Origin of the sequence: Chlorogloeopsis sp. ULAP02 (assembly GCF_038404745.2) — a bacterium.
Lineage (GTDB): Bacteria > Cyanobacteriota > Cyanobacteriia > Cyanobacteriales > Nostocaceae > Chlorogloeopsis.
In genome coordinates this window covers 115,343-173,013 of sequence record NZ_JAYKTT020000002.1, presented here as the reverse complement: position 1 = coordinate 173,013, position 57,671 = coordinate 115,343, and the positions used below count along the sequence as shown (strand labels likewise).

The 57,671-nt window shown below is 40.9% G+C and carries 34 protein-coding genes, 1 tRNA gene and 1 pseudogene (2 of these 36 running past the window's edge); 17 read left to right on the top strand and 19 right to left on the bottom strand.

Features of this window, described 5'->3' with window-relative positions; genetic code table 11:
- The 5 genes from U2718_RS02855 to U2718_RS02835 all read right to left on the bottom strand — a co-directional run.
- A protein-coding gene (locus U2718_RS02855) for a plasmid replication protein, CyRepA1 family (protein WP_341995123.1) crosses the window boundary here: on the bottom strand, positions 1–2,306 show its 5' portion. The gene continues 844 nt to the left of window position 1, outside the view; 2,306 of the gene's 3,150 nt are visible here — the first part of the coding sequence; the start codon lies at positions 2,304–2,306; its stop codon lies off the left edge, out of view.
- 725 nt (positions 2,307–3,031) lie between these two features.
- The gene (locus U2718_RS02850; protein WP_341994881.1) at positions 3,032–3,559 is read right to left on the bottom strand and encodes a hypothetical protein; all 528 of its coding nucleotides are present in this window, start codon (positions 3,557–3,559) and stop codon (positions 3,032–3,034) included.
- A 488-nt stretch (positions 3,560–4,047) separates the two neighbouring features.
- On the bottom strand, positions 4,048–4,515 hold the full coding sequence (locus U2718_RS02845) for a DUF4870 domain-containing protein (RefSeq protein ID WP_341994879.1): 468 nt from the start codon (positions 4,513–4,515) through the stop codon (positions 4,048–4,050).
- A 206-nt stretch (positions 4,516–4,721) separates the two neighbouring features.
- Positions 4,722–5,897, bottom strand: coding sequence for a DUF1822 family protein (locus U2718_RS02840; RefSeq protein ID WP_341994877.1), 1,176 nt, complete (start codon positions 5,895–5,897; stop codon positions 4,722–4,724).
- Positions 5,898–5,987: 90 nt separating this feature from the next.
- Positions 5,988–7,187: a sigma-70 family RNA polymerase sigma factor gene (locus tag U2718_RS02835; RefSeq protein ID WP_341994875.1), complete on the bottom strand. Its 1,200-nt coding sequence runs from the start codon at positions 7,185–7,187 to the stop codon at positions 5,988–5,990.
- Positions 7,188–7,845: 658 nt separating this feature from the next.
- Here U2718_RS02835 and U2718_RS02830 point away from each other — a divergent pair.
- Positions 7,846–8,433, top strand: a complete 588-nt coding sequence (locus U2718_RS02830; protein WP_341994873.1) for a fasciclin domain-containing protein — start codon at positions 7,846–7,848, stop codon at positions 8,431–8,433.
- Positions 8,434–8,598: 165 nt separating this feature from the next.
- Here the strand turns inward: U2718_RS02830 and U2718_RS02825 are convergent, their stop codons facing one another.
- From U2718_RS02825 to U2718_RS02800, 6 genes are all read right to left on the bottom strand, one after another.
- Entirely contained in the window at positions 8,599–11,394 is a 2,796-nt protein-coding gene (locus U2718_RS02825) for a CHAT domain-containing protein (RefSeq protein WP_341994871.1), read from the bottom strand.
- A gap of 43 nt (positions 11,395–11,437) precedes the next feature.
- A complete protein-coding gene (locus U2718_RS02820; RefSeq protein WP_341994869.1) occupies positions 11,438–14,713 on the bottom strand; it encodes an S-layer family protein in 3,276 nt (1,091 codons plus the stop codon).
- A gap of 42 nt (positions 14,714–14,755) precedes the next feature.
- A complete protein-coding gene (locus U2718_RS02815) occupies positions 14,756–18,265 on the bottom strand; it encodes a filamentous hemagglutinin N-terminal domain-containing protein (protein WP_341994867.1) in 3,510 nt (1,169 codons plus the stop codon).
- A 42-nt stretch (positions 18,266–18,307) separates the two neighbouring features.
- Complete coding sequence (locus tag U2718_RS02810) at positions 18,308–20,872, bottom strand: S-layer family protein (RefSeq protein ID WP_341994865.1); 2,565 nt, start codon at positions 20,870–20,872, stop codon at positions 18,308–18,310.
- 42 nt (positions 20,873–20,914) lie between these two features.
- A complete protein-coding gene (locus U2718_RS02805) occupies positions 20,915–24,433 on the bottom strand; it encodes a filamentous hemagglutinin N-terminal domain-containing protein (RefSeq protein ID WP_341994863.1) in 3,519 nt (1,172 codons plus the stop codon).
- A 367-nt stretch (positions 24,434–24,800) separates the two neighbouring features.
- A complete protein-coding gene (locus U2718_RS02800) occupies positions 24,801–26,756 on the bottom strand; it encodes a ShlB/FhaC/HecB family hemolysin secretion/activation protein (protein WP_341994861.1) in 1,956 nt (651 codons plus the stop codon).
- 190 nt (positions 26,757–26,946) lie between these two features.
- Between U2718_RS02800 and U2718_RS02795 the strand changes: the two genes are divergently transcribed.
- From U2718_RS02795 to U2718_RS02785, 3 genes are all read left to right on the top strand, one after another.
- Positions 26,947–28,977 carry a tetratricopeptide repeat protein gene (locus U2718_RS02795; RefSeq protein ID WP_341994859.1) on the top strand — a complete coding sequence of 677 codons (2,031 nt, stop codon included), beginning with the start codon at positions 26,947–26,949 and terminating at the stop codon, positions 28,975–28,977.
- Between the two features lie 323 nt (positions 28,978–29,300).
- On the top strand, positions 29,301–34,598 hold the full coding sequence (locus U2718_RS02790) for an eIF2A-related protein (protein ID WP_341994857.1): 5,298 nt from the start codon (positions 29,301–29,303) through the stop codon (positions 34,596–34,598).
- Between the two features lie 57 nt (positions 34,599–34,655).
- Entirely contained in the window at positions 34,656–35,777 is a 1,122-nt protein-coding gene (locus U2718_RS02785) for a PAS domain-containing protein (RefSeq protein WP_341994854.1), read from the top strand.
- 418 nt (positions 35,778–36,195) lie between these two features.
- On the opposite strand, the gene U2718_RS02780 is transcribed toward U2718_RS02785, so the two are convergent.
- Complete coding sequence (locus tag U2718_RS02780) at positions 36,196–36,366, bottom strand: hypothetical protein (RefSeq protein ID WP_341994853.1); 171 nt, start codon at positions 36,364–36,366, stop codon at positions 36,196–36,198.
- A 72-nt stretch (positions 36,367–36,438) separates the two neighbouring features.
- On the opposite strand from U2718_RS02780, the gene U2718_RS02775 reads away from it, so the two are divergent.
- Together U2718_RS02775 and U2718_RS02770 are read left to right on the top strand one after the other, a co-directional pair.
- Positions 36,439–37,587, top strand: a complete 1,149-nt coding sequence (locus U2718_RS02775; RefSeq protein ID WP_341994851.1) for an alanine--glyoxylate aminotransferase family protein — start codon at positions 36,439–36,441, stop codon at positions 37,585–37,587.
- Between the two features lie 423 nt (positions 37,588–38,010).
- The gene (locus tag U2718_RS02770; protein WP_341994849.1) at positions 38,011–38,802 is read left to right on the top strand and encodes a DUF3891 family protein; all 792 of its coding nucleotides are present in this window, start codon (positions 38,011–38,013) and stop codon (positions 38,800–38,802) included.
- A 54-nt stretch (positions 38,803–38,856) separates the two neighbouring features.
- On the opposite strand, the gene U2718_RS02765 is transcribed toward U2718_RS02770, so the two are convergent.
- The 3 genes from U2718_RS02765 to U2718_RS02755 all read right to left on the bottom strand — a co-directional run bounded on the left by U2718_RS02765 (position 38,857) and on the right by U2718_RS02755 (position 41,716).
- Positions 38,857–40,902, bottom strand: a complete 2,046-nt coding sequence (locus tag U2718_RS02765; RefSeq protein WP_341994847.1) for a serine/threonine phosphatase — start codon at positions 40,900–40,902, stop codon at positions 38,857–38,859.
- Positions 40,903–40,911: 9 nt separating this feature from the next.
- A complete protein-coding gene (locus tag U2718_RS02760; protein ID WP_341994845.1) occupies positions 40,912–41,295 on the bottom strand; it encodes a hypothetical protein in 384 nt (127 codons plus the stop codon).
- Between the two features lie 334 nt (positions 41,296–41,629).
- A tRNA-Ser gene (locus tag U2718_RS02755) sits at positions 41,630–41,716 on the bottom strand.
- An 82-nt stretch (positions 41,717–41,798) separates the two neighbouring features.
- Between U2718_RS02755 and U2718_RS02750 the strand changes: the two genes are divergently transcribed.
- The 7 genes from U2718_RS02750 to U2718_RS02720 all read left to right on the top strand — a co-directional run bounded on the left by U2718_RS02750 (position 41,799) and on the right by U2718_RS02720 (position 50,249).
- A complete protein-coding gene (locus U2718_RS02750) occupies positions 41,799–42,167 on the top strand; it encodes a 2Fe-2S iron-sulfur cluster-binding protein (protein ID WP_341994842.1) in 369 nt (122 codons plus the stop codon).
- A 336-nt stretch (positions 42,168–42,503) separates the two neighbouring features.
- Positions 42,504–43,025, top strand: coding sequence for a thermonuclease family protein (locus U2718_RS02745; RefSeq protein ID WP_341994840.1), 522 nt, complete (start codon positions 42,504–42,506; stop codon positions 43,023–43,025).
- Between the two features lie 203 nt (positions 43,026–43,228).
- Positions 43,229–44,041, top strand: coding sequence for an inositol monophosphatase family protein (locus tag U2718_RS02740; RefSeq protein ID WP_341994838.1), 813 nt, complete (start codon positions 43,229–43,231; stop codon positions 44,039–44,041).
- Between the two features lie 338 nt (positions 44,042–44,379).
- A complete protein-coding gene (locus tag U2718_RS02735) occupies positions 44,380–45,300 on the top strand; it encodes a helix-turn-helix transcriptional regulator (protein ID WP_411813215.1) in 921 nt (306 codons plus the stop codon).
- Between the two features lie 298 nt (positions 45,301–45,598).
- The gene (locus U2718_RS02730) at positions 45,599–48,235 is read left to right on the top strand and encodes a TonB-dependent siderophore receptor (RefSeq protein WP_341994834.1); all 2,637 of its coding nucleotides are present in this window, start codon (positions 45,599–45,601) and stop codon (positions 48,233–48,235) included.
- A 14-nt stretch (positions 48,236–48,249) separates the two neighbouring features.
- The gene (locus tag U2718_RS02725; RefSeq protein WP_341994832.1) at positions 48,250–49,242 is read left to right on the top strand and encodes an iron-siderophore ABC transporter substrate-binding protein; all 993 of its coding nucleotides are present in this window, start codon (positions 48,250–48,252) and stop codon (positions 49,240–49,242) included.
- Positions 49,243–49,277: 35 nt separating this feature from the next.
- Entirely contained in the window at positions 49,278–50,249 is a 972-nt protein-coding gene (locus U2718_RS02720) for an iron-siderophore ABC transporter substrate-binding protein (protein ID WP_341994830.1), read from the top strand.
- An 11-nt stretch (positions 50,250–50,260) separates the two neighbouring features.
- Here the strand turns inward: U2718_RS02720 and U2718_RS02715 are convergent.
- Positions 50,261–50,533: pseudogene (locus tag U2718_RS02715) on the bottom strand (DUF4351 domain-containing protein); the annotation flags it as partial.
- 265 nt (positions 50,534–50,798) lie between these two features.
- Here U2718_RS02715 and U2718_RS02710 point away from each other — a divergent pair.
- The 4 genes from U2718_RS02710 (at position 50,799) to U2718_RS02695 (ending at position 55,163) form a co-directional block, all read left to right on the top strand.
- On the top strand, positions 50,799–51,509 hold the full coding sequence (locus U2718_RS02710; protein WP_341994828.1) for a hypothetical protein: 711 nt from the start codon (positions 50,799–50,801) through the stop codon (positions 51,507–51,509).
- A 90-nt stretch (positions 51,510–51,599) separates the two neighbouring features.
- The gene (locus tag U2718_RS02705; RefSeq protein WP_341994826.1) at positions 51,600–52,556 is read left to right on the top strand and encodes a J domain-containing protein; all 957 of its coding nucleotides are present in this window, start codon (positions 51,600–51,602) and stop codon (positions 52,554–52,556) included.
- Positions 52,556–53,767: an ATP phosphoribosyltransferase regulatory subunit gene (locus U2718_RS02700; protein ID WP_341994824.1), complete on the top strand. Its 1,212-nt coding sequence runs from the start codon at positions 52,556–52,558 to the stop codon at positions 53,765–53,767. Before U2718_RS02705 ends, U2718_RS02700 begins: the two co-directional genes overlap by 1 nt.
- Before the next feature lie 715 nt (positions 53,768–54,482).
- A complete protein-coding gene (locus U2718_RS02695; RefSeq protein ID WP_341994822.1) occupies positions 54,483–55,163 on the top strand; it encodes an HAD family hydrolase in 681 nt (226 codons plus the stop codon).
- A gap of 119 nt (positions 55,164–55,282) precedes the next feature.
- Here the strand turns inward: U2718_RS02695 and U2718_RS02690 are convergent, their stop codons facing one another.
- From U2718_RS02690 to U2718_RS02680, 3 genes are all read right to left on the bottom strand, one after another.
- The gene (locus U2718_RS02690; RefSeq protein ID WP_341994820.1) at positions 55,283–55,693 is read right to left on the bottom strand and encodes a hypothetical protein; all 411 of its coding nucleotides are present in this window, start codon (positions 55,691–55,693) and stop codon (positions 55,283–55,285) included.
- A gap of 502 nt (positions 55,694–56,195) precedes the next feature.
- Positions 56,196–56,621, bottom strand: a complete 426-nt coding sequence (locus U2718_RS02685) for a CAAD domain-containing protein (protein WP_341994818.1) — start codon at positions 56,619–56,621, stop codon at positions 56,196–56,198.
- A gap of 476 nt (positions 56,622–57,097) precedes the next feature.
- Positions 57,098–57,671: the 3' portion of a cob(I)yrinic acid a,c-diamide adenosyltransferase gene (locus U2718_RS02680; RefSeq protein ID WP_341994815.1), read on the bottom strand. It continues 563 nt past the right edge of the window; the window shows 574 of its 1,137 coding nt (coding positions 564–1,137); its start codon lies beyond the right edge, outside the window; its stop codon occupies positions 57,098–57,100.

Here is a 57,671-nt window from a genome sequence, read left to right as displayed (position 1 = left end):
GTTGGTAAATCATTTGGATCAGTTGCTAAAAAAGCCAAACGTAAATCTCGAATAATATTATTATGAACTGCATTACTGCGTGTCTGAATTTGATGACCATCATTAGTTAAGCCATCTTTCATTGATTCTCGATACAAGCTAATAGAAGCATTGACTCTTGCTGCTAGTTTTGCCCAAGTTCGTAAATGAATTGGATCGTAAACTAATGGTAAATCTACATCTATGTAATGCAATGGGCTAAGTAAAGATAAGTTCTCTTTTTGATTTTCTTGATACCAATAGGACAGCAACCGATAATTTGTGCTACCAGAACCAATTAAACCAATACCACGCTTGGCACACCAAACTATTCGTGGCACATCATCGCGCACTCTTGATAATGCCTGTCGTGCCTCTGAGTCAGGAATTACTCCTTGAAAAATTCCGTAAACACAATCAAAATGTTTAACATCAATACTAATTCCTGTTCCCAGGCTAGGAGTAACAAAAACAGAATTGTATTCGGTAACTTTATGATTAATAGCTGCTATAAAATCGGCAGCCTCATGTCCAGGAGTATTAGTTGTGAGACTACTCACTACTAAAGTTTTAGGAAATTGTTGTTGCAATTTTTGTAATCGCTCTTTTAGATAACTTGCTATAGTTTCACAACTATAGCGTCCAGAGCGACTATCAGTTGTAACATAACATTTTCTTCCTGCAAGTAAATCTAATTCTAGCTGATGAATTAATGGAGTTGGGTTAGGGGAATCGTAAAAAGTTACATCCCAGCCTCGCTGGGGTTTCCATTGATTAACAATTACCCACGGTGTTAGTTTAACTCCTGCTAATGCTTGTAAATATTCTAAAGACACATCTGATAAATCGGCGTCTTGAGCAATAACTAATCCACCTGTAGTTAAAACTGTAGAAATTAGCTGCTGGAATACCTTTAAGATTTTGACACGTTTTTCTTTACAAGTACTACTATTGAGTAGATGCCATAAAGATTGCTCTACCTCGTCTAAAATAACTACTGCCCCTTGCCAATCTTGAGGATGAAGTTTCCAAAGAGAATCAACACACAATCCAAGAGACTTGGTAGGAGTGGTGCTTTGGAAGCGATCCGAAAAAGGAGAAAGTAATTTAGCAATTCCTTCTTCCGTGACTCTGCCGCTCTCTATATCTTCTTTACCCATCCCCCATTGAATACCAATTTTTTCACATAAAAATCGTCCCAGTTGGATTCTATGAGTTATTAATAAAACTGGTTGATTTCTACTTTTTACTCGCTTGACAAGTGCTTGCAAAGCTGTAGTTTTACCTGTTCCTTTTGCTGATTTTATTCCTACTAATCCAGAATCAGGAAAAGTGATTTCTCCTAAATAACGACAGTCGAGAGTAAGTGCTGGAGCAATTGTTAATTCACTATGGGGTTTTGTTTGAGCAAGGTAAACTTCTAAATCCACGCTCTGACGATATACTTTCTCGAAAGCAATCGCACCTTTAGCAACGATAAACTCATCAACCCCTTTTTCCATCCCTGGCAAATCGATCACTTGTACAGGACAATTTTTTGCCTGGAATAAAAAACCTAGTTGAGAGATGGCATTGTTTACTGCTGCAATTTTATTGGGTTGAGTTTCAAAATCGAAACAAATGTAAAACGTGCGGTTTTTGATGGCAAACGCAGCTAAGTCGGGTATGAGCTGACGATTAATAACTTTGCCCAATTCATCTTTAGTAACGCGGTAACCACTGGTAATTCCAGGAATGCCTATAGTTGCATATCCTTGTGTTAATAGTGCAGCGGCTTTCTTCACACCCTCACAGATAATCACTGGTATGTTCTGTTCCATCACCCATTGCCAAAAACCCATCGCTTCGCCATTTTCAGCAATGATAATATTTTCGGGCATGGCTTGATTGTAACGTTGGGCAACTTGTTGCCATACATGCAGAGGAACTCGCAGACAAAAGACTCGCGTTGGTGTGCAGGGAGGATGTTCGTACTTAATAGACTTGCCTTTCTCATTCAATCGGGGCTGGCTGGGCTTAAAGCATCCCCACTCCATCACTCGCCAATTATTCAAGGGATCTAGCCCAGAACACCACCAACCACCAGAGGCAACGTGAGCGTAACGATGGAGCCAGCCACTCTTAACCATGCCAGTGTTTGTACGTGGCAAATGCTCAGAAATTAACAGGTAATCATAGGCGGTTTCATCTTGAAGAGACATAAAGTTAAGTTGAGCAATGTGTATATCTATACTGCTGCTCTTGACAATTTCTTCAAGGTGTTCGGGGTATAAATGGTACAGATGCATTGGTGATGCAGACAGAGGAGACAATGGACTTAACAAGTTAACACGCCTCTACTGTTTCTGTTGGCATTAATTGTGACGTTTTTGTTTTACTCTTTTTAATCAGTTACTAGAGATACAACGGTTATTCTGAAACTTGGTGTTTGTGTCTTCTTTATCGTTCTATCAATAAGTTTGTATTGCTATAATTTATACATATACATTTTACTTATAAGTAGTTTCACGGTTGCTTCCAGTGATATCAACTTTTTTTGAGGATGAGCGATAACTAAATTTAAACTGTTAAGCAAAATCAGTACGCACGTATTAGTTTTGCATATAGAGAATCGTGAGTCTCACCTGAAATATTTTGACTGTTTAGGCTTGAGTCTGGAAGAGTCTATTTTTGCCTAGTTCTACCAGTCATATTTTTGCAATCATAAATTAATGAAATCATCTACCTGTGTGGAGATTTCACAATGCTTGACTTCTATCAAAATAAACTATAGGGACTAGAACCAAAGAAGTTTAAGTCAACAGAAGGATTTTCCGACTCTCATTCGGGCATTTGTGATTGCGCGAAAGCAGATGACAGCGCGGTTAATGATTTTGGGTGGAGGGTATGGGCGATCGCACAGTTTAGCTCGGTGAGCCAGAGTTAGTGTAGATAAGCGATCGCCCTTTGATAACTGCGGAGGATAAATTTGAGGGATGTTTTTAGACGTCGCTCCAGATGGTGAATATTTTAACTAATCTTTCTTCTTACTATTCTCTTCTTCAATGCTCTTACGCAGTTCAATAAATTGCTTTCCTGCTGATGTGATTTTTACATAGTTAGAAAGATTATTTCCCTTATAAGGGATATCGCGAATTTCTTCTATATCATCTATGTAACCTATATCTCGTAGGAAATATAGTTCCCTTTCTAATTTTGCTGATAAATCATAATTACCATAGCTACTAGAGTTAATTTTTTGGAGAGTTTTATACATTGATTCTGGTATTGATAAAATAAATAACTTATCAACTCTATTCTTGGTAGTGGTCATTTTTTTGTTGAGAGAATTGATTTTGTTGTCTATTTTATCCCGATCGAATGTCAGTGCTACTACATCATCTGCTCGTGGTATAAAAAACATTAGTAAAGCAATAAAAATCAATGCTGCTATAATTAATACTGAACCTCGTCCTGAAAATAACATCACCAGCAAAATGCCTTCAATGAAAGCAAGGCATGAAAAAGCAGCCCACCACTTTGTGGAATATTCTTGAGTCATTACTTACTCTCCTAAGAAGTTTCTATAGAAGTATTTTCTTCGGTTAAATTTAATTATAGTTTTAATTTCTAGGGATGATGAAGTTAAATCTTATGATGTCTTGATAATAGAAAAAATCAATGATAAAAAGTATAAATACTTAGAACTTTTAGAAAAATATAAAATGTTAAAAATTAACTGAAACATTAGCAATACAATCAATATAATTCAACTAAAAACATATATAGCAACCCGATTTGATGTTGGGAAAAATAAGTATTTGTAAGGTGCGTTCGGACAGAGTCCGTAACGCATCCTACTCTTCTCAAAAACCCTTGTATCTAGAAGAATAGGAGATATCACAGAGTACATTTTACATTTAATAGATGAGCGAAAATACTGATATTAAATCTGCTGAATTACCCATTATAAAAACTACACCTATTCAACGAGAGAATCTCTAAAAACATGATGGCTTCCCTGCCCTACCCGAAGAATAGAGAACAAATTTACTGTAAAAATCTAATGGTGAAAGGATAACGATAATGTTGTCCTTTATAGGCTTTTATTGCTGCAAAAATTACTAAAATTAATTGTACTAACATTAATAATAAAATTAATATACCTAAAAAAGTTAATAATGTATTAAAAAAGATTTCTAATTGTTGCGACTTTATATCAGTTGTCAAAGCAATTCCACAGGTTGTAAAAACTAAAAATAAGGAAATAATAATGACAACTAAAGTATAAATTGTCAGCGAAAGTTGAAAATTTAAAGCTTCTTTACCTTGGAAATCAATCCAAGGATTTTGTGTCTTTTTCCATCGCCAAATAATGAGCGGCCCTAATAAATTGAGTAAAGGTAGATATAAAGGTATTCCGAGCAATACTAATAAAGCCAATGGTATCCATAACAAAGCTGAGAGATGACACAGCATTGCCCAAATGCGTATTTGCTTATTGTCTTGTTCTCTCATTGATTTTTTGGTGGATTTATAAGCTAGTGCGTGTCTGACTTTGCATATATTTTCGCTATTGCCATCATGAGTCTTGTGTCCTTTATCTTTTAAAAAAGTAATGACAAATGACTAATGACAGCCTTCACGAATAAATATTTAAATTGCATACGTACCAGCTTAGAATAATTGTCCACCATAATAGTATGTAAAAATCTAGACAAAACTTAAAATCTGAGAATTTCTTGATCATAGTTTTCAGGAAGCGGTTCTATTTCCCAAACGATACCTTCACCAGGTTCTAAGGCGACTTCTACAAACAGTTGTTCTATAGTTGTTGTGGCTATATCTTCGTTATTGGGAAAAGGTTGTAAGTTTTCAGTGAGTAATTTTAGTTTAAAACCTCCAGGAATAGCTGCTCCTGGTGCAGTGTTATGCAATTCAAAACGCCAAATAGTTGTATCTGATTCGCTGGTTGGAATAATCCGCAATTCATACGATCGCCCAGCAATGGCTAACTGGCGAGAGAGAATGGTTCTGGATTGCATTTCTCCTACACTTCTTGCCCCAGCAGGGTTGAGTTGCAAATTCAAGCTATTCCAACCAAGTTGATGCGCAAGTTGAGAGACTCTACTTTCTAACCATTGTAAAACTGACCACTGTTCTGGAAGTCCTAAGCGTCGTTGATATAAGCTTTGTCTCCAACCGCCATGTTCAATTAATGCTCCCCATAATTGAAAAGGCATTTCTAATCGAGGTGTAATTATTTCTGGTTTGCCCAAGTGAGCAATCAAATTTCGTGCTTGTTGTGGTGATAGAGTGGGTAGGGGTTGAATAGAACTACGGGTATGTTCTTGCAGATAAAGTTCTCGCACTACAGCTAAAACACTAATATCGCCAATGATGTCATTGCCATCAAGAGAATATGTGCGATCGCTTGCATCGTAGTTGCCGTGAATTTTGAGTTGTTCGTGTTTACAATAGCCCCAAATTCTAATATATCGGTCATCCGGTTCAACTTGAACTGCCAGATAGTAATCGCCCACCCAGCTAGGGATGTCGATCCATTCTTGTGGAACTCGCAATTCACTATTATCTATTGCTTCGCTAGGAACCAATATTAATCGCATATCGTCTACAGAGATTGCGCATCCATTTACCAGCTCCCAAAAGCTAGGTAAAGCAGTGGTACTTGTCCAAGGCTTTGCCTGAGTAGTAAAATTTTGTTGTAACCACGGCAAGATCACACTCAGGCAAAGTTTATTCAAGTAAGCTTGATAGCAAGATGCAGAATGAGAAAAATATTGGCTCGTAAGCCAAGCTTGGTTTTGAACTTCGACAGGTATTTCTAAAATTAGCTCCTGTGGGGAAGCAAAAGTAAATCGGGCAGGGTTTCCAGTCATAAGTATTTACTTCAGAAACAAAGAGGATAAAAAGAGCAGGGGAGCAGAAGGGCAGAGAGCAGAGGGGGAAAAATTCTTGTTCCCTGTTTCCTATCCCCTATCCCCTATCACCTGTTCCCCGTTCCCTTCTTCAATAAAATTGCTTTGCAACCATTCCTCCATCACCGTACTGATACTTTTAAGTAAGTCAGAATCAATGGAAATATGCAGTTTCTGTTGGCTCCATTGAGCCAAAGATTGTAGTAATTTTTCCCTGGTTTTTGTCAGTCGGCGCGAGACGGTATACTGTTGTATCTGCAATTGCTTGGCAATCTGGTGTTGTGTGAGTCCTTGAGTGTAATAAAGGTATAGAATTTCCTGTGCTTGAGGTTCTAATTGAGCAACTGCGGTAGTCAAAACCGTGTTCAGTTCAGATAACTGCGCAGTTCTGATTTGTTGTTCTTCTTGGGTAATAATTTCATTGAGTAAGGATTCTTGCTCATTTGCTGGTATGTTGTCTAACCATTCTGTAGAATCATCTCCAGCAGTAGAAATATTAATAGAAGTTACACTGGGGTACAAAAATCTGCGTACAGCTTTGGTGCAGCTTAACAGCCAAGTCTCTAATGTTTGAGGATTTACCTCAAACTGAGTTTGAGATTTATAGGCTTGAGCGATCGCTTCCCAAGTTTGCAGATCTGGGCGTGCTAGTTGGCGAGTACCCTGAGCTTGAGTTGGTGTATAGAATATTTTAAAACAATTCCAAGCGCACACATAAGCAGTAACAGTATCTGGAGGTAAACCAGCCGCTTGTAGAGACTCGATTAAACGCTTTTGACTGATTTTTCTGAGTAGTCCCCAATCTGAACAGATATCAATTTCGTGGCGTTGCCGCAAGGTGTCACGAATAATACTACTAAAGATAGCACTAGCATAGTTTTTGAGAAAAAAACCTTGGTTAGGGTTAAACCCTTTGAAGACTTTATCAACTTGAGCGATCGCAATTTGAAAACAATCCGCGAGTTTGTATTGGCTACTAGCAAAACTTTGAGCTGCTTTTATGGATGTCCAATAACAAGATTCTTGTAGATAAGCAATCAAGTGTTCCTTTGCTACACTTTGAATCTGAGATTGCCAAACTCTATACCAGTACAATGCCCAAAATCCTTCGGAAGTATCATGTGTAGATTGTTTAATACGACTGTGCATACTCCGTCGCAGTTTAGCATCCGTTGCCCAACCACAGAAGTGATCGGCGTCGAATTGTAAAAAAGTAGAAAAAATTTCAATTAAACTTTTACGAGGCTGCATAAAAATATATTAAATAGCCTAAGTTAATCTAGTGAGATTTGAAGTACACAAGATACTTGCTCAAAACTTAACTACAAAGAGTCAAGAATATGTTTCGGCTAACTATAAAATCATAAGTAATCAGTGGGCATCGTCGCAGTGACTATGACAACTACCTGTAAGGAAATTTATTATTAGAGGCTATTTATAAAGTATTAAGTAGGGTGTGTTACGGCTATGTAGGGATTCGAGCGTTTAAGAGAGTCAGATGAGCCCTAACGCACCGCTTTAACGCAACGCCAGTTGCTACAACGCGGGAAATCCGTCCGCAGTGCTGTCTCACTACCGCACTGGCTCCCCTACAATTCAAGATTTACTTTATAAATCATCTCTTACTACAACGTATAAAGGTATTAAATTGCACTATTGTGTAACTTGAATTTTTGAGGTTAGATTAAAATAGCTCAATTAAACATAGAAATTCTCATTTTGTATTTGCTCTAGACTTAAGTATAGTTACTAAATTTAAATATAATAAATAATACAAAGTATTTGATAATAGCAAGTAATCAATAAATTATGTCCAATACTTAACATATTTTATAAATTTTTTTTCCGAAATCCATTACCAAGCCATTGTAGTATTAGCATTAAAATACCACATTGGTTAGATACACTTATGTTTGATAAGGATTTTCGTGCCTTAACAGGCAAAAAAACATCGGTCAAATTAGCGTGTCTTATAGGAATTATTGGTGTTACAACATTAATAAGTTCTCCGGTTTTAGCGAGAAGATTCTTTCCACGCTTTGCTTTGTTTCAACCGTCAGCTTATAAGAACTATCCCTATCGTACCTCCAACAGTACCATTGCTGATACTCTTACTAAAGATAAAAAATTTGCAAATTTGGTTGATGAATTGAAAGAAGCTGGGCTTTTTGACTCGCTGAAACGACCAGGTTATTTCACAATTTTTGCCCCAACAGATAGTGCCTTTGATTCTTTACCCGATAACGTCTTCAAGCGATATAGCCAGCCAGAAAACCGGATTAAAGTTTTAAAATATCATTTGGTCTCTGGTGAAATCACGCCCAAACAGGTGAACAGTGGCGCAATCAAAACTGTGGAAGGCGCAGATATTAAAATCAGCGATCGCGCTGATGGCACAGTTCAGTTAAATAATGCAAGCGCCAAACATCCTTCTACTACTACCACGAATGGTGTAATTATTGAAATTGACCAAGTACTCATCCCGGATAATTTTTAGCGTTTAGTTAATAGCATTGCTTACTGATGTATTTACAATGTAGGCTTTTTCTCGTTACCAGTATCCTTATTTCACGCTGATAACGAGAATACTTTCTATTAAGTACTCAGGCAGAATTAATTACACACATTATTTTTCCCAACCTTGTTCCCTATCCCTTGTTTCTTATTGCCAGTTGCCGACAACAACAAAAGGCGCCCAGAAATGGGGATTGCTGTACTGTTTATCTTTAAGAAGAGTTAGTTGTGCTTGCTGGAGAGCTTGTGCTTTGTTGAGCTTTGTTTGCTTGGCTTGTTCCAGCTGGCTATACAATTCGCCCATGAATTTAGCAGTACTTTCATCTTGCACTGACCATAATGTTGCCAGTGTACTACGAGCACCAGAGCGTACTGCAACTCCCGCCAGTCCCAAAGCAGCCCTTTGATCGCCAATTGCTGTCTCGCAAGCACTGAGAACTAGTAATTCGATTTGTCTGCGCGGTTTGAGTGTATTGTCTTGTAGTAAATTACCTAACTGTTTGACATTAATGCGTCTATCCCAAAATAGAATAAAAGTATCTTCAGCATTAGAGCTAAACTGAGCATGAGTAGCTAGGTGAACGATCGGAAAAGTAGAGCCATCAATCTCAGTTTGAATTTCTTTGCTAGTAAATTGATTGTCGAGAAGAGACTTAGTTGAAATTCCCAGCTTCTTAATTCGTTCTAGTTCTAACGGTACATTAGGCAATGGTTCAAAACCTTCGTGTGCTGGTAAATCATTGCGAACTTGGCTTAATCCTGCGGTTAAGGCTTGAATCCTAATATCTGCCAAGGGTTTGGGGTTAAATAGTTGCAAACCAGGAGTCAAAGCGATCGCATACTTTTCTAATAAGTAATTCTTGCCATCGTGCAGCACAGCCATAGGAATATTCCGCAGTTCTCCATCCAGCACAAACACTAGAGTTTTGGCTTTACTGCTTGCCAAGTCTTTTTCTAGAGGTCGAATTAGCCAGTTGTAAACTGTTTGGTAGTAAGGTAAAGATTCTTCAATATCACTTTGAGGAACCCTCAGAAAACGCTGCATCTGTTCTACAGTCTTGTCCAGTTCCGGTTTAGTAATCTTAGTTGTATAAAGCTGTGGAGATTTATTCGGGAGACTGAGAATTACCTCCAACCTATCTGGCAAAATAATTGGATAAATAACTGCGGCGCTAGCGTCTATTTCATCAATATTTCTGGGATTTGCCTCTACACAAGCTTCGCGAAAGAAATTGTTGATTTCAGCTAATTGCAGAGATTCAATCACATCACGAGCTTGAGTAATCCGTTTTTGACTTTCTTCGTTTTTTCCCGCTTTCTTTAGGGAATCAGCATACTCCAACTCTAACTCAACTAATTGTCGATAAATCGGTTCGACAGTATCCCGAAAAGAAAACTGTACTTCTGGGTTCACCGCTACTAAATCGCTGCGCAATGACTGCAAGGCGTTATAAGCTTTAGTATAGGCAGCGATCGCATCTGGAATTTCTTGTTGTGCTTTACGTATCCTACCCAATTGCCAAAAATACTGATAGCTAATTTGTGGTGCTTCTAGGCTAGAAACTTTACTCAAAGCTTGATTTGTGAATGTTGCTGCTTGTGATAAATCCTCCTTGTTCCCGCCCCTCTCATACAATGCACCACGATTTCCTAAAGCGTAAGCTTCAGCTTGATTGTCTCCCAAACTTTTAGCTTGTGCAGCAGAGCGAGTTAAAATTTGGTCAATATCGTTAAAAGTAGGAAGTTGAGAATTTGCCTTTAATTGGAAATTTTCTGTTTGCGCTAATTTTACTAAACTCTGAGCTAAGTTGATTTGCTGATAAATTCCCGTGCGACTTGGTGGTAAGTTACTGAGTTGAGAATTCAAAGATGTCCATAAAGCTTCTGCTTCAGAAAATCTTTTCAGTTTAAGTAAAAGACTGAGTTGATTGAGTTGTGCTTGCTGTCGCGTAATTGCAGATTTACTAAGCTTGACTACTTGACTATAAGCATCTAACGCTTTTTGGTCATAATTTTCTCGTCTACGACGTACCCTCTCGCTTTCAGCTAAAGTTTTAGCCGTGTTGCCTATACTCAGATAAGTAGCAGCTTGTTCTTCAGCAGAATTCAATTTTTGCACTAATTTTAAACTGTGTTCGAGAACAATTTCTGATTGCTCTGGTTGACCTATAACTCTTAGCAGTTCACCTAAACTTCTCAATCCCAATATAACATTTAAAGAAGGTGATTTGCTATTGCTTTCTTCAAACTTTGTTCTTAACTCTTGAGAACTTAACTGACTGAATTCTTGACAATTTTTAATTGCTATTTCTTGATTTAAAACTTCCAACAAAGTATTGCAAGCGCGAGGATAAAGACCCAAATCTTGCATAGCTTGAGCTTGATTAATCTTACTCTGTTCTAATTTATTTGGTTCATTGATTTGTCTATATATTTTAGTCGCTTCTTGCCAATTACTGAGGGCATCTGCCGCTCGTCCCATTTCTCTGTGCAAATTGCCTTGAATATCTAATGCTTGAGCTAATATTTTTAATTTTTCTTGGCTCTGGGGTTGAATCTTCAGCACAGATAAACTATCTTCACTGGCTTTTTTAGCTTGCTCCCATTGTCCTAATTGTTGATAAGTTAATGAGAGATTGCTCAAAGCCATTGCTTGGTTTAAGCTATCTTTTTGAGTAGCAAAAGCAGACACTGTTTTTTCCCATAAATCTGCCGCTTCTTGAATCTTCCCAGAACGATATAATTGGATAGCTTTGTTAGCTAGTTGTCTGGCATCCTGCTGAGTTTGTACAATTGGAATTGCTGGCGGGATTGTAGCGACAACAGGCGGAGTAGCTGCGGAAACAAGAAACAGCAAACTTGCCAAAAACAATGAACGTTTTTTATAAATTCTTTTGACCGAATTCTTTAAATTGCGAATCAAAAAGTTTTGATTAAGCTGCATATAATAATCTCCATCTCCACTTAGTTTAAAAAATTTACAAATCTTAAAAAGGTGCAGGGCAAGCCGCAGTATTTTTGGAAGAAGCACGCTGGGGAAGATTAGTAGCAGTGGGGTTGTAGGCTGTGAGAACTACATCACCTTTTTGATTGAGTACCCATCCTTGCGCGGGGACAATCTTTTTGGCACTCAGATGAGTAGATGACTGATTAATTTTTATATTTTGAGAATTGCCTCTACTTTCGACAGGCTCTACCCAATCAACACGAACATTGTCATTACTGAGCATTTCATTCGGATTAGGTGGCAAACCACCACGTCCAGTGATGATAAATTCACTACCACTACCTCTTTGACAAGGATTTTGGGCGATCTGATCTTGGGGATCTACGACAGTCTCTGGTAACTCTACTAAACCGCGACTAGGATCAACTTCTGGAGTATTGAGGGTAACACTACCGCTCAAAGAAGGATTTTGTTGTGAAACAGCAGTGATATCGTTGGTTGGTATCTGTCTTGGATCTAAATCATTTGGACGCAACCTCTCTAAGTCTTGGCGACTGCGAGGTACAAATCCAAAAATGCCAGCAGAGTTAATCGTAACTTTACCTCCTTGCCCGGTGAAAGCATTAGCAGTGATATCGCTGTTTTCGTTGGGTGTGGCAATCACAAAGCCATTTGGAGAATTGATAAAGATATTGCCACCGTTACCACCGCCAGTTTCTGCTGTACCTGCGGAGGTAGAAATCTCACTATTGCGGCGCATAAATAAGTAGTCGCGGATGTTGAGAGTGATATTACCACCGTCACCTCCCCTGGCAGTAGCTGTGATGCCTCCTCGATTGTCTAGTTTGATGGTGCGAGCTTTGATTTCTAAGTTTCCTGCGGGTTTGTTATTTTCGCTGCTGACGGTTATTTGTCCTTGATCCCTAACAATTAATTTGTCAGTATCAAGTATCAATGTACCACCGTTACCTGTACTATCTGCTGTAGCTCTTGCACTAATTGAACTCGTGAATTTACTGTTGGTTGTTTTACCAAAAACTTCACCGGATACTTCTATATAATCCTTAGCAGTGATTCGCAATGTACCTGCATTGCCATCACCCTCAGTAAATACTGTTATTGTTCCTCCATCTCTAACGCGTAATCTATCAGTTTCTATGGTTACTGTGCCGCCAAAGTCGCCTTTGGGTGGAGCCGTAGTTTCATCCTCATCTACTTGAAAACCGGCGAATATACCCCCCTGAAAGAAGTCAGCCTTGCCTGGTGTGTCATAGATGTCGATCTCAGAAGCACGAATCAATATATTGCCTGCATTGCCTTTACCGAAAACGGCAACTTGGATTTTGCCACCATCACCAATACTTAAACGTGGAGTTTCAACGGTTATGTTTCCCCCGTTACCTTCTCCTTGTCTATTCACTTGAGAAAACAAGCCAGCCGGATTTCTAATTGGTGGCTCTTCAGGATCTGGATTGGTTCCAAAGACTTTGCCGGTGATTTCTACTGACTCGGTAGCGCGAACTGTGAGATCGCCTGCATTTCCTTTGCCAAAGACTGAAGTTCCTACTTGGGCGTTTCTAATCACCAAGTTTTTCGTCTCGATAGTTAAGTCTCCACCATTTCCTGTAGCTCCTGTTTCTACGCTAGCTCGCAATGAAGGATCTACATCGGGTTCTCCTGTGCCTACAACTTCTACCAAGTCACTAGCTTTTATAAGTAGGTTGCCAGCATCTCCCTCGCCATAGGTACTCGTTGACACTACCGATCCATCTCTGATGCTCAAATGTCCAGTCTCAATAGTCAGATCTCCTCCCTGACCTTTGGCTTCTGGGTAGACACTAGTATCTAAGAAACTTTCTACAACTTCTACTAATTCAGTTGCTCGTATAAACAGGTTGCCAGCATCTCCCTCGCCCTCAGTACTGGTTGACACTCCTGCTCCATTTTGGATGCTTAAGCGTCTAGTATTGATAGTCACATCTCCTCCTTGACCTGTACCTTCTTCACGAACTCTAGAACCCAAGAAGCTAGGGAATCCATTTGTATCTTTGCCTACAAGTTTTACTAAATCAGAGGCGTTAACAGTCAAATTTCCTGCATTCCCTTGACCGAAAGTAAAAGTTGCGATTTGTGCGCCATCAGTGAGACTTAACTGTCCAGTATCAATGGTTATGTTTCCTGAGTTACCAACAGTTTCAGAATCCACATAGTTGAAAATTACACTATTTGCAACTGTTGTTGTTCCGGTAGCATTGAGTGTGATATCTCCTGCCTGACTAGCAGTTGAACCAGAACCTTGTGTTATTCCCGCATATACAACACTTTGTCCATAAATATTTATGTTTCGGGCATTAACTGCTATACTGCCTCCACCACTGGCAACTACAGAAGCGATCGCCTCATTGTTAAACAATACATCCCCTCGCGCTACACCATCGGGAAAACTCAGGCTGCCATCAGGATTTATTCCCACTGTTCCTGCTGTTGACAATCCCCCTACCTCAATTCTTCCTCCTGGTGCGAAAAGAATACCGCCATCTAAGCTAACATTACCGCCTACCAGTGCTAAAGACTTTCCCGGTTGTACTTGAAGGAAACTACTAAAAACACTATCACCTACTACAGAACGATTAGTGGTGATGTCTCCCGGATTATCCCGAAATCGCAATCCTACGGGAATATTTACATTCAATAGTGGTGCTTGTGGGTTGGCAGCACTAAATTCAAATCCATTGTCAAATACTATGCTGTTGGCTGTACTGCCAAAAAATGAACCACCTAAATCTAAGCGGGCATTCGGCCCAAAAACAATTCCGTTGGGATTAATCAAGAATAGATTTGCTGTACCCAAGTTATTGTTAATATCTACAACACCCAGTCTTCCTTGGATATTTGAGGGATTGCCACCTGTAACGCGAGTGAGAATATTTTCAATTCCAGCCGGATTAGAAAAATAAACTCCTCTATTTTCACCAACATTGAATTCCGCAAAACTGTGAAACAGATTTGAGTCGCGAGTAGTACCACCATCGATGCGATCGCTTACTATACCTCTAATCTCAACATCACGAGTAATGCTCGTTCTGCCTGTAGCATCGAGACTGCTATCTTGAACAATTTGGGCTGTGGCAATAGACATAGGTATAAAACTGCCCAGTATAGCTAGAGGTAAAGAGATAAAAAAGAGCGATCGCCCTTTCGTGTATTTCATTTGCCAACAGCATTTTACTAACGTTGCTTGGTGATATGCAGGCGATCGTCCCTTTTGGCACAAATGATCTAATTCCCAAACGCATTCTAATTTTTCCAGCAACATACTCAACTCCTCACTTTTATAATTTCGGAAAGTTAAAAAATCTTAAAAAGGTGCAGGGCAAGCCACAGTCGCTTGAGAAGAAGTGCGTTGAGGAAGATTGGTAGCAGTAGGGTTATAGGCTGTGAGAACTACATCACCTTTTTTGTTGAACACCCATCCTTGCGCGGGGACAATTTTTTTGGCTGTAGCAGAGGTTCGTGCCTGGTTAATTTTGACACTTTGAGAATTACCTCTACTGCTAGCGGCAGGCTCTATCCAATCAACACGAACATTATCGGTACTAAAGCTTTCATTGGGGCTAGGCGGTAAACCACCACGTCCGGTGATGATAAATTTGCTACCATCACCTTGTTGACAAGGATTTTGGGCAATTTGCTCTGTTGGATCTACAACATTCTCTGGTAATTCCACCAAGCCCTTACTGGGGTCAACTTCTGGGGTGTTGAGGCTGACAGTGCCACCGACACCAAGTTCGGAACTGGCAGTAATATCACTCAATGGAGTCAGGCGATCGCGTGGTTCAATGCCAAAGATAGCTTCTGCTTGGATATCAACTCTGCCTCCACTACCAGTGAATGCGTTTGCTGTGATATCGCTATTTTCTTTGGGAAAAGCAACGAGGAAACCTGTGTCAATGTTGACATTACCGCCATCGCCGCCACCTTGCTCTCTACCAGCAGTTGCAGATATTAGACTGTTGTGACGCAGTAACAATAAATCTTTGATATCTAAATTAATGTTGCCGCCTGTGGCACTACCGCTTTCAGCTGTAATTGCTCCCCGATCGAGAGTAAGATTATCAGCCTCAAGCGTTATATTACCAGCTTCTCCCGTACCTGCACTGGTTGCTGTGATAGTTCCGCCATCTTTAATTGTGACTTGTTTGGGATCAATGAAAATGCTACCGCCTTTTCCTGTAGACCCAGGAGATGTGTTAGCCAAGATACCGCTAGCAGAGCCTTCATTAAAGCCAGAAATAGTCATATCTCCTGTAACTTTAAATGCGATCGCCCCGGCGTTACCACTACTGTGAGTTGCGGTGGCTACTTGTCCGCCATTAAGTGCTTCAAAGTTTCTCGCATTGATGAAAATATTGCCGCCATCACTAGAGTTAGAAGTAGTAGCACTGATAATTGCACCGTCTGTAATTCGTAGGTTACCAGTTTCAACAAAGATATCTCCTGCTGAACCTGATGTTCCTGTTTCTGTGAGAGTAAATAATCCACTGGAAAACCCATCAGCATTAACTCCAGCAAGGGTGATGGTATCAGAAGCAGTAATTCTAATGTTTCCAGCTTCTCCTCGTCCAGCAGGAATGATATTCCCTTGATCGTCTATTGTTTGCCTAAAGATTGAAGAGTCAATCTTAGAGCCATTACTCAGGGAGAGTGAACGAGTCTCAATATTAATGTCACCACCTTTTCCTTCACCCCCGGCTTTCACACCGCTGTTAATGTCGCTGTCGGTGAGTTGAATATCAAGGGCATTAATGTTTATATCACCTGCATTTCCCTTTCCCTCGGTAAAGGAAGTTATAAATCCGTCATCTTTAATAGAGAGCAATCCTGTGGAGATACTAATATTACCTCCCTCACCCGTAGTTGTAGATTCTATGCTCTCAACAGTAGTGCTGATTTGACTGGGAACAATGTTATCAATGTCACCAGCACTAGGGCCTTGACCTTCAATAATTACAGAATCACGAGCATCAATAATAATATTTCCTGCGTTCCCTATATTCTCTGAATCTGCAAGTAATGCTGAAGCATCCTTAAGTATCAGAGAACCAGTCGTTATTTTTATATCCCCCCCATTACCGACACCTGTTTTTTCAGTTACCTCACTGATGATAATGGAGTTTGATAAAAATACTTGGTTTGGAGCGTTTATGATTATATCTCCAGGATCTCCTATCCCCTGAGTAGTACTAGCTAGTTGAGCACGCTTAGTGATCGAAAGGGAGCCAGTGGTGATATCAATTCCACCGCTATTACCTTGACCTTCTTCTCCCACATTAGTGAAGATACCGCTAGGAAATCCGCCTTCTCCGCGTCCATCAAAAGAAACAGTATCACGAGCTACAATGGTGATTTTTCCTGAATTTCCTTCTCCTTCTACATCAGATGTGATTTGACCACCATTAGTTACAAAAAGTGAACCTGTGCTGATATTTATTCCCCCACTGTTACCAACAGCATCAGACAACACGTTGTTAAATATAAAACTTCCACTCTCTCCACCATCCAAAGAAAAAGTCTCATTGATAGAGATATTTACACTACCTGCATTTCCCTGTCCAAAAGTGTTGGCACTAATTCTTCCACCATTATTTATAGACAATGACCTGGCCTGGAGATTGATATTCCCACCATTACCAACGGCACCAGAATTCACCTGATTATTAATATCGCTAAATGGATCGGCTATTGTGATCGTCTCCAAAGCATTCAGTGTGATGTCTCCTGCTTGGCTACCAACAGAACCAAAATCTGATGTTAGTCCACCACAAGCAGGATCTGCACCAATTCCAGCGCAAATATCACTACCACCGAGGATGTTGATATTCCGGGCATTAATCGCAATACTTCCTCCCCCTCCACTGGTAACATCTACTTCAGCTGCATTCATAGATATGTCTGCTCGTTCCACTCCACTGGGAAAACTTAAACTGCCATCATCATTTATTCCCACTGTTCCCGCAGTTTGTAATCCTCCTAACTCAATTCGTCCTCCAGGTGCTCTTAGTCTCTGGCCATTTAAGTTAATCCCACCGCCTACCAACGCCAAGGTCTTTTGTGGCTGAATCTCAAGAAGAGTGGGTGATTCAGGTGTTGGATTGGCAATGCTTCCCTGACTATTCCCAATGGTAATGCTTCCCGGATTATCCCGAAATCGCAAGCCTACAGGAATATTTAAATTCAATAGTGGTGCTTGTGGGTTGGCAGCACTAAATTCAAATCCATTGTCAAATACTACGCTGTTAGCTGTACTGCCAAAAAATGAACCACCTAAATCTAAACGAGCATTCGGCCCAAAAACAATTCCGTTGGGATTAATCAAGAACAGATTTGCTGTACCCAAGTTATTGTTAATATCTATAACACCCAGTCTTCCTTGGATATTTGAGGGATTGCCACCTGTAACGCGAGTGAGAATATTTTCAATCCCAGCCGGATTGGAAAAATAAACTCCCCTATTTTCACCAACATTAAATTCCGCAAAACTGTGAAACAGATTTGAGTCGCGAGTAGTACCACCATCGATGCGATCGCTTACGATACCTCTAATCTCAATATCACGAGTGATGCTAGTTCTGCCTGTGGCATCAAGACTGTTATCTTCGACAATTTGGGCTGTGGCAGAGCATATTGGTGCAAGACTGCTGATGATCGCTAGAGGTAAGGTGAAGAAAAAGAGCGATCGCCAAGCATATCCTATTTGCCAACGGTATTTAACTGAAATTGGTTGACGATATGCAGGTGATCGTCTATTAATATCTTTTTGGTTATTGTCTAAGTAATTCCGGAATAAAACCGCATGATTAAGTAACATATTAAACACCTCATTTTTACTCCTATGAGATATCGACAAATCTTAAAAAGGTGCAGGGCAAGCCACAGTAGCTTCAGAAGAAGTGCGTCGAGAAAGATTGGTAGCAGTGGGATCGTAAGCTGTGAGAACGACATCGCCTTTTTGATTGAATACCCATCCTTGCGCAGGAACAATCTTTTTGGCAGTAGCAGAGATTTGTAATTGGTTAATTTTTATATTTTGAGAATTAACTGTACTGCCGACAGGTTCTACCCAATCAACACGCACATTGTCGTTACTGAGCGTTTCATTAGGATTTGGTGGCAAACCACCACGTCCAGTGATGATAAATTCACTACCACCACCTTTTTGACAAGGGTTTTGAGCAATTTGCTCTGTTGGATCTACAACATTTTCTGGTAATTCCACTAAACCGCGACTAGGATCAACTTCTGGAGTATTGAGGGTAACACTACCGCTCAAAGAAGGATTTTGTTGTGAAACAGCAGTGATGTCGTTAGTTGGTATCTGTCTTGGATCTAAATCGTTGGGACGCAACCTTTCTAAGTCTTGGCGACTACGAGGCACAAACCCAAAAATGCCAGCAGAGTTGATCATCACCTTACCTCCCTGACCACTGCCAGCGTTGGCGGTGATATCACTGTTTTCGTTGGGTGTAGCAATCAAAAAGCCTCGGTAATTCGGGTTGTCGTTGATAAAAATATTGCCACCATTACCATCGAGTGCGGTAGCAGAGATAATACTTTCATCTCCCATCAGTAGGTAATCTTGCACATTTAAATAGATATCACCACCACTTCCTGAACTGGCTTCCGCTGTTATGGTTCCTTTATTCTCCAAGCGGATAGAATCTGCATTGATGTTGAGATTTCCTGCAAAGCCTTTTCCTCGACTTCTAACAGATATTCCTGCTCCGTCTTGAATTTTTAAAGTAGGAGTGTTAACTGTTATGTCTCCCGCCGTTCCTGTTGAACCTGGTTGTGCGGAAGTAAACAAGCCACTGGGAAACTGACCTATGACAGAGATACCAGTCAATAGCACTTTTTTAGAGGCATTTACTGTTAAATTCCCCCCATTACCTGCACCAAAAGTGCCAGCACCAATCTGTGCTCCATCGCGTACTATTAAGGAGGCTGTATGAATTGTCAAGTTACCAGCCGTTCCTGTTGAGCGTGGAAGTGCTGAAGTAGACAGCTTAGTGGGAGATTGACCTCTGGGTGAGGTACCTATAACTTGTATTTTGTCTGTAGCATTTACTGTTAAGTTTCCTCCTTTGCCTGCACCAAAAGTATCAGTTGTTATTACTGCCCCATCCTGAACTAGCAACTTACTTGTATTAATAGTCAGATTTCCTGCTGCGCCTGTAGCTCCTTCCTCAGATGAAGTAGTCAAACTACTAGCAAATAAACCACTAGCTGAAGTGCCAATCACTTGTACTTCCTCTAAAGCGTTTACTGTCAAATTTCCTGCCGCACCACTATCAAATGCTCGACTTGATACGATCGCGCCTTCCCGTACAGTTAACTTTTGGACATCAATACTGATATCTCCGCCAGGAGCAGAGGTAAAGGTATTGGCTCTGACAACAGAGGCTCTGCCTATATCTAACTGAGAAGTGCGGATAGCAATGTTACCTTTCTCCGCCAGGACTGGGATACCACTGTTATCTTCAATACTAATATCTACAAAGCTCCTCGAAATTTGGATATTCCCAAAATTTTTCACACCCCGATAATTTACTGTCCAGCCTTGGTTTGTTGGACTTAAATTAACTAGGCTATTTCCAGCCACACTACCCAGTTCAATTCGCCCTCCTGGAGCATTAAGAAAAGCACCGTCCAAGTTTATGTCACCACCCACAAGCGCCAAAGTTTTACCAGGAGGTACGATCAAACCAAGCCCCCGCAAACTACTGAGGAAACCACCAGCCCCTTGCACGGCAATACTTTCTGGTTTTGCTCTCATTTGCAAACCCACGGGTATACTAACAGTCAACAGTGGTGTACTCTCAGCAATTTTGGTGCTAAACAAGGAACCATCGGCAAATTGGATGCTATCGGCTGTACTGCCAATAAATGATCCACCAACATCTAAACGGGCATTAGAGCCAAATATAATTCCGTTTGGATTAATGAAGAAAAGATTAGCATTACCTAATACACCCAGCCTTCCTTGGATATTCGAGCGATTGCCACCTGTAACGCGAGTGAGAATATTTTCAATTCCAGCCGGATTAGAAAAATAAACTCCTCTATTTGCACCAACATTGAATTCCGCAAAACTGTGAAAAAGGTTTGAGTCGCGAGTAGTACCACCATCGATGCGATCGCTTGTTATACCCCTAATTAAAACATCACGAGTAATGCTCGTTCTGCCTGTAGCATCGAGACTGTTATCTTCAACAATTTGGGCTGTGGTAGAACATATTGGTGCAAGGCTACCCACCATAACAAAAGGCAAAATAATAAAAATCAGCGATCGCTCTTTTGCAGGTTCTACACCGTCCTTTATCGAGATTGATTGGTGATGTGCAGGCGATCGTCTGTTAATATCTTTCTTTGTATTGCTTACGTAATTCCCGAATAAAACCGCATAATTAAGTAACATAATAAACCCCTCATTTTTACTCCTACGAGATACCGACAAATCTTAGAAAGGTGCAGGGCAAGCCGCAGTTGTTTTGGAAGAAGCGCGTTGCGGCATCTCAGTAGCAGTAGAATCGTAGGCTGTGAGGACTACATCGCCTTTGTTGTTGAACACCCATCCTTGCGCGGGGACAACTTGTTTTGTATTGGTAGTAGAAGAAATTGTCGGTTGGTTGATGGTTGCACTTTGATAACTGTTGCTAGTGATAGCAGGTTGTACTAAATCAACCCGAACATTGTCGCTGCTCAAGCTTTCGTTAGGGCTAGGTGGTAAACCACCACGTCCAGTGATGATAAATTCACTACCACCAATTTTTTGACAGGGGTTTTGAGCGATCTGATCTTGGGGATCTACGACAGTCTCTGGTAATTCTACTAAACCCTTACTGGGGTCAACTTCTGGGGTGTTGAGGCTGACAGTGCCACCGACACCAAGTTCGGAACTGGCAGTAATATCACTCAATGGAGTCAGGCGATCGCGTGGTTCAATGCCAAAGATAGACTCTGCTTGGATATCGACGCTACCTCCGCTACCAGTGAACGCGTTTGCTGTGATATCGCTATTTTCCTTTGGGAAAGCAACGAGGAAGCCTGTGTCAATGTTGACATTACCGCCATCGCCAGCATTTTGCTGTCTACCAGCAGTCGCAGATATTAGACTGTTACGACGCAGTAACAATAAATCTTTGATATCTAAATTAATGTTGCCACCTGTGGTGCTACCGCTTTCAGCTGTGATTGTTCCGCGATCAAGCGTAAGATTATCAGCCACAAGTGTTATATTACCAGCCTCTCCCGTACCAGCGCTTGTTGCTGTGATCGTTCCACCATCTTTAATTGTGACTTGTTCGGGATCGATGAAAATGTCTCCCCCTTTTCCTGTAGAACCAGGGGCTGTGTTAGCAAATATCCCACTTTCAGCCCCTTGATTATCTCGTCTATTTCTAGGTCGCTGATTAAAGTTAGGGTCACTACCAGAGATGATAATGTTGTCAGAAATTTTCAGGGTGATATCTCCGGCACGTCCACTGCTGAAAGTAGTTGTGAGTAATTGTCCACCACCAGTAGCTGTAAAGGTTTTAGCTTTAATAGTGATGTTACCTCCATCACCAGTATTAGACGTTAATGCATTTACTACCGCACCGTCCGCTATGCGAAAATCACCGGTGGTAACGGTAATATCTCCCGCAGCTTGAGGTTGGGTTGCGATTGTTCCTCTTTCCGCGCTGGCAAACAATCCACTTGAGAATCCAGTTGTATCAACGCCAGAAATGTCGATAAAATCCGTAGTATTGATATCGATGTCTCCCGCTTTTCCTTTTCCACCTGGTAAACCATCTTCTTCACGGAAAACCGCGGCCTGTATTTGAGCACCTTCTGTAAGGGTAAGCGATCGCCCTTTAATGTTGATATCACCGCCAAGCCCTTCCCCTTGCTGCCCCACATTGCTCACAATGTAGCTGGAGTTAGCAAGTTTAATAGCGCCGTCAACATTTACTAATATATTGCCTGCATCTCCTAGACCAAAAGTCGCAGTAGAAATGAGGCTAGAATCATTCATTGATAATGATCCAGCAAAAATATTGATGTTGCCACCCTTACCTTCTGCTCCTGTATTGATTGAACTGAATATTCCACTACGGAAAAAACCCGAATTACCTGCAAGGTCGATGGTACTATACCCAGAAAACAAGACATCACCACTAGCTTTTATGGTGATATCACCAGCATTACCCTTACCAGAACGCACTAAAGTTTGCACTTGAGAACCATCACTCAGAGTAAGATTTCTGGCAACAACATTAATTTTGCCGGCATTGCCTTGAGTAATTACAGAGTTTCCTGCATTTGCCTCGACTGTACTGAAGACGAAACTACCATTGGTAAGGGAGATATTTCCATTTTCAGCTTGCAAGGTAACGTTACCAGCGTTTCCAAAACCTTTGGTAAAAGCTTGTATGACTGACTTATCTATAGAGATAGTATCAAGAGCATCAATCGATATATCCCCAGCATTAATTGGCTCATTTGCAGAAGCGCTTACACTCTCATTGGTGGTACTTAAAGTAGAACTTTGGATGCTAACAACTTTGGGAGAAGAAGTTGTGCCAATCGTAATATTACCTGCATTTCCTTGCCCAGTAGAGGCAGCTGACAAAGTTGAGTTGTTAACAGAGATAGAATCAATGGCCTTAACTTTAATATTCCCAGCATTTCCTTGTCCACCCGTGGAAGTAAATAATTGAGTATTAGATAAGAACAATGATCGCGTGTCGATTACTATTTCAGCACCATTCCCTTTGCCTGATGTTCCAACAAAACTGGTTACTCCAGTAGTAGCTCCCTGTAATCCCTGCAAGAAGACTTTATCTTTAGCTGTAATGCTTACCCTTCCTGCATCTCCTTCCCCGTTAGTTGCAGAACCGATCAGAAAATTACCACTGGCTTCTAGACTTCCCACATTGATAACTATATTTCCTGCATTTCCTGGTTCTGAGATGTTTGAGGGTGAGAAATTGCCACTTGTGTTAATAATGGCGCTAAGAGAGTTGCTTATTCCCTCTATTCTCACCTTATCTGTTGCATCGATTCTAATATCACCTGCTTGGGCATCGGGTGTGCCTAATCCCACTTGTATTCCAGCGAAAAGGTCACTTCCCCCCAGCAGATCTAAATTCCGGGCATTAATTGCAATATCGCCTCTACCGCCAGCAACTACAGAAGCGATCGCCTCATTTGTAAACGATACATCGCCTCGTGCTACACCATCAGGAAAACTCAGGCTACCATCATTATTTATTCCAACTGTTCCTGCTGTTGATAATCCGCCTACCTCAATTCGTCCTCCAGGCGCAAAAAGAATTCCTCCATCTAAACGGACGTTACCGCCCACCAGTGCCAACGTTTTTCCTGGTTCCACTGAAAGAAAACTACGAACAATACTGTCGCCCACTACAGAACGATTAGTAGTGATGTTCTCAGGATTATCCCGAAACCGCAAACCCACAGGAATATTCACAGTCAACACAGATGCTGGCGGGTTGGCAGCACTAAATTCAACTCCATTGTCAAATACTATACTACTGGCTGTACTGCCAAAAAACGAACCACCCAAAACTAATTGAGCATTCGGCCCAAAGTTTATTCCGTTGGGATTTATCAAAAACAGATTTGCTGTACCTAAAGCAAAATTAGTATCCAGAACACCCAGTATTCCCTGAATATTTGAGGGATTGCCACCAGTAACTCGCGTCAGAATATTGGTAATACCATTAGGATTGGAAAAATAGGCTGCTCTGTTTTCACCAACATTAAATTCTTGAAAACTGTGAAACAAATTTGAGCCGCGAGTAGCACCACCATTAATGATGTCAATATTAGTATTCAGGGGACTTACCGTTGAACTTTCATTACCTAGACTCTGATCTGGAGTAAGTTGTGCTTTTGCAGAAAAGATAGGTGCAATATTTACTAGGATTGCTAGGGATAGAGTGGTAAGAAATAGCGACCAAGATGGTTTCATAATCAATATATTTAAAATTCAAAATGTTTTTGCTCTTGCAAATTCAATCGCGATCGCACTTCTGCGCTCAAGCATTGCAGATCCCCCTAAATCCCCCTTAAAAAGGGGGACTTTAAGAGGAATTCGTTGCCTTCTTTAAAAGGGAGACTTTAAGAAGTTCATTGCCCTGCTTGTTAAGGGAGACTTTAAGAAGTTCCTTACCCCCCTTACTAAGGGGGGTTGGGGGGATCAAATACCTGCGGTGCAACTTTATAGAACTTGTGTATAAACGGTAGTCTTACCAGAGCAAGGGATATCCGATCGCACGTGGTGAGGTTTTTCATGCCTAGCAGTAAAACTTGTTTCATGGGGACTGTTTGAAAATTTCCTAAAAAGGACTGTAATTAATGGAAAAATACAATCCTTGTTCTTGTAAGGTTCGATCGCTGTCGTCTGCACTGACAAGAGGAATGCCGTAGTCAAGACGGGCGTTAAAATTGTTACCCATTTGCCACAGTAATCCCACGCCTGCACCGATTAATGTATTGGGATCTAGATCGGGGCTAGGACTATCGGAACTGTTCCAGCCCACACCAAAATCCACAAAGGGTACTACTTGTAGTAGCCCTTGCACTTCATTTACCCGCAACACAGGAAATCTCACTTCTGCTGAGGTAAAAAAGCCACTATCGGTCAAAAGCCTATCTTGTCGATAACCACGAACACTTTGCAGCCCTCCTAGTGCAAATTGTTCTAATGGTACGAGGGGTCTAGTTGCTAGCTGCAAATCTGAGCGCAATACTAGCAAGGTATCTGGTGCTAGCAATCGCACATACTGTCCTTGCCCGCGCCAAGAGAAATAGCGACTATCGGGGGGATCTTCGTTGACAGTGGCATTAAACCAACCAACTCCTAAACTAAGTTGCGATCGCACAGCAAAAACTTGTTGCGGATTGCGCTGTGTATATTCCTGGATAAATCGCAGTGCAGAGATGCGCGTTTCTCCGTTATCTTCTGCGCCCGCAGATAATGGAAAATCTTCCCCTAGTAGTTTGGTTTGACTTTGTTGGCGAGAAAAGGTTAAACCCAGTGCTAGTTCTTGGGTGGGAGTTTGAAAAATCGGTTGACGCACACCTAAATCTAGGTAAAAAGAGTCACCAGTAATATCAATGCGATCAAAGGGTGGTTCTATGACATCTGTATCTGTTATGCCTCCAGCTATTGTAATAGTTCCATTGCGAGGATTAAATGGTAGTGTATAGCTCAGATCATAGGTGTTGCTCCCGTCGGTATTGGTGTATTGGAAGTTAAAGCGATCGCCCAAACCAGATAAATTACCTTCGTTAAGAACGATACCCCTGCGAAAACTGCCAACACTGGGAACACGTCCGTTATCTACAAAAAATTCTGTTCTAAAAGAGTCTGTTTCTTGAACTGCGACTTCCAGTAAACTTAGTTCTGGACGCGATCCCGCAGATAACTCAGCAGAAAGATTTTTAATTAGAGGGTTAAGTTGTAATAGTTGTAGTGCCTCTAAAAGACGATCGCGATTTAAAGGTTTAGAAGTGGCAAGGGCGATACGACTGCGTATATAGCTAGGGTTCAACCGCCTCGTACCTGTTACTTTAATATCTTCTATTCCACCTTCGACAATTTGAATTTTGACAATCGCCCCTTCTTTTGATAGAGTTTGATTCGCTGGAATTACAGCACCAGAATTGATATAGCCCGCATCAGTGTAAAGATTGGTAATAATATTTTCAACTTGTAGGAGTTCGGTAAAGGAGAGTGGGCGGTTCAAGAAATTAGCTGTTGCTTCACTTAACTTTTTGTCGCTAAATGCTGTATTCCCTTCAAACTCAAATTTTTTAATGGTGACACTTCCAGGAATTTCAGGGCGCGGTGTAGATTCTATGGGTGGAGGAGGAGTTTGTTCTAAAGGAGGTGTTGGTGATGGTTGTGGTGTCGGAATGGGTTGTACTGGTGGAGGTGGTGTGGGAGTAATAGGATTGGGAAGTTGCGCCACAACCCAAGTCGGTGCTGTACTATTTTGAGTAGGAGTTAAAATCTGGTAATTATGACCTAAAAAATTATTTTCGTTCCTGTTTCCTACTACTAGATCCTGACTATTTCTATTTTGTACAGCAATTAAGCTGTTCTTATCTTTTTTGACTTTGATCTGCATCTGGCTATTTGTATTATCAACTTTAGCAAATAAGCCTTTAACTTTGAGAGGCTCAGTCGCTAAGTTAACAGCCAAAGTTTTGCCAGCATAGAAGGATATTAATACCTTCAAAGTCAACAAAGAAATGGTTAAACTTAGTTTCAAAGATTGCCTGTACATTAAAAGGAATTAATTTTTATTAATCTCAATATTTTTAATAAAAGTAACATTAATATAGTTTGTAGTAACTGTCAATTTAAGTTGAAATAAAATGTAATACTTAAATGTAGATAGGCAGGTGAGTAATGAGCGATTTTTGTCAACAAATAAACACATTACTTTAAATAAAATGTAAGGAATGTATAATAAAATGACAGAAGTGCAAAAACAATTATTATGTAGTCGCTACCAAATTCTCAGAGAATTAGGAAGAGGTGGGTTTGGGATAACTTATCTTGCCAAAGATGTACTATCTAACTTTTTATGCGCCATAAAAAAGCTAGATCCTCTCAGTGCCGATATTGAAACAGCCAAAAAATTATTTCATAGAGAAGTTAATATATTAAATAATTTACAAGCCAATAAACTTATTCCTAAGTTTTTTAATTATTTTGAGGAAGAAGGTAATTTTTATCTAGTTGAAGAATATATAGAAGGTTTACCTTTGACTGAACTCCTTGACGAACAATGGACAGAGCAAGAGGTTCTTAATTTTTTGCGACAAATTCTTGATGTTCTTGCATCACTGCATAGAAGAAATATTATTCATCGAGATGTCAAACCATCCAATTTAATTGTCAGGAGTGAAAATAAACAATTTGTCTTAATTGATTTTGGTTCTGTAAAACAAGTTGATATTAGTTACCCATCTTTCCAATCACCGCATACGCAAACAATGATTGGAACTCCTGGATACGCTCCTCCAGAACAAATGGCAGGAAAACCACGTTTTAACAGTGACATCTATTCATTAGGTTTAACAGCAATCCAGCTACTTACTAAAATGCATCCCAGAGAATTGAGACGGGATGATGAAGACAAAATTGTATGGACTCATGAGTTTGTTATTAATAACTCTTTAGCTGGAATTTTAACAAAAATGGTTTATAACAATCCTGAGCGACGCTACCAGTCTGTAGAAGAGGTTGTTAACGATTTGGGTAAAACCCAAATTAGCCCACCATTGACTCAGCCACCAACTTTTCAAACCTCAGAAACTCAAAGAAAAAAATCAACAAGTTTACAAAATATCAAACTTTGGCATATTTCTATCTTCTTAGCAGCAATAGCAATTATAGTAACCTGTGTAGAATTATTTAATCCTTTTTTGCGACCACTATATTTAACATATCAAGCTAATAGTTTACTCGATCAACACCAAGCTGGTGCAGCGCTGGAAAAATTTAATCACTTAAAAGAAATTCAACCAAATTCTGCTGAAGCGTGGAAAGGAAGAGGAGATGCTCTGTTTGTCTTAGGGCGAGATTCGGCAGCGCTAGATTCTTATAATAAAGCGATTTCTCTGCAACCACAAGATAAAAAAATATTGAATAAAATTTTAATTAATAAAGGTAAGTTGTTATATAGACAGCAAAAATACCAAGAAGCCTCAAATATTTATGACAAAGTACTCACTAATGACCATAATAATCCTGAAGCTTTAAGTGGAAAAGGTTTATCTTTGTTAGCATTGGGTCAAAAGAAAGAAGCTTTAGAATATCTAGAGCAAGTGAGGCAAATTAAACCCGATGATCCAAGATTTTGGCAGGAAATAGGTTATACTGTCGAACAATTACAAGGACGACAAGCTGCAAGAATATATTTTGATGAAGCGTTGTCATCCTATGATGATCTGCTTAAAATTAGACGAAATAATCCGATTATTTGGACGGATAGAGGAACGATACTACTGAAATTAAATCGTCCGCAAGAAGCTCTTGATTCTTATGAAGAAGCTCTCAAAATAGATCGTGATTTCTATGAAGCTTTAGTTGGTAAAGGTAATGCGTTGAGTGCTTTAGGACAACCGAGTAAAGCACTTTTTGCTTTTAGGCAAGCTAGTGAAGTACGCCCGCAAGATCATACGGTTTGGTATAATCAAGGACTTTTACTGACACAAACCTTAAAAAATCATGAGGAAGCTTTAAAGGCTTTTGAACAAGCGATCGCCCAGAAAAAAGATTTTTATCCTGCTTGGGTGAATAAATCCTTAGTGCTACTAGAATTAGGACGCAACAATGAAGCACTAGCTGCTATTGACGAGGCTAAAAACTTGCAACCTCAAGATCCAGATGTTTGGGATATTCGAGGAGATATATTAAAAGAATTAGGAAATACCAAAGAAGCAAGCAATTCTTATAATACGTCTCAAAAATTGAGAGCTGCTTTAGAACAGCCTTAATTAGGGAACGGGGAACTCTTAACAGGGAGCAGGTGAAGAGGTATTTTTATGTATTCTGGTAAACGGAGTTCAGCAAGGGCTACTTATTCCTGAAAATTATTTTAGGAAGGAGTGCATAAAACAACAATTGCAAATCTATAAATTTAAGGAACAATAAAAATAATCAACGACTGTTTGATGGAGTGTGATCGCTTTTGTTGCTTCTAAGTTCTTCTAGACAGCAGACAGAATCAGTTTTTTACCTACCTGCACTCTTGCGCGGAGCAACTTGGTGCAAGTAGCCGCTCCCCGTCTACTGCCATCTGCCCTCTACTTATCTTGATATGTCTCCAGTTAGCGTCGGTACAAGTCGCTCAAATCAAACTCAACCAACAGTATTACCCAAACTGTGGATATTGCTGGTGGGTGTAAACCAATATCAAGATAAGCAGCTCCCGTGTCTGCGCTATTCAGCAATGGATTGTCAGGGATTAGCAGAAGCTTTAGCAAGTGCAACAAAGCAATTTTTTGAGAAAGAGGTGATCACTTATCACGATTTTGCTTTAGAAAAACCCTTATTAGAATCAGTTCATCACAAATTAGAGCAAATCACCACACTAGCCCAGTCACAAGATACAATTCTCTTCTATTTTTCGGGACATGGAATGCTCGCTCCTACAACTCAACAAGCATTCTTGTGTCTGATGGATACTCAAAAAGATAATTTAGAAAACACAGGTTTACCTTTACAAGATATTTTGCAACTTTTGAACCAATGTTCTGCACATCAGCAATTAGTGTGGTTGGATGCTTGCCATAGTGGTGGAATGACACTTAGGGGAGCAACCATAGTAGAGCCACTACTAAATCCCTCGCGTCAGCTTGTGGAAGTATTGCAGCAGCGTGCCGCCCAAAGTCAAGGATTTTATGCCTTACTTTCGTGCGATGCAGATCAGCAATCCTGGGAGTTTCCCGAATTAGAGCATGGCGTCTTCACTTATTTTTTAATCCGGGGATTGCAGAGTGAAGCAGCAGATGCGCATGGAGTGATTTCTGCCGACGGACTATATAAATATGTTTATCACCAAACTCTGCAATACATAGATAAAACCAATCAGCAACTGCGACTAATTAATCAACAAAAACGAGGTAAAGGAGATACACAACTTTTGAGTGAATATCCTTTACAAACTCCTAAACGGATTGTAGAAGGAGTGGGGGAACTGATTTTAGGTTCTCTACCAGCAGTTGTAGAATCAACTCCTCAACGGCAAGCACTAATAGTGGAGGGAATTAGTAGCAGTCAGTTTACACTTGCTTTTAGTAAAGAATTACGTGGTGCAGGTGGATTTGAGTTAGAGTATTTAATTCCAAGCAAAACTACTGGCAAAAATGTTCGTGCAGCAATTCAAAATTGTTTAGTTTCTCAAAATCCACATCAACACTACAAAAGTGAAACGCCAGCAACAGTATTATTATATTTGCATGGGCGATTAGAGGAAACTCCAGCCGCAGAAGCTGCTCTAGTATTGTCAGAAGATATTTGGATCAGCCGCTCTTGGTTGCGACAACAGTTACGTCGTTCCCAGGTTGCCCAACAAATTATCATCTTAGATTGTCCTGGTGTAGAGACACACCATGATACGTTGTTACAAGATTGGGTAGAAGATTTGCAAATAGAATCTGAAAAAGGACAGTGTATTATTGCTGCCGTCTCCCCTGATTACGAGTCAGAACAATTTGCTCAAGCACTTGTTAATACCCTCAAAACTGCCTCTCAAACTGCTGGCTTATCTGTGGCAGGTTGGATTACTCAACTACAAGTATCTTTGGCTGCCCAGACGCGAAATTTTGTGTCTCTACCCTTACACATTTGGCTATCAGGCACAAAAGGTATGATTGAAATTATCCCTGCAACTACGGGAACACGCAGCAAAAGCGCAACCTTAGATTTAAACATTTGTCCTTACCAAGGATTACGAGCTTTTGGCGAAGAAGATGCACAGTATTTCTATGGTAGAGAAAATTTAACCCAGCAATTAATCAATCATCTGGCTCATGCATCTTTCCTTGCCGTAGTGGGAGCTTCTGGTAGCGGGAAATCCTCTGTTGTGCAAGCAGGTTTAGTTGCTCAGTTGCGACTTGGCAAACATCTCCCCGGTAGCGATCGCTGGTGGATTAAATATCTGCGCCCCGGTTCCCATCCCTTGGAAGCTCTAGCGCGACAACTTGCAAAAGACACAGATATAGATAGGTGCGGTGACTCTTCCAAAGACGCACAGACAAATGAGAGCAAGAAGATAACCAAAGGAGAAAAAGGGAGAGAACGTGATTCACACCTCCCCGCGTCCTCTTCTTTCCCCACCTCCCCGCGTCCCCACCTCCCCGCGTCCTCTTCTCATCTCATCCTTGAGGAAATGCTCTACCAGGGAGTAGAAGGCTTTGTCTACTGGATACGTAGACGATTGGAGCCGATGGTGGTTTTGGTGATAGATCAGTTTGAAGAACTTTTTACTCTTGCCTGTTGTGAAGACAGGCAAAAATTTTTAGAACTGATGTTGGGGGCGCTAGAGTATGCCAGCGACAAGTTTAAATTGGTGATTACATTACGGGCTGATTTTATTGCTTCCTGTTTAGAATCACCCCCACTAGCAAAGCTATTGCAACAGTCGAGTGTCTTAGTGCCACCAAAGTTGAGTAAAGAAGATTATCGGCGAGCGATCGCTACTCCCGCAGAGCAAGTCGGTTTAAAAGTTGAGTCAGGGCTAGTGGAAGTTCTGTTACACGAGTTGAACCACTCTGCTGGAGATTTACCACTGTTGGAATTTGTACTAGAGCAGATATGGGAACACCGCCAAGAGGGCGAATTAACTCTAGCAGCATATCAGCAGTATCTTGGTGGCATGGCAGGAGCATTAGAACGTAAAGCACAAGCAGTTTACGAGAATTTGGATGACTTAGCCAAAGAGTGTACTCGCTGGATATTTCTATCGCTGACGCAGTTGGGAGAAGGTAAAGAAGATACCAGGCGGCGAGTGCGCAAATCAGATTTAGTTGTGAAAAAATATCCACCTGAATTGGTGGAAAGAACCCTCGCAGCATTAATCGCCGCCAAGCTTGTAGTCGTGAATTTAGAAAATGAGGCAGAATGGGGAGCAGAGGTAGAGAGTGAAAATGTCCCCGTGTCTCCACCTCCCCTTGTCCCCCCCTCCTCTTCAGGGGTGACAATTGAAGTAGCTCACGAAACCCTGATCCGCCATTGGTCAACTTTGCGTTGGTGGCTAGAAGAAAATCGTAGTAGATTAAGATTACAACGCCACATTGAACAAGCCGCGCAACTATGGAAGCAAAACGGTAAGCAATCTGATTTTTTATTGCAAGGTGTGCGTTTAGCAGAAGCAGAAGAAATTTACATCAAGTATACTGACGAATTATCTGGGGATGTCCAAACCTTTATCGCCGCTTGTTTAGAGGCAAAGCAAAGAAAACAGCTAGAACAAAAAAAGCGACTTAGACAAGCGCAAACAGCAGTAGCAGTTATTAGTGTTTTGGGAATTGCAGCAACAGGCTTCGGAGGCTTGGCTTACCTTAAACAACAAGCTGCACAAATTAGAGAAATATCTGCTTTAAATGCATCATCGGAAGCATTACTTTTTTCTCATCAACAGTTAGAAGCGCTTGTTGCTAGTATCAAAGCTGGCAGGCAATTTCAACAAGTTATTGCACCTACCAAAGATACTCGTCTAGAAACTATAGCTACTCTCCAGCAAGCTGTTTTTCAAACTCAAGAGCTTAACCGTTTGCAAAGTCACACTCAAAAAGTTAATGCTATCAGTTTTAGTCTAGATGGTAAATTTCTTGCCTCAGCTAGCGATGACAATACTATAAAAATTTGGGGACAAGATGGTAAACTGACTACTACTTTTCCAAGACAGCAAGACCGAATTACGGCTATTGCTTTTAGTCCTGATGGAAAATTTATCGCCGCTGCTAATGTAGATAAAACTATTAAAATATTTTCTATAGATGGTGAAGAAATTAATATTTTTAGAGGACATACTGGAATAGTGACTGATGTAAGTTTCAGTCCAGATGGCAAAATTATTGCTTCTGCCAGTCGCGATCGCACCGTGAAGCTCTGGCGCAGAGATGGCAGTTTAATCAAGGCATGGAACGCTCATAAAGGTTGGGTGAATACATTAAATTTCAGTCCTGATGGTAAAATTCTCATTTCTGGTGGTGAAGATAATTTAGTAAAACTTTGGCATCTGGCAGGTATAGAAACGCGATTCATCGCCTCTCTACAATTAACCCTGCAAGGACACAAAGACAGAGTAACTCGTGTCAAATTTAGTTCCAATGGTCAAAATATTGCTTCTGCTAGTGCTGATAAAACTATTAAAATATGGAACTTTGACGGTAATTTACTAAAAACGTTTGAAGGTCATAGAGAGCAAGTCAACAGTATTAGTTTTAGCTCTAATAGTCAATTTTTAGCTTCAGTCGCAGATGATGGCAGTATAATAATATGGAATTTAGATGGTAGCTTATTAGCAAATATTAAAGGTCATGATATTCAAGCAACAGATATAATATTTAGTCCCAATAATCAAATTCTTGCTTCTGCTAGTGCTGATAAAACTATTAAAGTATGGAAATTTTCCAGTAATATATCAACATCAAATCAAACTAAGTCAGTTTCTAGTGTTAGTTTCAGCCCTAATAGTAGAAATATCGCCTCCACGGGTTGGGATGGAAAAATAAAAATTTGGCAATTTGATCATATTATAGATTTACATATACTCAAAGAATTCCAAGGACATCAAAATAAAATTACCAGTGTTAGTTTTAATCCTGATGCGAAAATATTAGCAACGGCTAGCTCAGACAAAACAATTAGAATTTGGGATATAAAAAATACCAACTTAATCAGAAAATTAATAGGACATCAAAATAAAATTACCAGCATTAGTTTTAGTCCAGATGGTAAATTGCTAGCTTCTGGTAGTGCGGATAAAACAGTAAAGCTTTGGCGGATAGCTGATGGGCAATTATTACACACACTCAAGGGACACGATGATAAAGTAACAAGTGTCAATTTCAGCTCAGATGGTAAACTGCTAGCTTCTGGTAGCCAGGATAATACAATTAAACTGTGGAATTTAGATGGCACGTTGATAAAAAATTTAAGTGGGCATGGAAACGCGATCGCCCACCTTACTTTTAGTCCCTATGGTAAATTTCTCGCTTCTGCAAGCAGGGATAATACAATCAAAATTTGGCAAATTCCAGAAGGTAAGTTAGTCAATACGCTCACAGGACATAAAAATGGTGTTACAAGCCTGAGTTTTCATCCAGCTGGGCAAATCCTAGCTTCTGGCAGTGCCGATAGCACCATCAAGTTATGGAATACTAACGATGGTACTTCAATTAAAACGCTACTAGGTCATCCTGGAAAGATTAATAGCCTCAGCTTTAGTGCCGACGGCAAAAAACTCGTGACTGGTGGTGAAGATGCTGGTGTGATGCTGTGGAATTTTGATTTAGAAGATTTAATGCGGCAAGGATGTGCAAGGCTAGAGAATTATTTAGAAAATAATCTTAATGTCAAAGAAGGCGATCGCGCTATTTGCAAGAAATAATCACAAGTTACTTTTGAGTGCGGGTAGTGTCAGCAGCAGAGATGAGGGAGGACAGATTTGGATCTGGAAACAGTACTAGAATATACTTCTGACGCCATCACCACCCTTGATCAAGAGTGGAAATATACACATGTTAATCATAGTGCGGAACTGCTACTGCGCCGTAAACAGTCAGAATTGCTTGGTCGTTCACTCTGGGAAGTTTTTCCAGAAGTGATAAATACTACAGCAGAAATGCAGCTACGCTACGCAGCAGAAAATGGTGTTTCAGTTAAATTCGAGCAGTTCCTTCCAAGTCTTTACGGTTGGCATGAAGTCCGGGCTGTACCAACTGAAAATGGGTTAATACTATTTAGTCGGGATATATCTGATCGCGTTCGAGTGCTTCGTGACGAAGCTGTACGCGCCGAAATCCGCAACATTCTTGAATATGCACCCATAGCGATCGCCATTATGCGCGGAAAAGAGCACCGCTTCGAGATGCTAAATGTAATGTTTCAAAAGTTAATAGGAGAGCGTAATGTTGAGGGGCTAACAGTGCGAAATGCCCTTCGGGAATTGGAAGGGCAAGGTTTTTTTGAGTTGCTTGATCGGGTGTATATGAGTGGGAAGCCCTATGAAGGTAAAGAGATGCTCGCCCGTTATGATCGGACTGGGACAGGGGTTATGTATGAAGGCTGGTTTAATATTAGTTATCAGCCTCTGTTCGATACAAACGGTCAAGTATCTGGCATTTTAAGTTTATACGTCGAAGTGACCGAACAAGTTCTTGAGCGAAGGCGCATTGCACGGATTGCGGCAGAGCGCGACGCAATTCTGCAACAACTGATCGAAGGAGTGATCGTTACCGATGCCAAAGGTTGCATCACCTTTGTAAATGAGGCTGCATCTCAGCTTCATGGAGTCGCCACGCTGAACGTCTCCCCCGAAGACTATACCGAGACATATCACCTCTATACAGAGGACGGCAACCCCTACCCTCCCTCTGAGCTTCCCCTCAGCCGTGCTGTACTTAGAGACGAAATCGTCACTGAAGCACGCTGGCGCATTCGTCGCCCAGATGGTACTGAAGCGCTTGTGGTTGGCAATGCTCGACCGATTTATGATGAGCAAGGAGTAAAAATCGCGGCAGTACTGACTATTCGAGAACTAGAAAGTGGATATTGGAGTTCTGTTTGATTTATTAGAATTCTACTCGAAAAACTAGATCCCCAACTTCTCTTAGAAGTCGAGGATCTATAACACGACTTACGCACAAGTTGTAGAATAATAAACCGCAGAGAAGCCAGTGCGCCCTTACGGGTGAAAAGACTTGTAGCAACTGGCGCGACGCAGTAAAAATGGAGTCAAAAGGATTTGAGAGGAATTTTGCGTAAGTCCTATATAAAATATTCTGTTGAAAAAATTGCTGGCATAGTTAATCACTATTGGCAGTTTCCCTACTTTTGAAACTGCCTCAGCATTTAGACATAGTAAAATTTTCTACCTTTATTGGGACGCTAATAAATAACTGAACATGATAGTGTAGCAATAGAGGCATGGTAGGCAGTATTAAGTATATCAATCAGGAATATTTAAACTAAAAGCAAGTTTTTAGTTACGGTTGCATTGTTGATAAGCAAAAATAATAAGTGATCGCACGTACAGGGATGGCGACAACAGCTGTGCTGTTGTCGCAGTGGCTCCGTCGCCAGCACAAAATCCAGAAGATTTTTTGTCCCCGCCGTGTACGCATAGCGATCACAATCTCTACAATGACTGCTCTCACTATGAAGTGCGGCTTTTTTCCGCTTCAAAGGTATGATTCGTTAAGTAAAGTATTATCTAGGTTTATACAGATATGACACAAACAATTTCAATCAATAACAATCAAAAATTGATTATTGAACCTCTTTCCATGCCATCTCGCCTCTTGCTGGGGCCTGGCCCTTCAAATGCTCATCCTGCAATTCTACAGGCTATGAATACCCCTCCCGTAGGACATCTCGATCCAGCATTTTTTGGAGTTATGGATGAGATTCAATCCCTACTGCGTTACGTCTGGCAAACGGAAAACTCCCTAACCATTGCTACGAGCGGTACAGGAACATCTGCAATGGAAGCAACAATTGCCAATGTCACAGAACCAGGTGATGTGGTGTTGGTAGGTGTAATCGGTTACTTTGGCAATCGTCTTATTGATATGGCTGGACGATATGGTGCAGATGTACGTACCATTACAAAACCCTGGGGACAAGTTTTTTCGTTGGATGAGTTGCGAACTGCTGTTGAAACTCACCGTCCAGCGATTTTAGCTTTAGTTCATGCTGAAACTTCTACAGGCGCTCGCCAACCCTTGGAAGGAGTGGGTGAACTGTGCCGTGAATTTGGGTGTTTGCTGCTATTAGATACAGTGACAAGTTTAGGTGGTGTCCCCATATTTTTGGATGAGTGGGGAGTCGATCTAGCTTATAGCTGTAGTCAGAAAGGCTTGAGTTGTCCGCCTGGTGCTTCTCCTTTTACCATGAGTTCCCGTGCATGGGAGAAACTACAAAAGCGTCGCACCAAAGTAGCTAACTTCTATTTAGACATGACATTGTTAAGCAAATATTGGGGTAGCGATCGCATCTATCACCACACAGCACCAATTAATATGTACTATGCACTGCGCGAAGCATTGCGCTTGCTTGCCGAAGAGGGCATAGAAAACTCTTGGCAGCGTCATCAACAGAATGTAGAGTATCTCTGGCAGCAATTGGAAGACTTAGGACTAAGCTTGCACGTTGAAAAAGAATATCGCTTACCAACACTGACTACAGTTCGGATTCCCGACGGAGTTGATGGTAAAGCGATCGCGCGTCAGTTGCTCTTAGAATACGGCATTGAGATTGGTGGTGGGCTTGGCGAACTGGCTGGTAAAGTCTGGCGGATTGGACTGATGGGTTTTAATAGCCGTAAAGAAAATGTGGATCGACTCGTAGCAGCACTGCGGCAAGTTTTACCCAAGTAATTTCGTTTCTCAAAAACATGGCTAAAAAATAATGTTTTAGAAATCGACCACAGATAGACACAGATAAACACAGATAAATCATCCGTGTGCATCTGTGTTTATCTGCGGAAAGTTTGTAGACGCTTTGCGGCTACGCGCAGCGTCCCGGAGGGAACTTCAAAGCTTTCCAAGACAGTGTTCGTTATCATCATAAAATTCTTTAGGTGCAGCTAAGGTAAGTTCGGCTAATTCATATTAGGCGTGAATTAGTATAAAATGTGCGGCTAATATAATAGCGAGCGCGGATTTACAAAAACTGCGCTCGTTTCTCCTTCTGTCTAAGCTAGACTGAAAATAGCAGGAAACCAGACGGCAAGACTGCGATTATTTAAGATATTAAGCAGTTCATCCGGCCAAAACTCAATTATTTTCGGCTATTAATTCATGCTGCATCGCTTCTCAAAACAAGGCGTGATTTGTATCACCCAACCAAATCATGCTTGGCTTTCAGGACAACTAGCACAAGCTTGGGGCAATGAAACATTTGGTCAGCTTTTTCCAAGAAAAGAAGTTTGTTTGGGCGCAGAACAACACGACATCGGTTGGTTAAACTGGGAACAATCACCAACACTCAATCCACAAACAGGCTACCCCCACAGTTTTAAAGAACTTAGCACTCAAGTACATATAAGTATTTGGTCAGGTGCTAGCAAATCTGCGCTTCCTCTAGGTAGATATGCAGCACTGCTAGTCTCGCTACATGGCACAAGATTATACGAAAAATACACCAGTTGGCAAAATTCATCCACATCAGCTCAAATTGTCCAGGATTTTTTACAACATGAATATGCCTTTCAAAATAAAATCATTGCGATTTTGAAAAATGATGAATACTACGCACCTTACGTAACACCAGAAGTCATTGAACGTAATAGAAAGCTAGTTGCAACTTGGGATGCGCTTTCAATTATTTGCTGTCAAGGATTAAGTGATGACGAGGAAGTTACTAAAGTGCCGACGATTGATGGTGAAACAACATTAAAACTAAGCTTGATAGAAGAGAATGATTACCATCAGTGTATAGCAATATATCCCTGGCCATTTCAGCAAGATGAAGTTACAGTATTTTATGAAGGACGGCTTTTGTGGCAGCCTTTTAGTGATGAGCAAGCGATGCGAGAAGCTTTGATGGGAGATTGTTGGGTGAGTCTTAGTACTACGTTGAAGGCAGAGTAATACCAAGTTCGGTGTTAGGGGTTGATGCGGGGACGCAAAAACGCGGAGAAATTTCTATGATGACGAATTAAGGTTTGGACGTACTTTTGCCCTTACAAGCACAACGGTGATGTTGTCATGTCCATTGTAATTGTTTGCCAAATCAATTAAGTTTCGGATGCCATCTTCTAAATTCACCCCTGAACTAAGTAAGGGAAGTAGATGAGTCTGCCAATGAGTTTCTAGTAAATTATTATCTGATAAACCATCTGAAGTCAGGACAAACAGGCTATCTTCAGATATTTCAAAAAATGTAACATCAGGAATGATAAAGTTTTCATCTCGCGGGCCAAGAGCTTGGGTAAGTTGGTAAGCATCAGGACGGGCATAAGCGACGCTAGGTTCTACTCCACGGGAAATTTCCCGTTGACCTACTTCGTGATCCACGGTTAATTGTTCCAGACCTCCCTTGCGAGTTACGCGGTAGAGGCGGCTATCGCCGACATGAGCTACAGCCGCTTGAGTATTTTGAATTAAGAGCATTACTAGGGTAGTACCCATGCGGCCAATACCAGAACGGGCATCTTGCTGATTGACATCGTAAATTGCCTGATTGGTTTGCCTTACGGCCTCAAGAATTTGGTCTTCTGTAGGTAATTCGTTAGTAATCCAGTGAGTTTTAAAGTATTGTCGTACAGTATTTACTGCCAAAGCACTGGCTACCTCACCACCAGCGTGTCCCCCCATGCCATCGCAAAGAATATATAAAGCACGTGCTTGTACGTTGTCGCGGCTATTGGGAAATTCTAGGTTGTTAATTTTGGTGTCAATGCCAAAGTCGTCTTCGTTATGATGCCTTTGCCGTCCAACATCAGTGAGTCCAGCATGTTCTAGGCTGATTAACTGCATTGGCAGCATCACTGTTGGTAGGTCATCACTTTTTCTGGCAATGTCTTCTTCTGGTTCATCTAGTTGTAGGATTGTAGGGTAGATAGTAAAAAATTTTTGCTGATTAACAGCTTTACTACCTGTGCCTAAATCTGATTCAATGGAAGCTATATCTTCATCCCTAAGTAGTAAAATTTGCTGTAAACGCTTCAGTTCCTCGCGTGTTTGCTGACTGAGAATTCCTTCATGCTGAAGTGCCTCAGTTAGTGCTTCTTCGTATTCTTGTAAATTTCGTTGACGTTCACGGTAAGGTTCCAGTACTTCGTTCTCAATTTGTATTGCATCCTCGGCTGATACTCCCAGTTCACTTTGCCGACGTTTGAGAATTCGGCGACCTACTAAAAAAATTTGACCCTCTCGAACACATCGTTCAACTTCCTTCCGATACTCCACCTTCGGATCGCCTTTTGGAGCTTTCGCCAACTGGATTTTATAACCTTCTCTCACGGCAAAAATCCCTGGCTTCATAGCTGGTGCTGCTTCCTGCACTTTCTTGCGGGCATACTCGTGCAACTCATCTACAGAAATTACACCATCGTTATCTGTATCAGCTGCACCTTTCTCAATTCCTTCTACAAGATAGCGGGTATAAACCGATAATTCCGATCCCTGTTGCTCAAAAGAATACTGAGTGGCAGTGGAAGAAGTGAGAACCGCCCTTCCTTCAACTTCCTCTGGATTTTTGGTTTCTACCAGTTGGTTCTTAATATCCAAACTGCCATCATCTTTCGCCCTCATGCCTTCACCAAAAGCGCCACTAAAGCAACAGTCAAGAATAATTACTTGCTTTCGTGAACGACTATTTTCCATCACATCATGGATAAGGTTGGCAGCAGTTGCACTCGTTTTAACCAGTTCTCCCTGATTATTTTTGCGAGTTTGGCGAGTTGCTAGGTAAAGCCTGCCAATGTCATCTTTAATGCCGTAACCTGAAAAAAATAACAGTACTAAATCATCCCTGCGGCGACTAGAAAAAATCGCCTCAATCGCCTCTTCCATTGCTTGCCGTTGGGGATTTTCCAGCACTTTAATATCTGCCTCAGCAAAACCGCCCATATCTGGATGCTGTAAGACTCGCTGTATAGCTTTGATATCTTGAACAGCCGCAGGCAACGGGTTTAAACTAGGCTCATCGTACTCACTCACCCCAATCAGCAAAGCAACTTTCGCCATTTACCTACCTTACTTGTTGTTGAGAAATTCTTGGGCTTTTTGCATAGCAAATTCAAACTCTTCTTTACTACTTGCTTCTACGTTCAGTTCTCTACCATCAGGGGCTTTCACGGTCATTTTAATTGGTTTGTTGTTCAAGCGATCGCCCAAAAATCCAAACAATTTCTTGATATTTGCCGTACTGACTTCAGCCATCAGCAGTCCACTCAAAAAGCTGGCGATCGCTTTATTTCCCTCCGGTGGATTAGGATCGGGTACACGAGCAATTTCTTCGAGTTCATCTAGTTCTCGCATTTGTACTAATAGCTTTTTAACTTGCTCCTCTTTTTCTTCGTCGTTTAAGTCTGGATCGGCAAAGGCAATGATGAGTTTAATATTTGATGTAACTGCCATACTGCTGAATTTGTTCTCTAAGTTTAAGATACAGTATTTACACTGATCAGGTTTTACTTTATATAAATCATTGCAATAGCTGACAGTTACGCAAAACGGAGATTTTTATTTACTTGTTTCAAACTTTTCTTTCAAAAGAATATTGGCTAGCGATCGCACATAACTTAAACCACTGCTTCAACCACACCCAACTGATACCAATCCAAGCTGAGAATGCGACAGATACTTAGGTTGGATTGTAGCTCGCTTCCCCCAAGGGGTACGAATTCAACCAACGATTTTAATGATTTGAATGGTTGAAATTATCTAGAATGCTTATAGAACAAGCATTCAACGGAGAGAGAGGGATTCGAACCCTCGTTGAGGTTGCCCCCAAACAGCATTTCCAGTGCTGCGCCTTCAACCACTCGGCCATCTCTCCAGGCGTCACGATCTACTATCGTACAATAGGGTTCGACAAACTGCAATCAAATTTTATCCAAAATCCCAAATCCAAAATCAAAATGTCCCAGACACATACCGTTACAGTTCATGATCGCGCTAAAGGCACAAAATACACCTTAGAAGTTCCCGATGATCGCTACATTCTGCACAGTTGTGAAAAACAAGGGGTAGAATTGCCTTTTTCCTGTCGCAATGGCGCTTGTACGACTTGTGCCGTCAGAGTACTCAAGGGAGAAATTTATCAACCTGAAGCTGTTGGGCTATCCCTGGAGTTGCGCAACTCTGGTTATGCGCTGTTATGCGTCAGTTACGCCCGTTCTGACTTAGAAGTAGAGACACAAGACGAAGATGAAGTCTATGAACTCCAGTTTGGACGCTATTTCGGTAAAGGTAAAGTCAGGGCAGGTTTACCATTGGACGAAGAATAATAGGGAGTTGGTAGGGGCGGGTTTTTTAATTATCTTTTCGGTGAAGAATAAAAATTTATCTTCTAAACCCGCACGGCAGTCGCTACAACGCGGGGAACCCGACGCCAGTTGACGCCAGGTGCTACAACGCGGGGAACCCGCGCAACGCACTGGCTCCTTTATGCCGGGGAACCCGTCCACCCTTCGGGTTCAGCAGTCCCCCATCGCCGGAAACCGCCAAGACGGGGGCTGCTTCACCGCACTGGCTCCGCAACGCGCTGCCTCCCGTACAGTAGTTAGTGGTTAGTAGAATAACCAACAATTCACTACTATCTATTAACTACTAAAAAGTAATTCATGAATAAAATCGTTATCTTATCCTGCCTATTACTTATACTCGTAGGTTGTCAACTTCAAAATAAGCCTGAAGCAAAGGCACCGATGGAGGTAAAAGTAACACAAGTTGTCAGTGGGCAAACCATAGAAGTAATAGGGATAGGCGAGCAACCAAATATGATTTCTCAAGTGCGGTTGTTGGGTATCGATACCCCAGATTTGCAGCAGCGCCCTTGGGGTAATGCAGCCAGGGAACGCCTGCAAGAGCTAATTGGCGAACAACCTATCAAGCTGGAGTTTGATGTAGAAGTCAAAGATCAATTTGGGCGAACTCTGGCTTATGTGTGGAAAGATAAAGCGTTATTGAATGAACAGTTAACTAAAGAAGGATATGCCCTATTTGTAGCGCGATCGCCTAACCATAAATACGATCGCCGTCTTGAACGCGCTCAACAAAGAGCAAGACTTCTAGGGCTAGGCATTTGGAATCCAGAAAATCCTATGCGTTTTACTCCTGCTGAATTTCGCCGCCAGTATCGTTAGCACGGAGAGTCAGAGATAAGGGGACGCAAAGACACAAAGACACGGGGAATAGTAGACAATTGTACAGACGCGATTAATAGCGTCTCTGCCCACTAATCAATGTAGGGGTGGATTTTCACAACAATCTCTCTAGGATAACGAAATATCTAAATAAACCCGCCCCTACCAATGACAAATGACAAATGACTATTAACTACTGACTAATGACTAATCTGCAAATCTTCCTAGACATTGCTACAGAAGCGGCGCTAGCTGCTGGTGCGGTTTTGCAAGGTTACTTGGGTAAAGTAGAAGATGCCATTACCGAAAAAGGACGCCCTGGTGATTTAGTCACCGTTGCCGATCAAGCTTCAGAAGAAGTGATTTTGGAAGCTTTGCGCCGTCACTTTCCCGATCACGCCATACTTGCGGAAGAATCTGGGAAAATAGGAAATCAAGAAAATGAATTTCTTTGGGCGATTGATCCTTTGGATGGTACAACTAACTTTGCTCATCAATACCCATGTTTTACTGTATCCATCGGGTTGTTAATTGATGGTGTACCGCAAGTAGGTGTCATTTACTATCCTTTTCATGATGAGTTATTTCGTGCGGCACAAGGTTTGGGAGCGACACGCAACCGTCACCCGATCAGAATTTCAGAAACTTCTAAACTAAGTAAAAGTCTGCTAGTAACAGGATTTGCCTACGATCGCCGGGAAACATCTGATAACAACTACGCAGAATTTTGTCACTTCACTCATCTTACCCAGGGAGTCAGGCGCACTGGTGCAGCATCCCTCGACTTAGCTCACGTTGCCTGTGGACGTGTCGATGGCTACTGGGAACGGGGAATTTCTCCTTGGGATATTGTGGCGGGCATAATTATCTTACGGGAAGCAGGGGGTAAAGTTACCGCCTATGATGGCACTCCCATCAAACTTGAATCAGGTAGGATTCTGGCAACAAATGGCTATATTCACGACATTATGATTCGCGAACTTCAACAAGTTCTACCCTTGTCTGCTTGGAAGTAATTTGAGAGAACTCCCAAGACTGCACTGGCTCACTAGTAACTATTAGCTATTAACAACTAACCAGTGTACGGGCGGGTTTAGAAGATAAATTTTTGGTTCTAACCCAAAGTTAATCAATCAAACCCACCCCTACTACTAACCACTACCCACTATCCACTAACGATTGGACTCATATTGAATACATCTGTGCTTGGGTGTCACTTCGATGTTATATTTATTAAAATTAATTATCATCAAGCGACAAACTTTTATAACTATATATGACCATTACCCTAACGTGCGAAGAACTGGACGCAATCTGGGAAGAATCTATACAGAACAGCGTGTGCAGATCCAACTTGAATTCGGATGAGAAAGTTTATAAAATTCCCAAACTACTAGGTGAAGGTTATTCTCAAGAAATCCAGGTATATCCTGAAATTTACCTTTCGTTGTTGGATTATGAATATCGGGATGACGTATTAGAAAAGACTTCGACTAACGAGCATAAACTACATTTTGATGTTCTGCTTTCAGGGAAAATTACTATAGGTAATGGTCAATTTGGGGAAGGCTATACGCTGATTTGTGGTGGTGGAATTCAAAGGAAAACTATTGCAGAGGCTAAAAAAGGTCAACGAATTGTCCAGGTTAGTATGCATATACCCCACAACCTATTTGTAAATTTTTTCTCAGGGGAAAACGAAGCAGCGGATGCACAGTTGCGACATTTAGTCAATGAAAATGATTGGCAAACCATACTGTTTCCCAAAAGCACTCCAGCAATCCAGGGAGTGGCACAGCAAATTATTAACTGTCCTTTTCAAGGTGTGACAAAAAAGATTTATTTACATGGGAAAATATTTGAACTAATCGCCTTGCAGCTAGCTCCCATTTTAGAGAACGAGGTTAAAAAGCAGACAAAACCACGGCTCAAACCAGATACTGTGGCGCGAATTCATCATGCTAGGGATATTTTACACTGCCGCTTGCAAAATCCACCCTCATCGTTGGAATTAGCACAAAATATCGGGGTGAGTGAGAGAACTCTTAGACGAGGGTTTCGAGAAATATTTGATACAACTGTATTTGGCTATTTAATGCAAAGACGCATGGAAAAAGCACAGATACTTTTGCGAGAAGGAAATTGTAGTGTTGCAGAAGTAGCAAATCTTGTTGGTTATTCCCACTTGGGTTTATTTGCAACTGTATTTAAGCGTCAGTATGGTATCTCTCCCAGGGAATGTTTAATGGGGAAAAAGTCTTTGTCCGGATCGTGATCAAAATGCCGAATGTAGATTGATTTACCTAGAAACTGTTTTTTATACTTCTTTTCACTACAGTTAGTAATCTTTAGCAACAAGCTTGATTTTCTCCAAACTTTACCTACCCATAGCGCAATACGGTTCAGTTAACAGTAGCCAACACCTTAAAAGATGTGGTTATACAGAAAAAGTCTGCTTTTACAGGCTTGAGTGAGCTAGCGGGGATGAGGAGAAATTTACTTGTGTCGGTTTGGGTTTGAAACTCGATCCGAAATTTGGTGTGTGAGAAGTTTAACTGAACTAGGAGCAATTTATGAAGCCTGGACTGTTATCTAGTAATTTTCATTTAAAATTAGTCTTAATTTTATTTACTTCTTTGAGTATTTTTGCGGTTAAACCAGTATGGGCAAACGAAAAATTTGTAGGATATCAACTACCCTCGCTCAGTGAAATCGAACTTCCTGCAACTAGCGCTCAAAATCTGGTACAGACACCAACACCAATAAATCCACCTACTACCCCAGAGGAAGTTGTCACAATTACGGGTGTGAAAGCCAATCTCACAGACAAAGGTGTAGAAATCATTTTAGAGACAACCCTTGGGGAAAAACTGCAAGTCACAAATCGCAGTGAAGGTAATAATTTTATTGCAGATATTCCTGGAGCGCAGTTGCGTTTACCATCGGGAGAGGCTTTCACCTTTAAATCGGAGAAGCCTATAGAAGGAATTACCCAAATCATAGTTGCAAATATTGATACGAATATCGTGCGGGTAACGGTAGTTGGTGAGAAAACTTTACCTGCGGTTGAGTTATTCGATGGGAATGAAGGGTTGATTTTCGCAGTCGTATCTACAACAACATCTGCACAGCAACCCCAAACACCACAAACTGAAGAAAAGCCAGCAATGGAGGAACCAGAAGAGGAACCCGCAGCGCAGCAGGATGAGCCGATTGAGTTGGTGGTGACAGGGGAGCAAGACGGTTATCGCGTACCAGATACCTCAGTGGGAACAAGAACCGATACACCTTTGCGAGATATTCCCCAGTCGATTCAGGTGATTCCCCAGCAGGTGCTGCAAGATCGGCAGGTAAGGAGTATTACAGAAGGGTTGGAAAACACGGCTGGCATTACCTCAATTACCAACGCTGCTGACCGTAGAGCCTGGTTCACCGTTCGGGGCTTTGAACATTACGGCGGCTTCCTGATCAACGGCATTCCCGATCCGCAAATTTCTACTCTTGGTGGTTTTGTCAATGCGGAACGTTTAGAAGTGTTGAGAGGCCCTGCTGCCGCTTTATATGGTGAAGTTGGCTCGCTTGGTGGCACTATCAATATTGTGACTCGACAACCATTGAGCGATCCCTTCTACGAAGTAAGTGCGACGGCTGGCAGCTTTAACGACTATCAGGGTACCTTTGATTTCTCTGGCCCCTTCAACGATTCTAAAACAGTATTCTATCGATTGATTGGCAGCTATCGTAACTTCGATACTTTTTTGGATTTTTTTGAAGGGAGTGAAACGTTCATTGCTCCTAGTCTGGCAGTTAAGATAAGTCCAAATACTGATTTCATTCTTGAAGGCGATGTCAATATTGTGGATCGACCAGATGGGGGGTTATCTAAGCCGATTGTAGGTACTATACTCGAAAACCCAAACGGGAAAGTTAGCCGCAGTTTCAACCCAGAAGGCCCCGTAGATAACGGAAAATTTTATAACGGTAGAGTTGGATATCGTTTAGAGCATCGTTTTGATGAAGATTGGAAACTGCGGAATGCATTCCGATATACGTTTGCGATCCCTGATGACCAGGTTAACTTTTTCCCTGATAGCCTTGCTGACGATAACCGTACACTCAACCGAAGCGTTAATGTTGGCAGAGGATACTACAATACCTACTATTTAGATGCCAACCTACTGGGTAAATTCAGCACTGGCTCAATTGAACATCAACTTCTCGTTGGCTTTGACCTAACTAGAGATACAACAGACGTTATTTATGAATTTGGATCTGCTCAACCTATAGACATTTTTAACCCAGTTTACGATCAAAGTTTGAACCTTACAGGACAGCCCACGCTTGACAGCTTTACAACGAGAGACACACTGGGAATCTATCTCCAAGATCAAGTTACGATCGCACAAAATTTCAAACTGTTGTTGGGTGGAAGGCTTGATTTCTTTGGAGAGACTAGTGACAATCGCCTGAGCGATGAAGAAACTAGTCAATCAGAAACGGCATTTAGTCCACGGGTGGGTATTGTCTATCAACCCATTCCATCCATTTCCCTCTATGCCAGCTTCGCTCAATCCTTTGTACCAACAATCGGTATCGCTGCCGATGGAGATCCATTTCGCCCAGAACGAGGAACCCAGTATGAGGTAGGCATAAAAACCGACATCAATGACAAATTTTCCGTAAACCTTGCCTTATATGATTTAACCCGCTCCAATGTTACAACTCCCGATCCGGATAATCCAACCTTTTCGGTGCAAACTGGAAAGCAAAGAAGCCGGGGTGTTGAGTTGGATATTAGTGGCGAGATTTTACCGGGATGGAATATTATCGGAGGCTATGCCTACACTGATGCCAGAATTACCGAAGACAACGATTTAACAATAGAAGGAAATCAACGGTTTTCTGCCCCAGAGCATACGTTCAATTTATGGACAACCTACAGAATTCAAAACGGTGATTTGCAAGGTCTAGGGTTTGGTTTAGGTGTGTACTATATTGGTGAGCGATGGGCGGATAATGCCAATACAGTGGAGTTACCCAGTTTCTTCCGTACCGATGCCGCGATTTTTTATGAGCGCGATCGCTTCCGTGCCGCCCTTAATTTCCGCAATATCTTTGATGTAGAAAGCTACACAAGTGGTGGTTCTAGCTCTTTTATCGAACGAGGCGCTCCTTTTAATTTACTAGGAACAGTGTCCTGGCAGTTCTAAGTTGTTAGATGTTCATGAATATTTCTTCTTTACGCCGCCTCACCCATCTGATACTTTTGAGTATCTCAACAGTAATACTGGTTTCAGCTTGCAGAACAACTGCTGACACCAGTATTACTAGCTATAAACAGCCTGTTGAGGATTGCCGAATTGTGCAACATATCATGGGTAGCACTTGTATCCCTCGCAACCCTCAATGGGTCGTCAATCTGGCTGCGGATACTTTAGCCAATTGTTGGGCGTTAGGTGTCCGTCCGATTGCATCGCCTTATCCTACGGGTTTTCCTTTTCCAAAATATCTTCAAGGTAAAGTAGACCAAGTAGAATCTGTTGGAGATTATAAGACCCCAAACCTAGAAAAGATTTTGAGACTTAAACCAGACCTAATTATTTATGATTCTCAGTATGAGTTGCAGCTGAAAGATATTTACAAAAAATTGTCTTATATTGCCCCTACAGTAGTACTCAATACACCATTTCCTCCGCCCTCTTGGAAAGTTATGTTCGAGGAACTTGCTCAAGTCTTGGGTAAAGAAGAAGTGGGTCAGCAATTGATGTATCAATATTGGCAACGGGTGGAAACAATCAAAGAAATGTTAGGCGAGCAACGCACAAACATGAAAGTATCCATTGGAAATACATCTTCAGAATACGGTATTTGGTCTTATGGAGAAAAGCATTTCTCTGGGTCAGTTTTAAAGGATATTGGTCTGCAACGTCCCAAATCCCAGAGAGGGGATTTCCACTATATCGAAAATATATCCAAGGAAAAAATATCTGATCTTGATGGGGATGTTCTCTTTTTTGTGACTATGGAAAGGGAAGATGATAAGAAGACTTTAGAGAAGCTTAAACAAAGTCCTTTATGGTCACAACTCGAAGTTGTTCAAAAAAATAAAGTTTATGTTGTCGGTGGACATTGGCATAATCAAGATATTTTTGCTATTAATGCCATCCTCGATGACCTCGAAAAATACCTTGTTAACACACCACAAACCTATGATTAAATCTATCTTCTTATCTACAAACAGAAAAAATGAGTGTGATTAAAAAACAGTCACATCGTTTAATTAAGCCGTTTTTACTCATGGCTTTTTCCCTACTTTTAATTACAGCTTGTGACCAACCTGTCAGCCAAAGACATAATATCTCCTTGAAGCCTTCTGTTGAGTGTCGAGTCATTCAGCATAAATTTGGCGAAACCTGTGTTCCATTTAAACCACAGCGTATTATTGCATTAGCACCTGAGACTTCACTCGATCCCTTGATTGCTCTTGGTATTAAGCCAATTGGTTTTACCTCTTATAACTTCAAAGGAGAAGAAGTTCATTATGGTGTCTCATTTGATCAGGTTAAAGGAGCTAAGAATGTTGGGGATGTATCTCAGCCTTCACTCGAAAAAATTTTGATGCTCAAACCTGACTTGATTTTATCGTCAGATAGGCATCAATATAAATTGTTGTCAGCGATCGCACCCAGTGTTCCAGTGTCTTATCCTACGAATTTTAAGATGCCAGCTAATAAAGCTTTCTTTAAAGAAACTCTTCGATATGTTGCTAAAATAGTTGGCGAAGAGACAAAAGCAGAAGAAGTTTTAAATCAATACAACCAGCGAATTGAGGAATTGAAGAAACGCTTAGGAAACCAGTTGGAACAGATAGAGATTTCCGTGATTTTTTACAGTGATGGTTGGATTGGTGAACCGATGAAAAACGTTGATTCAATTTCTACGATTCTAACTGATATGGGGGTACATCAGAAATTTTTATCTCCTGGCAAATACCTCAACATTGAAACCATCAATGAATTCGACACTGATATCCTATTTATTATTGATGTTGAACGAAAAACATCAAGCTTTTATTTTCAACATCCCATTTTTAGCAGCTTAAAAGTCTTCAAAAACAATAGAGTTTATTTTGTGACTCCAGAAAAATGGTACACACTAGGTATATCAGGAGCAAACAAGGTATTAGATGACTTGTTTAAATACTTGCCTGTCAGTTATCAGTAAACAGTTATCAGTTAGCTTTCAAGCGCTTCTAACCAGGCTTGTAAATCAGCCATGCCAGTAAAATCAAGCAAAGCTTCTCCTAAATTTTCCAATTGTTCTAAAGAAAGAGATTCAACACGTGATCGCACCTCCTGAGACAATTCCCCCACCCGACGATTTAGTTGACGGAGGATGAGCGATTTTTCTCCTTCTTCGCGTCCTTCTTCCTTTATTTCCCGGTAAACCCGTGTTTCCCTAAGCGTAATTCCTAACATTTCTTCTACCTCCCTTTGACTCTTATCCTCAACTCGACGCATGAAAAGTCTGTCTAATTCGGCACGAGCATTAAAAACTTACCATTGAGTATCTTAACCCTCAAGTGCGATCGCAATACGAGCGTAGGATGAGTGAAACGGAGTGAAAGCCAACAAAAATAATACGAATCAGCTCTCAGTTACTAAACAATCACTCATAACAAATACCTTTATGAGAATTCTTGTCATTTAACGGTATTCTAAATAGAGAAGCAAATTATCAAATAAGTGTAGTGCTTCAGAATAAATCAACCAGATGACCGCACTATTGCTCTCAAAAGCTTTTGCAAAAAGTTTCAAGATTCTCCTTGCCGTTACATTAGTCAGTACTACATTTGGTGCGATCGCATCCGCAGAGCAGCCCGATTATAGTAATGAACCTGAACCTCTGCAAACAGAGATTACACAGCAAGATCTCAAAATCATTGAGCAATTAGTAGCTATTGCTGAACGTAACTCAGCCGATGTACTAGAAAAAAAAGCTGCAATGGGATTAAATGCCTTTACAGACATCATAGCTCTCGAATTTTCTCCATCTGTGACTACGACCTCAACATCACCAGATTCACCATCTGAGCGTGAAAACAGCTTTTACTTCGCCGTCACTATTGATCCGATTAAATTCATCAGTACTTTTGGGCAACTTCCTGTCTTACAAGCTCGTTGGAAGGAAGCCAGACAGCAAAAAAGATTGGCGATCATGCAATATTATGTTGCCTACATCCAAGCTCGTCAAGCAGCTATGATTGCAGCTTATCGAATGCAAAAATTTACTGGAAGTTCTCGTATTGCCAGCATTGATTCTAGAGCAAGTTCTCGTCAGAATAATCATCTTGCTAATCCTGATTATGTAGCGGCTGCGACATCTATGTTAGATACAAATACGCGCAAACGATTGGCATTAGAAGAATTAGCAGCTTGTGTAGGATTATCTGTGCAAGAATTGAGCGTTATGATTGACAAATAATAAATGTATTATTTTAGACTATTGCGGGTAAACTTAACACAGAAGATAAACTAAAGTGAATTCACGTTTGCTTGGGTATAAAATCGCTCTATGTCTTTAAAAATAGATCGTGGACTGTTTAAGTATGATTTCATAGATTACCACGCAGTTTTATGCGTTCCAGTTGATGCGGATGTTAAAGAAATCCGCAAACGTTATTTAAAAATTGCCCGTTGCCTACATCCTGATAGCTGTGCAGCAGCTAGCGAAGCTGAAAAACACTTAGCTAGCGATTTGCTGTCAAAGTTGGTGAATCCAGCTTACGAAAAGCTCTCTCAAGAAAAAAAACGTACAGAATACATGATAGTGGTGTCGCAAATCGGCAAGCGGCTATTGCAAGAATCGACATCGATAGAACTGTCTTCAGATGTAGCAAAAAATTTGGCAGGGACGCCTCATTTGGAACACACTTATAAAAGTGCGATCGCTAAAATAGCTGAAACCCAATATGACTCGTTAGAGAATCTACTGCAAGTTATTGGTTTAATCAGTGAGTTGAATTTAGTTTATTTAGTACGCAATGTGGGTAAATCAGCTGCTATCCCACCACCAACCGCAGCACCAGTAAAAAATCACACTACAACACCGACAACACATCAAGCTACTCCTGCACCTCCTCCAGTGCAGCCAAAGGAAGAATCGATAGTAGTTCAATATATTCGCCGCTCCCAAGAGTTAATTGCAAAAAATCAATTGGCACAAGCTGAGGTAGAATTACGAGATGCTTTGAAGTTAGAGCCAAATAATAGTCGTTGCCATAGCTTGATCGGTATGCTGTATTTGAGGCAAAATCAAACCACGATGGCAAAAGTTCATCTTGAACGTGCTTTGCAATTAGATCCCGAAGACGAAACAGCGTTGGAGGGAAAACGCAAAATTGAAAGGATTTTGGGACAAAAATCCGGTAGTGCAAAGCCTGTGGCAACGCCATCTACCCAGGTTAAGCGATCGGATAAATCTGAGGGCGGCGGTTTATTTGGTGGTTTGTTTGGTGGGAAGAAAAAGTAATGGTATATCAACCACCAGCGGGAGCGAGGGATTTATTACCCCTAGATGTAGCTCAAAAACGCTGGATTGAAGAAAGACTACAGCAGATATTTCACCGTTGGGGATACCACAGAATTATCACCTCAACGCTAGAGCGCATGGATACATTGATGGCAGGAGGTGCAATTCAAAGACAGACGGTGATCCAATTACAAAATTCTGAAGACGAAGAACTAGGGCTGCGCCCGGAATTAACAGCCTCAATTGCACGTACTGCTGTGACTCGCATGGTAGGTGCTACTCTACCACAACGCTTATACTACAATGCTAATGTTTTTCAGCGCCCGCAAGATTATCGACACAATCAACCACAGGAATTCTATCAAGCTGGAGTAGAGTTGTTGGGTGGCAGTGGCTTACTCGCCGATGCGGAAGTGTTGCTGTTAATTGCAGACTGTTTGCAAGCACTCTCACTAAACCGTTGGCACATAATTTTAGGCGAAGCGGGAATTATCCGATCGCTTTTGGAGGTGTTTCCTGCTGATTTGCGCAATCAAGTTCGTCATGCGATCGCCCATCTTGATCGGATAGCGATAGAAAATTTACCCCTCAGCGAAGAATTGCGAAAACGCGCCCGCATAATCTTGGATCTACGTGGCAAGAGTACTGATGTTCTGCAAAAAGTTAATAGCCTAGACTTAGATCCATTGCAGCAAGAAAGGGTCAACAACCTGAAATCTTTGCTAGAGTTACTTGAAAATCGCGGAAATTTTCCGCTAATTCTCGATCTGAGTCTGATCCAAACCTTTGACTACTACACTGGTGTATCTTTTGAAATAGTCAGCGAAACCGAAACTGGAGTGCGAGTCTTAGGAAGAGGTGGTCGCTATGATCAGCTTTTGGGACTATATCATCCCCAAAGCCAAAATATACCCGGAATTGGTTTTGTTTTTTTTATTGAAGATTTATACCAAGCTATCTCCGATTCAGTGCAATTACCACAAACTATCCCGGCAACTAACTGGTTAGTTGTGGCAGAAAGCGAGAGTGCATACGCGGCTGCTTTTGCCTATGCTCAGAAACTACGCGATTCCACTCATCTGGTACGAGTAGAAATGGATTTGGGAGCAAAGGATGCAGATACGATTCGACAATATGCACGCGATCGCTGTATTCCCCAAATTGCTTGGGTTAAAGTTGATGGCTCCACAAGGATTGAATCAGTAATATAGATTCTGTATGTCTGTAGGAGGTAATGTGGCATTTTGGCAACTTTAGATCCTCAAAAGAGTTTAAGTTAGTCTGATAAATGCCCTTCTATAGTGAATTACGAAAACCTCCTCGCCCCGGTTCATGCCGGGGTATTTTGTTGCAGGCGCTAGTTTTCGACATCAAACCAATCCCCAGTCACCTACAGGGCATAACTCCTGCCAAATTGCCAGATTCTAGCAAACTACTCCTGTTTTCTCTGTGTTGTTTTGTAGATGGAATTAAACAGATCATTTAGGGAGCATCTTGTGATTACTGAACATATGATTGCTAAAGTACTATTTGTGAACATCGACGAAGATGATCGTGGCAGTGGTAGGTAAGGAGAAGAGTAATGTCAGATTTATAAACAATGTTTATAACCAAATTTTTTAATTTTAGGTGTGCGTAAAATAGGCATCACAAACCACTATATTTTTCTAGAGAAGACCACAACTAGTCTTCCTGAGCCTTCTGATCATCATATAGATTGACATCCTCCCCACCCAAAGAGTTGGTGTTTGTGGGGAATCCTTTCATCACTGATTTACTGAACGACATTTGCGCTCGTGACTAGTACAGCAGGAAAGGTTTTGAAGTCATGATTCAGGAAGAAGTTATCCCACTAGCTTGTGTGTAACGTAAAACTAAATATGCAACTGCTGTTGCATATAACGTTGCTGGATGGGAAATATCAAAATGACATTACAGGGTGTAATTTTAGATATAGATGGGACGCTTGTTCTTAGTAATGATGCTCATGCCCAAGCCTGGGTTGAAGCTTTTAAAAAGTTTGGTCATCAGATCGAGTTTGAACAAGTTCGGCCTATGATTGGAATGGGAGGCGATCAAATTATTCCTAAGTTGGTTCCAGGACTTTCGAGCGAGGAAGGCGAGGGAAAAAAGATTGCTAGTTCTCGCAAAGAACTTTTTCTTGATAAATATGCATCAAATCTTGCTCCTGCCAATGGAGCACGAAAGCTACTGTTGAAGATGCAGGAGCAAGGTTTAAGACTAGTTGTAGCCACTTCAGCCAAAAGTGAAGAACTTTCTGTCTTACTTAAAATTGCTGAAATAGATGATTTGCTTGAGGAAACCGCAACATCAAGTGATGCAGATTCTTCTAAGCCAGATCCTGATATTATCAAAGCTGCTCTGCATAAATCTCAATTGCAGCCCGATCAAGTTGTTATGCTTGGCGACACTCCATACGATATCCAGTCAGCAAATGCGGCGGGAGTAGATGTAATAGCCTTTCGTTGCGGGGGTTTTGACGATGCCCAACTTGCAAAGGCAATAGCTATCTACGACACTCCTGCTGACTTGTTGGCACAATACGACAACTCACCCTTAAGCACAGGCAGCAGTTCGCTTGTCTGAATACGGGATGAATACGGGAATATCACGGAAGAGACTAAAATTCCCCCAAACGAGAAATGTTAGGGGGAACTAAACCTCATTTGGACAAAGCAAAGATGTTTCCCACTTCAATCATTGAACTATACAGCACCAGGGCCTCTTCCGCGTTCGTCACTCTCCATTGTTAGTTCGCCTTCTTTGTCTTCGTTTACCTCTGTTAGCTCCTCAACCCGATTTGCAGTATCTTCTTCTGCTTCTTGGCGAGCATCACCTGGTACTTCATAGTACATTTCTGGTTCAACCGCGTAGTTGTTTAACAAACCTTCTTTGTCTACTGTGTAACCGTCTGTAGTCCGGATGCTGTCGCCAGGATGAGTTTGATCGTCAGTAGACGCACCTGCTTCTCTCTGTTCGGTGGGGAGCGTTTTATAAAGTTCTCCTTCTCTTTCTTTACGGGCAGCAGTTTCAGCAGGAATTATATGTCTATCGTATTCGTCTACCTTAGCGCGATCAGAGCTATCTACTGCTTTGTTATAGTTTTCACTAGCCATAATTTTTTATTCTCCTAAAAAATCTACTCAAATCATTTTCAATTTCGAGAACTAGATTAGGTTTTTTAGTAATATAAAATCCACTGTCTTAAGGAGTGTTTTAATTACGAAGACTAATTATTTAATCTATCTTTCGATATACTCTGTGGATCAGAATATTGTTGTGATGTAATTATTTTTGATTTCATATAGCTTTTTCAATTAAATATTAAAGTTTCTTTTTATATTAAAAATAATTATTTATTTTATTTATATTAATTAATCAATTAAAAAATTGGTCAGGTATAAGAGACTATTTACACCTGACCTGGAACACTCAACTAAATAAAGAAGTGTAAACACAGAAGCTTCCTTTCAAAAGCGTAGGCTCTTGCACACAAAAGATAATTTGAGAATAGCTCCACAGAGAGAAGTTTTTATATATTTATGAAAAGTACTTCTCGTAATACTGCGGAAACTTATAGTTATATAGCCAATGGAGATTTTGTTTTTGAGTTTGCTACTACCCTAAAATCTGTTTTTTCACTAAATCAATTTCCGCAACTAATTCCCGTCTAGTTGAAGTTTTGAGTAGATAACGAAAAGTAAACCAACTTGCGTAACCAATGCCAATCAACTCAAATAGCGGCTGTGCAAGTGGAATATCGTTAACTGCATCCAGCATTGCCAAAATAACTTTGACTGAAACGAGTGCCACCAAAACCCAACCTAAACTGAACAGAGGTTGCTTGTATGTATTAAAAAATTTTTCTAGGTATTCGGGAAATTTCTCAAAAAAATCTGCGATTATTCTGTTAATTTGTTGCCATTGGTTTTCAGGGGATTGAGCTGGCGGTAGGATGGGTAAGTTTTGAGTGTCTGTACCTTCAATTGCAGCTACATCGCTTGGTGAGGCAATTTCACCGTACTGTATTTTTTCAGCTTCCATATATCTCCTATTTTTGTAATAAAAGCTAAATTATCATGAAACAATTTTATTTGTATCACTTAATATTGATATTTCGACATTTGTGTATCTTCTTTTCATCAAACTTTTGACATAATGTTTATCTCTATCCTAAGTAATATTGATTCATAGTAAATCCCGTAAAGTAAGTAAAAATTATCAAAATTTATAGTATATAAAATTACAAAAATATAATATAAAAATGATTTATAAAGTATAAAATAAACCGAGTCTACGTAAAGGCTTTGCAGGCTCGGCTGTAAAAATATTTATTTTTACCTAGTCTAGCGGGAAGTTTCTTGAAATTATTTACGCTGAGTAGTGAATATTGTAGTAAACATCATCAGTAGCCCGCCCATGATAATTAAAATTGCTACTCCTCCTGTGATCAAATCCAAAAGGCTGGTATTATCCATGATTATTTGTCCTGTATCAATGTCAAATGACTATTGATTAATTTAAAAATCTACTCCACGCTTAAGTTCTACGCCTTGATTTGCATAGTGCTTATGGCAGTATACCTCAGAGTGAATACTAGCCAAATCGAAATATGCAGGTTGATTTTGGCAACGACCAGTGATGATAATTTCGGTGTGAGGGGGTTTGCGTAGTAAGGTTTGAACAATTGGTTCTACAGGGAGTAGTTCTAAGTCAACAGTGGGATTAAGTTCATCGAGAATAATAGTTTTGTAAAGCCCGGAAGCGATCGCTGTTTTGGCAATTTCCCAACCCCGCTCGGCTTCTACGTAATCTAATTCTTGTCGAGAGTTGCGCCAGACAATTGCATCTCTACCGCAGCGCTGATGATCTACTACATCTGGATAAGACTGCTGCAAAGCTGCCAGAGCCGCATCTTCTGTATAACCAGTACCGCCTTTAAGCCACTGCATGATTAACACACGGGTAGAACCTGGATGATTAATTCCTCTACCGATGGCTTGCAAAGCTTTACCCAACGCACTAGTAGACTTTCCTTTACCTGCACCAGTATAGATTTCTATACCTTTTATTCCCTGTGCTTTGGCGATCGCA

Coding starts and splice junctions, on each gene's coding strand:
- U2718_RS02850 (WP_341994881.1), bottom strand. CDS start 3,559: ATGACTCAAGAATATTCCACAAAGTGGTGGGCTGCTTTTTCATGCCTT.
- U2718_RS02845 (WP_341994879.1), bottom strand. CDS start 4,515: ATGAGAGAACAAGACAATAAGCAAATACGCATTTGGGCAATGCTGTGT.
- U2718_RS02840 (WP_341994877.1), bottom strand. CDS start 5,897: ATGACTGGAAACCCTGCCCGATTTACTTTTGCTTCCCCACAGGAGCTA.
- U2718_RS02835 (WP_341994875.1), bottom strand. CDS start 7,187: ATGCAGCCTCGTAAAAGTTTAATTGAAATTTTTTCTACTTTTTTACAA.
- U2718_RS02830 (WP_341994873.1), top strand. CDS start 7,846: ATGTTTGATAAGGATTTTCGTGCCTTAACAGGCAAAAAAACATCGGTC.
- U2718_RS02825 (WP_341994871.1), bottom strand. CDS start 11,394: ATGCAGCTTAATCAAAACTTTTTGATTCGCAATTTAAAGAATTCGGTC.
- U2718_RS02820 (WP_341994869.1), bottom strand. CDS start 14,713: ATGTTGCTGGAAAAATTAGAATGCGTTTGGGAATTAGATCATTTGTGC.
- U2718_RS02815 (WP_341994867.1), bottom strand. CDS start 18,265: ATGTTACTTAATCATGCGGTTTTATTCCGGAATTACTTAGACAATAAC.
- U2718_RS02810 (WP_341994865.1), bottom strand. CDS start 20,872: ATGTTACTTAATTATGCGGTTTTATTCGGGAATTACGTAAGCAATACA.
- U2718_RS02805 (WP_341994863.1), bottom strand. CDS start 24,433: ATGAAACCATCTTGGTCGCTATTTCTTACCACTCTATCCCTAGCAATC.
- U2718_RS02800 (WP_341994861.1), bottom strand. CDS start 26,756: ATGTACAGGCAATCTTTGAAACTAAGTTTAACCATTTCTTTGTTGACT.
- U2718_RS02795 (WP_341994859.1), top strand. CDS start 26,947: ATGACAGAAGTGCAAAAACAATTATTATGTAGTCGCTACCAAATTCTC.
- U2718_RS02790 (WP_341994857.1), top strand. CDS start 29,301: ATGTCTCCAGTTAGCGTCGGTACAAGTCGCTCAAATCAAACTCAACCA.
- U2718_RS02775 (WP_341994851.1), top strand. CDS start 36,439: ATGACACAAACAATTTCAATCAATAACAATCAAAAATTGATTATTGAA.
- U2718_RS02770 (WP_341994849.1), top strand. CDS start 38,011: ATGCTGCATCGCTTCTCAAAACAAGGCGTGATTTGTATCACCCAACCA.
- U2718_RS02765 (WP_341994847.1), bottom strand. CDS start 40,902: ATGGCGAAAGTTGCTTTGCTGATTGGGGTGAGTGAGTACGATGAGCCT.
- U2718_RS02760 (WP_341994845.1), bottom strand. CDS start 41,295: ATGGCAGTTACATCAAATATTAAACTCATCATTGCCTTTGCCGATCCA.
- U2718_RS02750 (WP_341994842.1), top strand. CDS start 41,799: ATGTCCCAGACACATACCGTTACAGTTCATGATCGCGCTAAAGGCACA.
- U2718_RS02745 (WP_341994840.1), top strand. CDS start 42,504: ATGAATAAAATCGTTATCTTATCCTGCCTATTACTTATACTCGTAGGT.
- U2718_RS02740 (WP_341994838.1), top strand. CDS start 43,229: ATGACTAATCTGCAAATCTTCCTAGACATTGCTACAGAAGCGGCGCTA.
- U2718_RS02730 (WP_341994834.1), top strand. CDS start 45,599: ATGAAGCCTGGACTGTTATCTAGTAATTTTCATTTAAAATTAGTCTTA.
- U2718_RS02725 (WP_341994832.1), top strand. CDS start 48,250: ATGAATATTTCTTCTTTACGCCGCCTCACCCATCTGATACTTTTGAGT.
- U2718_RS02710 (WP_341994828.1), top strand. CDS start 50,799: ATGACCGCACTATTGCTCTCAAAAGCTTTTGCAAAAAGTTTCAAGATT.
- U2718_RS02705 (WP_341994826.1), top strand. CDS start 51,600: ATGTCTTTAAAAATAGATCGTGGACTGTTTAAGTATGATTTCATAGAT.
- U2718_RS02700 (WP_341994824.1), top strand. CDS start 52,556: ATGGTATATCAACCACCAGCGGGAGCGAGGGATTTATTACCCCTAGAT.
- U2718_RS02695 (WP_341994822.1), top strand. CDS start 54,483: ATGACATTACAGGGTGTAATTTTAGATATAGATGGGACGCTTGTTCTT.
- U2718_RS02690 (WP_341994820.1), bottom strand. CDS start 55,693: ATGGCTAGTGAAAACTATAACAAAGCAGTAGATAGCTCTGATCGCGCT.
- U2718_RS02685 (WP_341994818.1), bottom strand. CDS start 56,621: ATGGAAGCTGAAAAAATACAGTACGGTGAAATTGCCTCACCAAGCGAT.